This is a genomic window from Caballeronia sp. INML1 (assembly GCF_023631085.1).
Taxonomy (GTDB): domain Bacteria; phylum Pseudomonadota; class Gammaproteobacteria; order Burkholderiales; family Burkholderiaceae; genus Caballeronia; species Caballeronia turbans.
This window is the reverse complement of record NZ_JALQDT010000063.1, coordinates 1-56,277: the sequence shown is the minus strand read 5'-3', so window position 1 is coordinate 56,277 and position 56,277 is coordinate 1. Positions and strand designations below refer to the sequence as shown.

Sequence of the window (56,277 nt, the reverse complement as noted above, 5' to 3'; positions counted from 1 at the left end):
TCAGCGCAGCTCGCGGAGGGCGAACTCCGACATCTGGAAATGATTCTGGCAAGTTTCGTCGAAGGCAGTGCCGCTTCGGATCGCCTTCCGGCCAAGTATTGGGACATGCGCATTTCACAACTGGACGAGCAATACGATCTCGTCCCGTCGCAAAGCCATCGCGTGGCGTCGCTCCAACGCAAGCTCGCGTTACTCGATAAAGCACTCGACACCGCCGCCGACGCTCAGGACCGACAGCAGAGCCGGCGCGCCGCCGCTTGACCCGATTCCGAATCGCATGACGAAGACGGCTAGCTTCGTCATCGTCTCGCAGGGATCACGAAGCCGCTTGCACCCATTCATCGACGAATATGCGAGCTGCCGTATGCGCGCTCATCAACGCGTCCTCGGCAGACGTGAAACTCGAATAGCGCGTGCTCCCGACACACAGCGGCGAAAATGCGGTGACCGGTCTTCCTGAGCGGCTGATCGTCACGACTGCAAGATAGCGAACCGTGCCGGGCGAAGGCACGAGCCTGTAATTCGCTTCGATCGCGACTTCGAGCACGAAGCCCTTGTGGTTATACGACCGGATCATCGAAGCACCCCGCCATTCCTGGACGACGCAAAGGGATGAGCCGCAAAACGGGCGCGCGTGCGCCGAGTCACGCACCGCAACGAATGCACGGCGTCTGACCGTGCTCAAGCACAGGACGTACCTATCCGCGCCGCGTTCTTATTTGGCGCGGCGCATTGCCGTCCGGGCGACGTCGGCGGCGAGATCGGCGCGCAATTCGGCCCATTTTCCGAGCAGCGTGGTGTCGTCGGTGAGGAAGTACGGCGCGTGCGTCCATTGCTCGACCTTGCCGTCCGCGACGGCGAGCTCGAAGATACGCATGTCTTCCTCCTCGCTCACGCCCACGCGCACGAGTTCCTGTAACGACAGAATCTCGTGCAGCGACACCGTCTGAATGCCGACGCCGTGCAGCACCGCCATTACCGTCTTGCCGATGCGCCATGCCGCCTCGCGGCTGTCCGCCAGCACGAACGCGACGCTGTCGGGCGGCGTCTCGAATTTCAAGCGGTACAGGCGAGACTTACATTGTTCACTCAGTTGCGTGTTCATATTGCTCGAGCCTGCGCTCATCGCCGGCGGCTGGACATGATGGAAGCGACGGAGACGATTGATCGCGAACGCGGTTTTGCCTGCGTCGCTCGTTTGGAGCCATGCCATGCAGGAGTTGTTCCCGCACTCGAGCGGGATGCCGCACGCGCGGGCGCCTGTCCGCAAGCCCGCGCGTGGGTCTGGTGAAAGCCGGATGGCCGTGGCGCCGTCCGCTCAGTGATTCAGTTCCTCGAGACGCAAGCCGTTGGTTTTCGGTCCGAACAGGCCGATTGCCAGCACCACGAGCAGCATGCACACCGTTATGCCGATAAACACGCCCGGCACGCCGAAGTCCTTCAACAGCGAGGCGATGATGAAGCCTGACATCATCGCGCCCGCGCGGCTCGCCGAGTACACGACGCCGCTCGCACGGCAGCGCACCGCCGTGGGAAAGAGCTCGGTCTGATAGGCGTGATAGCAGACCGAGATGGTTTGCCCCGCGAGCGATATCAGCACGCCGAGCGCGATGAGCGCGGCGGGCGATTTCATCTGTCCGAACGCGAGACCGCTCGCGATCACGACGAGCGCGCCGCCGACGATCAGATACTTCCGCTGAATGCGGTCTGCGTAAAACATGGCGAGCAACGGTCCGACGGGCAGCGCGAACGCGATGATGAACGAATACAGCAAGCTCTTCGTCACGGTGATGCCCTGCCCGATGAGCAGCGTCGGCACCCAGTTGGCGAAGCCGTAATACCCGATCGCCTGACAGAAGTTGAAGACGACGAGCATGATGAGACGCGAGCGATATGGCGCCTCGAACAACTCGCGAAGCGACGCGCGCCGATGCGCCGGCTGCTCGACGACGGGCGCGGGCGGCGGTAACGCAGCGCCAGATTCGCGCGCCACCACGCGCTCGATCTCACTCACGACGCGTTCGCTTTCCTCGTTGCGGCCATGCATCGCGAGCCAGCGGGGGCTTTCCGGCACCGCGCGCCGGATGAACCACACGATCACCGCGCCGGCCGATCCCGCGAGCACGACGACGCGCCATCCGTCGAGACCGAATACGGTTTGCGGCACCAGCCAGTATGAAAGCAGCGCGGCGACGGGCGCTGCGGCGAACATCACCATCTGGTTGAAGGCCATCGCGCGGCCGCGCATGTGCTGCGGCACGAGCTCGGTCACATAACTGTCGATGGTGATGATCTCGATGCCCACGCCGATGCCCGTCACGAAGCGCCAGAAGATCACGCCTTCGGGCGTGGTCTGGAACGCCATGATCGCCGAGCCGATCGAGTACCACAGCAGCGAGAACGTGAACACGCTGCGTCGCCCGTAGCGGTCCGGCAGCCAGCCGAAGAAGAACGTGCCGATGAAAAGCCCCGCGAAGGTCGCCGCGATGAAGCCCGCGATGCCCGTGAAGCCGAAGAACGCATGCGTGGTGGTCTGCAAGAGGCCGCTCTTCGCCATGCCCGGCGCGATATAGCCGGTGAAGATCAGATCGTAAATTTCGAAGAAGCCGCCGAGCGAGATGAGAAATACGAGCATCCATAGATGCCGCGTGATCGGCAGTCGATCCATGCGCGCGGAAATCTGCGCGCCGGGCGTCGTGGCGACGCGCACGTCGGGCGATGCGAGCGGCTCGGCGACCGCGCTGAAGGTTGGCTGCATTGCTTTGTCTCCTTTGATGCAACTCTGTTGGCGACGGCGCCGATTTTTATGTGCGCTCGTCGCGAGGCTTCATGCCGTGACGTTCTTCCTGAGTTGCCCCAGCACTTCATCCGTGTGCTCGCCAACGCGCGCGAGCGGTTGCCGCACGCCGGGGCGGCGTCCGCCCATCGTGAGCGGCAGCAAGACGACGTCGGTGGTGCCGCCATCGTCGGTCTGCATCGGCACGAGGCCGCCGCTCGCTTTCAGATGCGGATCGTCGAGCAACTGCTCGGGGCGCATGATCGGCGCGTACGGAATGCCGGCCGCTTCGAGCTTCGGTGCGAGTTCGTCCGCGCGATGATGCGCGAGAATCTCGCCGAGCCGCTCCAGCAGATGCGGGCGCACCGCGACGCGCATCGCGTTGTTCGCGAACCCGGGTTCCTGCGCGAGTTCGGGGCGCTCCAGCACGTCGCAGAGCGTCACGAACTGTTTGTCGCTCACCGCGCCGATGAAAAGCTGCTCGCCCTCGGCCAGCGTGAACACGTCATAGACGCTCCACGCCGATACGCGCGATGGCATCGGCGGCGGCGCTTCGCGCGTCATCGCGTATTGCTGCATGTGCTGCGCGGAAAGAAACACGCAGTTCTCGAAGAGTGCGCTCTGGACTTCCTGGCCGCGTCCCGTGAGGTCGCGTTCACGTAGTGCGGCGAGCACGCCGATCGCGCCGAACATGCCGCCCATGATGTCGTTCACCGACGTCCCCGCGCGCAGCGGGCGGCCCGCCGGACCGGTCATGTACGCGAGACCGCCCATCATCTGCACGACTTCGTCGAGCGCGAGACGCTTCTCGTACGGGCCCGGCAGGAAGCCCTTGTGCGACACGTAGATGAGCTTCGGATGCGCCTTCGACAACGTGTCGTAATCGAGCCCGAACTTCGCCATCAGTCCGGGACGGAAGTTTTCGAGCAGCACGTCGCATTCGCCGATCAGATCGATTGCGGCTTCGCGGCCCTCCTCCGTGTTGATGTCGATGACGACGCTTTTCTTGTTGCGATTGAACGAGCGGAAGAAGCCGATGCCGAGGCCCGGCAGATTGCGCGTCTTGTCGCCGCCGGGCGGCTCGATCTTGATGACTTCCGCGCCGAGATCCGCGAGGATCATGCCGCAGGTCGGGCCCATCACCATATGCGTGAACTCGATCACGCGCACGCCTTCGAGCGGCAGGGTTGATTGATTCATGACGTCCTCAGGCTTCGATTGGAGCGGTTGATTCGTGAGTGACCGGCAAGCCCGCGAGCGCGAGCGCGCCGCGCAGGGTTTCGCTGTCGAGCCAGCCCGCGAGCTTCGCGCGCAGGTTCAGCAAGGCAGGAATGTCGATGCCGGTGTCGATGTGCATATCGGCGAGCATGAACGCGAGGTCCTCGCTCGATGCATTGCCGCTCGCGCCCGGCGCATGCGGGCAGCCGCCGATGCCCGCGAGCGTCGCATCGAAGCGCGCGACGCCGGTTTCGAGCGCGGCATAGACATTGGCGAGCGCGAGGCCGCGTGTGTCGTGGAAATGACCGCACCAGAAACGCTCGCCCGCGATGGCGCGCGCCTTCTCGAAGAGATCGCGCACGGCGGACGGACCGGCATAACCGACCGTATCGGCGATGGAGACGCGATCCGCGCCCGCATCCAGCAGCGATTGCATGTAGCGCAGCACATCGGCGGGATCGACACGGCCCTGAATCGTGCAGCCGAACGCCGTGCCGATGCCGCCTTCGATCATCGTCTTCGACCCGGATGCATCGCGCGCCGCCCGCATGCGCGCGACTTCCGCGACGACTTCCTCCGGCGTCTTGCGCAGATTCGCGAGGCTGTGTGCGCGGCTCGCGGAAAGCGGCACGAGCATCAGATCGGCCTGTGTTTCGATGGCGCGCGCGGCGCCTTTGAGATTCGGCACGAGCACCGATACGAACAGTCCCGGCAAGGTTCTGGCGTACGCGACGAGTTCTGCCGTATCGGCGAGTTGCGGCAACAGGCGCGCGGGAACGAACGAACCGACTTCGATTTCGCGCTGACCGGCGGCGTAGGCATCGCCGATCCATTCGATCTTGCGTTCGGTCGGCACGATCGTTCGAATGCTTTGCAGGCCGTCGCGCAGGCCGACTTCGCGGATCACGGCGCGCTGGGGGAACGCGGGCATGGCTCTGTCTCCGGTCTTTTGTGTGTATGGCTCGACTTTAGAGATTCCGCAAACGCCATTAAAGCGGTATTTTGGAAGGCTCATGCTTCCCGTTCGGAACGTCAAAGGAGTGGCCAGCCGCCATGCGCGACATCGACCTGAAAACGCTGCGTCTGTTCGTGACCGTCTGCGAGCACCTGAACATCGCGCGCGCGGCGCAGGAATCGCATATCGAGCCTTCGGCGATCAGCAAGCGCATCGCGCAGCTCGAGACGTCGCTCGGCGTGCCGCTGTTGTCGCGCTCGCGGCGCGGCGTCGAGCCGACGCCCGCGGGGATCGCGCTGCTGGAGCACGCGCGCAGCGTGCTTTTCACGATGGAACGCATAGCAAACGACGTCGCCGCGTTCGGCGGCGGTCTGAAGGGGCGCGTGAGCATTTGCGCGTCGGCATCGGCGATTGCGGAAGCGCTGCTCGACGATATCGCGTCGTTCATGCGCGAGCCCGCGAATCAGAACATCAAGGTCGATGTGGAAGAGCGGCTATCGCACGATCTCGTGCGGCAACTGCGCGAAGGCGTCGCGTCGGTCGGCGTGTGCTGGGACAGCGTCGATTTGCGCGGCTTGCAGCATCGCGCGTATCGGCATGACCGGCTTGCGCTCGCCGTGCCCGCCGATCATCCGTTCGCGGGGCGGCCTTCGGTGAGCTTCGAGGAATCGCTGGAATTCGAGCATGTCGGTCTGCCGCCCGCGACGGCCGTTCATACGATGCTGCAACGCGCGGCCGCGCAGGCGGGCAAGACGATGTCGTATCGCGTGATCGTGTCGAGTTTTGATGCGGCGTTTCGCGTCGTCGCGGCGGGATTGGGCATCAGCGTCGTGCCGATGGAAGTCGCGGGAACGTATCGCCAGGCGCTCGGTGTCGAGGCAGTGCCGCTTTCCGATGCGTTCGCGAAACGGCGCTTCGTCGTGTGCTTCAGGGATTTCGACGCGTTGCAGCCGGCAGCGCAACGTCTCGTGGAACATCTGGAAACACGTGCGGCACGCTAGCGCGGCGCGGCGCAGAAAACGGTTTGCGCGTCCTTTCTCTCGAATGTCAAGTTGACCGATCGCGCGCCGCCCGGCCGTGTGCAATGCGGCTTGCCCGCGGGCACGGTGAGCAATTGCCCGGCGCGCAGTTCGACGGCGCCTTCCTCGAATTCGATGACGAGCGTGCCTTCGACGGCGACGAAGGTCTCATCCGAGTTCGGATGAAAGTGCCATTGATACGGCGCGTCCATGACGCTGATGTGGACGTCGTGATCGTTGACGCTCGCGATCACGCGGTTCATGTAGCCGTCGCCGGCGGCGTCGGCGATGGTGGCGTAGTCGATGGGTTCGTTCATTCGGTCAGGCTAACGGAGGGCGGCCGGCCATACAAACGAATGTTTTTCGCTTCGATGTGAGCGGGATTTTCATGCGATGCGTGGCTATGCTCTCGGCCATGTCATGGTCATCCGCATGATCGTGCTCCGCTTGGTGCGCGAGTCGATGGTCTTTCGCTCGCTGACACCAGTCGCAAGACACCAATCGCAAGACACACAATCGACCCTCACACCCCACTCTGAACACCCGGAAAATTCCCCCGCCCCATGATCGCCGAAATATTTCCGATAGCCGGCTCAGCGTACCGCACCGGCGGCGCATCCGGCGGCAGCGGCGCGGGACCTGAGTCCGTCGCACGGGCATAGACTGGCAGCGCCGGCGCACTCTGCGCGCTCGAGGCCACCGGGAACACCGGCCCGCCCGTGATGCCCACGCCGATGAACGGATGCGCCTGCGCCACCGTCACAAGGCCAAAGGTCAGTTTGGCGGCCACCATCGCGTATCTGATCGCTCTCATTTCTCGTCTCCCGCGTTGCAATTGTTTGTCGATGGAGGCATTCTGCGCGACGAAAATGAGCGAAGAATGAGAGCGCGAATCATCCGAGGATTCAGCCTCGACTACACTGAAAAACCGGCGCTCGTTCGACGATCCTTCCATGCCCAGCCGATTCACCGCGATCCTCACCGCCCTCGCCGCCGCGGCGCTCTTCGGCGCGACCACGCCGATCGCCAAGGCGCTGCTCGGCCCGATGCCGCCGTTCATGGTCGCCGGCCTGTTCTACCTCGGCAGCGGCGTCGGCCTCGGCGCGATCCTGCTCGGCCGCGCGCTCCGACGCGCGACGAACGAAAGCCTGCGTGCGCGGGAAATGGCATGGCTCTTCGGCGCGATCGCATTCGGTGGCGTCGCCGCGCCCGCGCTCCTGATGTTCGGCCTCACGAGCACGCCCGCCGCGACGAGTTCGCTCCTGCTCAACCTGGAAGGCGTGCTGACGGCGGTAATCGCGTGGATCGTGTTTCGGGAGAACGTGGATTTCTCCGTCTTTCTCGGCATGGCCGCCATCGTCGCGGGCGGCGTCGTGCTCGCGTGGCAACCGGGCGCAACGCACGCGACGAGAGGCGCGCTTCTCATCGCGCTGGCATGTCTGTGCTGGGCCATCGACAACAATCTGACACGCAGGATCTCGACCGCCGATGCGATGGTGATCGCCTGCGCGAAGGGCCTCGTCGCGGGCGCGACGAATCTCGGCATTGCGTTCGCGATGGGCGCGCATCTGCCTGCGCCGCACATCGTCGCCGGCGCGATGACGACCGGCTTCGGCGGCTACGGCGTGAGTCTCGTGTTGTTCGTGATCGCGCTGCGCGGTCTCGGGACGGCGCGCACGGGCGCGTACTTTTCGGTCGCGCCTGTGTTCGGCGTCGCGCTCTCGCTTGCGATGTGGCCGCAAGCGCCGGGCGCGTCCTTCTGGATCGCCGCCGCGCTGATGACGCTCGGCGTATGGCTGCACGTGCGCGAGCGCCACGAACACGAGCACACGCACGAGCGGCTCGAACATACGCATCGGCACATGCATGACGAGCATCATCGGCATGTGCACGACTTTCCGTATTCCGGCGACGAGCCGCATACGCATCCGCACGTGCATCTGCCGATCACGCATTCACACGCGCATTTCCCCGACATTCATCACCGGCATGCGCACAGGCGCGGCTAGAACACCTTGCCCGGATTGAGCAGCCCGTGCGGATCGAGCGATGCCTTGATCGCGCGCATCGCCGCAATATCGGTTTCGCGGCGCGCGAGGTGAAGATAGTCGCGCTTCTTCATGCCGATGCCGTGCTCCGCCGAAATCGAACCTTCGAACTCGCGCGTGACGTCGTAGATGACGGCATCGATGTCGTCGTGGTCCTGCTTCCCGCGGCCCGGAAGATCCACGACGATGTGAATGTTGCCGTCGCCCAGATGGCCGTATGTCATCACGATCGCATCGGGCCAGCGCGCGCGCAGACGCGCTTCGCATTGCGCGGCCGCGTCGCCGACCTGCGCGATCGAGAAGCTCACGTCGTACGCCGCGTAGTTCGGGATGAAGCGATCGTATTCGCCCGGCGCGTCGCGGATCGCCCAGAAATCGCGCGCGTGCGCTTCGTTGGATGCAATCGCCGCATCGGTCACGATGCCCGCGTCCAGCATGCCGCCCAAGAATTCCTCGAAGGCTTCGCCGTGCCGAACGGGATCGGTGCCGACGCTTTCGAGCAGCACGTAGAACGGATGCGCCTCGGCAAGCGGCGCGCGAAGGTTCTTCAGATTGGCGATGACCGTATCGTGGTAGCCGGCCCACATCACCTCGAACGCGGATACGCCCGGCGCGAGACTCGCCTGCGCGCGCGTGAGCAGCGTGGTGACGGCGGCGAAATCCGGCAGGCCGCACCATGCGGTGGCGGTTGCCGTGGGCTTCGGCCGCAGGCGCAATACGACGCGCGTGATCACGGCGAGCGTGCCCTCGCTGCCGATCAACAGATGCCGCAGATCGTAACCGCTGTTGTTCTTGATCATCTTGTTCATCCCGCCGATGATCTCGCCGCTCGCCAGCACCGCTTCGACGCCGAGCACCTGATCTCGCATCATGCCGTACTTGATGACGCGGTTGCCGCCCGCATTCGTCGCGAGATTTCCGCCGATGGAGCAACTGCCGCGCGCGCCGAGATCGAGCGGAAAGTAGAAACCCGCCGCGCTCGCTGCTTCCTGAACCACTTGCAGCGGCGTCCCGGCTTCGACGGTCATGGTCGCGGAGACTTCGTCGATCTCGACGATGCGATTCATGCGATCGAGACTCAGCGCCACTTCGCCGCCGAGCAGATTCGCGCCGCCGACGAGCCCCGTGAGGCCGCCTTGCGTGACGACCGGCTGCTTGTGCTTCGCGCAGATGGCGAGCGCCTGCGCGACTTCATCGGTGGTGCGCGGACGGATGATCGCGACTGGCGTCGCGCCCGGCAAGCCGCTCCAGTCGGCGACGCGCCTGTCGCCGAATTCGTCGGGCAGCGCCACGACCTGTGCGCCGAGCGCTTCCCGCAATGCCATTACCGCTTCGCTTGCCGCCATGCGTCGTCTCCGTTCGTTGTTTCGCATCGTTGTCAGATGCGATAGTTTGAACCAAACGCGCGAGAATTACTGGCAATCATTCGGGAGAGACGCGACGATGGAACAAGCAGACTACGAAAGCGCTCTGGCTCAACTGACCGGCGCGGCCGAACTGGTCGCGGCGGGCGTGAGCGGAGATCACCGCGCGCAGGCCTTCGAGATGCTGGCGTTTTTTCGGCTGCGTCAGGCACGCGCTGGCGAATCGCGTGCGCCGGTCACGTCCGACGAGGAACTCTTCAAGGACACGGCGATCGCCGCGCTCACGATGGCCGGCAGAAAGGAATTCCTGGCCGCCTCCGCGTTGCTCGAACAGGCCCGCGGATTGTCGCTGAGCTAGGCGTCTGCTGCTAGAACAACTCGGTGTCGAGCGGTAGCAGGTTGATCCACTTGACGGCGGTGCGCCGCTCGACGCCATCGTCGTGGATCGAACGTATCATCACGCGCTGGCCGCGCGCTTCCCCGAGTACTTCGACGATCCTGTTGCGATATCGCGCAAGCGAGCCGCGTAGTGGCTTGCGCTTCCTGCTCTTGCGGGGAGAAACTGCGGGCATTGGACGTGACAGCGATTTATGACGGCCACATCATAACGATGGTCACGCCTTCACTCAAATATTCAACCTATTCACTGTGAACCGCCACACCATGCGTCGAATCACTGTCCGGACTTCGCCCGTTCATGGCCGGGGCGTATTCGCTCTCGCTGATCTGCCTATCGGCGCGATGCTGCTCGAATACAAAGGCCACCGTCTGTCGTGGAAGGAAGCGCAGCGCATGCACGCGAAATCGACTGCGGAAGAGGGCCATACCTTCCTGTTCGGCCTCGATGACGGCAGCGTCATCGACGGTGCGCGCGGCGGCAATTCCGCGCGCTGGCTGAATCACAGTTGCGCGCCGAACTGCGAAGCGGAGCAGGACGGCGAGCGCGTCTTCATCCGCGCGATCCGGCCGATCGCGAAAGGGCAGGAGTTGTTCATCGACTATTGCCTGACCGTCGATGGCCGGCGCACCGCCGCGCTCAAGCGGCTTTATGCGTGCAGGTGTCTCGCGCCGGGGTGTCGAGGGACGATGTTGTCGGCGCGGGGGTAGGGCCGCAAGCGCTGTTGCATCGCTTGGCGGGCGCCGTGCGGATCGTCGCGTCGCTGGGGGCGATGCGGGCGGGCTGCGGGGCGCATCGGCGGCGTTATGGCTACGGGAAGTGAATCCCGCAACACCTCATGCCACGCTCGAGCGACTGATGTGCTCCGAAAGCCGCCCGATGCCCGCGATATCGAGTCAACACCCGCCCTTCCCGAAAATTCCATAAAGACTAAAAAAAACGCCCCGACCAAATCGGGGCGAAAGTACGAGACCACCTTTTGTAGCGTTAAAGCTACCCGTCGAGCATAGGCATAAGCGCCAGTACTCAACACCAGTAAAGTCCGAAACCCCGCGCATGCATCGCCGTTCCTAGACCGATATCACCCTTCAGAACCCCCAACCGCCGCCGATAACAAACGAAATCGTCACCCTGCCATCGCCGCCCCCGACGCAATGAACCGCGCCCCAACCGAAAGCCCCCTCAAGGCCGCGTTCCTGCGGCACGAAGACACACTCGCGCCGTCAGAACGCGCACTCGGCGAGGACGATCACGCCGTCTACCGCACGCTGCTCGAATCGACCAACGCGATCCCCTGGAAGATCGACTGGGCGACCATGGAATTCGCCTACATCGGACCGCAAATCGAGTCGCTGCTCGGCTGGGCGCCGTCGTCGTGGAAGACGGTTCACGACTGGGCCGAGCGCATGCATCCGGACGATCGCGAAGCCGTGGTCAACTTCTGCGTCTCGCAATCGAAAGCGGGCACGGATCACGAAGCCGATTACCGCGCGCTCACCCGCGACGGCGGCTATGTGTGGCTGCGCGATGTCGTGCACGTCGAGCGCAACGAGAAAGGCGAGGTCGAGGCGCTCATCGGCTTCATGTTCGATATCAGCGAGCGCAAGCGCATCGAGGAAGAACTCGCGCAGTTGCAGCAGGAACTGGAGCGCCTCTCGTTCAGCGACAGCCTGACGGGCGTCGGCAACCGCCGCCGTTTCGACGACGTAATGGCGCGCGAATGGAGTGCCTCGAAGGACTCGGGCCGGCCGCTGTCGCTCGTCATGATCGATATCGACTTCTTCAAGTCGTACAACGATTACTACGGCCACGTCCAGGGCGACGAATGCCTGAAGCGCATCGCGGGAGCGCTTGCCGAGGCGGCGGGTCCGCAACACTTTCTCGGCCGGTTCGGCGGCGAGGAGTTCGCACTGATCCTCGCCGATACCGATGCCGAAGCCGCAATGCGCATCGCCGAGCGTTGCCGCGCGCTGATCGCCGGCAAAGCGATCCCGCACGTGCGCTCCCCGCACAATCAGCAAGTGACGGCGAGCTTCGGCGTGGGCACCGTCGTGCCCGGCGAACGCATGGACGTGACGACGTTCATCAATCTCACCGACGCGCAGTTGTACCAGGCGAAAGACAACGGCCGCAATCGCATCGCGGCCGTGGATCGCGCAGGCTTGCGGGGCGAGGCATTCAGGGCGCAAACCTGCTGAGCGTCAGACGCGCCCCGTCACCGGAATCGCCGCACCCGTGATGCATTGCGCCTGCGGCGAAAGCAGGAACGCGATCACGGCGCCGAGTTCTTCCGGCTTCACCCAGCGGGAGAAATCGGCGTCCGGCATGTCGCGGCGATTCGGCGCGGTGTCGATGATCGACGGCAACACCGCGTTCACCGTGACGCCCTTGTCCTTCAGTTCTTCCGCGAGCGCTTCGGTGAGGCGCAGCAGCGCCGCCTTCGATGCCGCGTAGGCGCCCATGCCCATGCCCGCTTTCATCGAGGCGAGCGCGCCGATATTGACGATGCGCCCGCCCTCCCTCGCGCTCAGTTGCGCGAGCGCCGCCTTCGATGCGTTGAGCGCGGTCTTCACGTTGACGTCGAACATCGACTGCCAGGAGTCGGCGCTGCCGTCCGCGATCGTTTCCCATCGAAACGCGCCCGCCACGTTCACGAGCGCGTGCAGGCCGCCCGTCTGCTGAACGATTATGTCGACGGCTTTCTGCGCCGAGGTCGCATCCGTCAGATCGATGCCCGTGACGACGCACGCATCGGCGAGCCGCGCGGGCAATGCATCCGACGATCCTCCGTGGCCGATCAGCGCAACGCGCGCGCCGCGTTCGGCGAGCACGCGCGCCGTCGCGAGTCCGAGACTGCCGAACCCGCCCGTGATGGCGACGATCTTTCCTTCCAGGCTGTTCATTGCGTGGCCGCTCCGTTCGATGGCGTCAGGAAAAGCATAGGACGGAACGCGGCGCGCGGCGAGGCATTCGCGCCTGGCTATTCAGCCAACGCCGATGCCGTCGCGCTGCTTTCGACGGGCACGCGCCCCGCGAGCAGCCAGACCGCCGCGGCGATCGTCAGCGCGCATACGCCCGCCACGCCGAGCGATGCCGCGAAGCCGCTCGCGAAGCTCTCGCGCGCGATCCGCATGATCGCCGCCCCCTGCGGTCCGGCGAGGCTTCCGCCCGCATGCGCGAGATCGCCGGCGAGCAGGCGCGAGAGGAACGCGGCATCGAGCACGCGCTTTGGATCGGCGAGGCTCGCTGCGTGGGTATCGAGCGCGGCGTGCGTGCGCGTCGCGAGCACGGCGCCCAGCACGCCCACGGACGTGACGATCGCGGTGAAGCGCGTCGTCGTGCTGATGCCCGAGGCCATGCCGGTGCGATGCGCCGGCACGCACGCCATGATCGCCTTTTGCGTGTCGCCGTTCAGCACGCCCGCGCCGAGGCCCGTGACGATCATGCCGACCGCGATCATCCCGTAACTCGACATGCCCGCGAAGAGCGCCGTCAGCAGATTGCCCGCGCCGATGGTCGCGAGGCCGAGCGTCAGCAGCGCCATCGCCGGAACGCGCTTGCCGAGCGACGCGCCGATATGCGGACCGACGACCATCGCAATCGCAAACGGCAGCATGCCGAGGCCCGCGCGCACCGCCGGCAGGCCGAACGCGTTCTGCAAATAGAGCGGCAGGAAAGTCATCATCACCTGCGCGCACGCCGCGTAGCCGAACATCGCAAGCACGGCGGCGACGAAGCGCGGCTGGCGAAATAGCGCGAGGTCGATCATCGCGTGTGCGCGCGAGCGCTGCACCTGCACGAAGACGATGAAAAGCAGCGCGCACGCGGCGAGCCGCGCGACGGTGCGCCAGTCTGTCCAGCCGTCCGCTTGCGCGTCTATCAGCGCCCAGATGCCGAGGGCGAGCGCGCCGGCGAAAAGCGCGCTGCCGGCGAGATCGAGCGATCCCGCTTCGCCGTTGCGCGATTCGCGGATGCCGCGCCATGCACAGGCCGCGAGCAGCGCGCAGATCGGCAGGTTCATCAGGAAAATCCAGCGCCAGCCGGCCAATTGCGTGATGACGCCGCCGACGAGCGGCGCGATGGTCGTCGACACGCCCATGCAGGTGCCCCACACCGCCCACGCGCGCTCGCGCGCCGCGCCTGCGTGAAAGGTGTTCGCGATGATCGCGAGCGCGGACGTCAGCAACATCGCCGCGCCGAGTCCCTTCGCCGCGCGAGCGAGGTTCAGCGCGAACGCGGATGGCGCGAGCCCGCAACCGAGCGACGCCAGAAAGAACACGGCGAGTCCCGCGATCAGCATCTTCTTGCGGCCGATGCGGTCGGCGAGCGCCCCCGCTGGCAGCAGGCACGCGGCGAACGCGACCATGTACGCGCTCACGACCCATTCGACATCGGCGAAACCGGCGTGGAAATCGCGTGCGATGGACGGCAGCGCCACCGCGACGACGTTCGTGTCGAGTGTGATCAGCGCACAGGTCGCCGACGCGGTGAGCAGGACGAAGCGGTTATCGGACGTGTTCGACATGGCGATGCGCGGAAAAAGCGAAAGAGTCTCCCGATGCTAGTTGTGTCCGTCTTCCCTGTCATTGACATAGAATCGTCGAATAATTATCGAATTCGTGAATACAGACATGTCTGTCGAGTTGCGTCACGTGCGCTGTTTTCTGAGCGTTGCCCGGCATCTGCATTTCGCGCGTGCGGCGGAAGAGCTCGGCATCGCGCCGCCCGCGCTCACCAGGCAGATTCAGGAAGCCGAGCGGCTGCTCGGCGTGCGGCTGTTTCATCGGACGAAACGATCGGTCGCGCTGACGGCGGCCGGCGAAGCCTATCTCGGCGACGCCGTCGGCGCGCTCGATCATCTCGCGCGCGGCGCCGAGCGGGCGGCGCTGGCGGAGCGCGGCGAACTGGGGAAGATCGTCATCGGCTATGTCGGGTCAGCGGTCTACTCCGGCGTGCTGCAGGCGACCGTGCGCGGCTTTCGGGCGCGCTATCCGCTCGTCGAGATCGGCATCGAGGAAATCGTAATGCGCGAGGCCGGCGCGCTGTTGATGGAAGGGCGCGTCGATATCGCCTACGTGCGGCCGCCGGTGCCGTACCCGGAAGGCGTCGAGGCGCGCACCGTGCATCGCGATGCGTTCATTGTCGCGTTGCCGGCCGATTCGCCTTTGGCGGCGTCGCGCGTCATTACGCCGGCGCAGTTGCGCGATCAGTCGTTCGTCGCGCCCCGAGCAGGAATCCGGCACGCTCGAAGTGGCGCGGCGCGGGCGCTTCAAGGCGCGGGTCGTCGCGCAGCCGGGCACGCTCGCGGACGTGCTCGCGCATGTATCGCTGGGCGGCGATGTCGCCGTCGTGCCGCGCTCGCTCGCGCAGTGCGTGACGGTGCCGGGCGTGGAGTATCGGGAGATCGCGGGGAAAGCGGTGCCCTCGGAAGTGGCGATGATGTACCGGCGGTTCGAGCGGGCGGCGGCGGTCAAGGCCTATCTGGATTTCGTGGCTTCATGATCGAAGCACGCGCTGCGCGATCGGTTCGAATCCCGCGCGATGCGCCTTCGCCAGCGCCGATGCCTTGTCATGCAACGCCGCGCGATCCATTGCCAGCGCTTCGCGCATGGCCGCGTGTATCGCCGTGATCGGCACGAGGCCCGGCGCATCCGCGATCTCCCATGTCGACGTGTATGCGTGCTGCTTGCAAGCGTCCGCGTCCGCGTGCTGAAAATTCACGCGCGGCAAGCCGTACGCCATCGCGACGATCCGGCCATGCAGGCTCGTGCCCGCGAAACCTTTGCTCTTCGCGATCAGTGCGCAGATATCCCAGACGTTGAGCGACTCGAAGATCGTCACGGCCGGGTGGCGCATGCGTGCGGCCATGCGCGCGTAGACGGCGATGTCGTCGTGCCACGGCGCCGCGCCCGCGCGAAACAGCACGATGCCGAGGCCGGTCGTCTTGCCGAGCCGATCCAGTTGATGCGCGATCTGCGTGAGCGTGGCGTCATCGCCGAAATCCGCGCTGAACTGCACCGCCAGGTAGCCGCGAGGAAACGCGTCGCGTGCATCCGAATGCGTCCGGATGCGCTCGTCGAAGAGCTCGGCGACCAACGATACCGGGTCGGGGACGAGTTGCGCGTCGATGCCCGCGCGCTTCAACGTGGCCTGCGTTGGCGCGTCTCTCACGCTGATGTGGTCGCCCGATCGGAGTTTGCCGAGCACTTCCTCGCGCAACGCGGCTTCGCGGGCGTCGAGCGTTGCGCCGCCGATCGCGTTGAAGCAGATCGACGTAGCCCGCGAAAACGTCTCGCGGCCGATGACATACGGCGCGCGCGCATCCGTTCCGAGTTCGGTGCGCGCCCAGGCGTTGCGGTCTTCGGCGCGCGAACCGTATCGGGCGATGCGTATGCGCGCTTCCTCGGGCGTCGTCAGCATCACAGCTGCTTCCCATGCGTCGCACGTCAGCAGCTCGCCGCCCGCGTGAATCAGCGCAACCGGTTCGTCGCGCCAGCACTGCGCCAGTTGCGAAAGCGCGGCGACATCATGACCGCCGTGCGCGCGCAGGTCTCGCTGCCCGCATCCGGCGAACACCGGCTCGACTTCCGGACGACGCTGCGCAAGCAGCCGCGCGACGACATGCGCGAACAGCATGTCGCCGAAGTTGTGTCGATCGAATGCGCCGAAGATGATGGTCCGCGGCTTCGACAAGGAAAGAGCGTCAGGCAATTGGCCTCCTTTCAAACGATGCCGCCGTCGCGAAAAACGCGCCCTCGCAATGCTCTAATTCTCGCCGGTCAAGCTTCCCTCACACACTGCGGGACAAGAGGGAAGATGAAGATCGAACCGACGCCCATTGCGGCCGCATCGCTGATGGCCGGAAACGCCGAACGCGATGCATCCTCCGAAGAAGCGAGCGACGACGCAATCGCCTCTTCGACCTCGGATCGGACGATGTCTTGTTGGTTTCCGCTCGCGTTCCAAGTGTCGCGTTGCCATGAAACGCATCGTAAAGCGGCTGAACGAGCGCGGAATGATGACCCGCGGCGCGCTTGACCTGCATGATTGAAGCGCTTATACAGAACTCTCACCGCTCGCGACCGGAGTCCTGAATGACAAGAAACGCGATTCCCATCGTGGTTTGCGCCGTCGCACTCGCTGCGTGTTCGACCAACGGCGCCAATACCGCGCCACCGCCCGGCACCGCGACCACGACGCTGCCCTCCGGTGGCGTCTACAAGGGCGCGCTCAAGGGCAGCACTGCCGAAGCCACACTGCTCACGCTCTTCGACGGCACCGCGTATCTCTTCTACGGCGGCGCGGGCGGCACGGGGCTCGCGGGCGTCGCGGTCGCGAAGAACGGCGCGCAGTCGAGCGACGGGCGGTTTACCAGCGATTCGGCATTCGACTATCGCGTCGGCAAGGCGGGCGCATTGCCCGTCGTGTTCAACGTCGATTTCGCGCACGCGCCGGCCGTCGATGGAACCGTCGCGAACAAGGACGGCAGCGCGGATCTCGCGTTCTCCGGCAAAGCCGCGACGATCCTCGACATCGCGCCGAGCCGCGCCAATCTGGGCGGCCTCTACAGCGGGCGCGGCATGGCGCTCGGCGGAACGACGCAAACGCGCATCACGGTCGCGGGTGACGGCTATCTGGCCGGCACGACGACATCCGGCTGCATCTTCAAGGGCACGGCCGCGCCGCACGAAGGCGCGAACGCATACGACGTCTCGGTGACGTTCGGCCCCGCGCCCTGCCCGCTTCCCGATGTGACCGTGACCGGTAACGCGGTGCTCGACGGCGCGCGCCTCCTCGTGGCGCTGCCGAGCCCGAATCGCTCCGACGTGTTTCTCTTCGACGGCCGGAAATAGCTTCCGCCTGGCGCGGAGCGCGACCCCGAAAATTAGTCGTCCAGTGTTTATATAAGCGTTTTCTGTCCTAAGATTCTTTTTCACTGCAGGCAGCGTCGCGGCGTTCGCGTCCGGTTGCTTTCCGGGCTGCGCGCTTCGGCGAAAGTTGTCGTGTGTTGTTCGGTGCATGTCAGAAGAGTCTTGCTTTGAATGGAACCGGAGCGCGGCGCCGAACCGCGGGACCGGTCGACAACAAACAGGAGACAACCAGATGAACGCAACACTCAAGCTTTTGCCGTTGGCCGTCGGTGCAATGTTCGCCTGCCTGCCGTATGCGAACGCTGCGCAGGACAACGTCAACGCGCTGTCGAACTTTCGTCAGACCGGCAACGCCACGCCGGCGGAAACCGTCCCGCAAGCCGGCCAGACCGCCGACGCGCTGCGCAAGAACCTCGAGCAAATCAAACTGCCGCAGGGCTTCAAGATCGAGCTGTACGCCGTGGTGCCGGAAGCCCGCGCGATGGCGATCGAGCCTTCCACAGGCGTGGTATTCGTCGGCACGCGCAAGAATCGCGTGTGGCAGGTGACCGACCGGACCAAGCAGCGCGTCGCGAGCGACGTCGTGCAGTTCGCATCGTCAGTGACGTTCAAGGTGCCCAACGGCGTGTGCTTCTCGCCCGACGGCGTGCTCTACGTGGTCGAACAGAATCGCGTGCTCGGCTTTCCGGCCGCGCAGTTCTTCGGTGAAGGCGGACCGGATGTCGCGGCGGCCGTCGTCGTGCCGCAGGGCAAGCTGATCCCGACGCAGTTCGAGAGCTTCAATCACGGCGCGCGCTATTGCCGCATCGGGCCGGACAAGAAGCTGTACATCGCGCTCGGCCAGCCGTGGAACGTGCCGCCCAAGGACAAGCTCGCGGAACTGGATCGCAACGGGCTCGCCGGCATCATCCGTCTGGATCAGGACGGCAAGAACCGCGAAGTGTACGTGCACGGCGCGCGCAATTCGGTTGGCTTCGACTTCAATCAGAAGGACAAGACGCTCTGGTTCACCGATAACCAGGTCGACGGCATGGGCGACGACACCCCGCCCGGCGAGCTGAATCGCGCGACCAAGGGCGGCGAGAATTTCGGCTTCCCGTGGTACGGCGGCGGCAAGGTGCGCACGGTCGAGTACAAGGACCAGAATCCGCCGGCGGGCCTCCTGTTCCCGCAGGTCGAATTTGCTGCGCACGCCGCCGATCTCGGCATGTCGTTCTATAACGGCAAGATGTTCCCGCAGAAGTATCAGGGCGGCATCTTCGATGCGGAGCATGGCTCGTGGAACCGCACGAAACCGGTCGGCGCGCGCCTCATGTTCATCCCGGTCAAGGACGACGGCACCGCGGGCGAGGCGGAAGTCTTCGCGGAAGGCTGGCTCACGTCGAGCGGCGAGTACATGGGCCGTCCGGCCGATGTGCAGATGCTGCAGGACGGGTCGCTCCTAGTCTCCGACGACTATGCGGGCGCGATCTACCGCATCTCGTATACGGGGGCGAAATGAAGATTGGGGTGACGGCGGCGATGTTTGCGGGCGTGCTTGCGGCGATGTCACACGCCGCGTTCGCTGCCGGCGACGTAAAGGCCGGGCGCGCGAAGGCGTCGGCGTGCGCGGCGTGTCACGGCATCGACGGCATGTCGAAGCTGCCGGAGGCGCCCAATCTCGCCGGGCAGACGGAGGAGTATCTCGTGAAGGCGCTCAACGATTTCCGTTCGGGCGAGCGCAAGAACGAGATGATGTCGATGATGGCGAAGACCTTGTCGGACGCGGATATCGCCAATCTGGCCGCGTACTACCACAGCCTCGGCAAGCCATGACGTGGACAAGGTGTTGCAAATTTGCTGCGGTGCAGACCCGATTGCGATTTTTTTGATTTTAGGTATTGACGCGGAGGCTTAAGGGTTTATACTTACACCTGTCTCCTCCATGTCTCAACCGATGTGGATTCAAGCCCGCTCAATGAAGCGGGCTTTTTTTTGCCCCGTATTTCCTGCGCTAGCCGGTGTGGCCACGCCGCGCGTCCAGCGCCTCGCGCGAACGTTCCAGTTCGTCCGCGATCAGCTTCTCGTCGGGCAGCACCGTCTGATATTCGGCTGCCAGAATCTTGTTCGGCAGGTTGTCCAGCGCGTAGCGCGCCTCGGCACTGCCCTTTCCCGCACACAGGATCAGCCCGACCGGCGGGTTTTCGCCCGGCTTCATCCAGTGCTCGCGCGCGTAGTTCAGATAGAGATGCATCTGGCCTGCGTCGGCGTAGCTGAATCGGCCGACTTTCAAATCGATGACGACGAGACACTTCAGCCGTCGATGGAAAAACAGCAGATCGACGCGAAACCACGTGTCGTCGATGCGCAGCCGTCTCTGTCGTCCGACGAACGCGAAATCGTCGCCGAGTTCGAGCAGGAAATCCGCGAGGCGCCGGATCAGCGCGTCCTCCAGATCCGACTCGGAATATTCGTCCTTGATGTCGAGGAATTCGAGGACGAACGGGTCCTTGATCGCTTCCTCGGGCGTGATTGTGTCGTCGGGAGCGCGCTCGGCGGCCTTTTCCAGCAGCGCCGCCTTGTTTCGCGACAGCGCGAGCCGCTCGAAGAGCTGGCTGTTCACTTGCCGGTCGAGCTGGCGGACCGACCAGCCCTCGCGCAACGCTTCGCTCTCGTAAAAGGCGCGCGCCGCGTCGCTTTTCACGGAGAGCAGGCGCACGTAGGCCGACCACGGTAGTGCGAAGCGGGCAGCGAGCGCGGCGAGACGTACGTCGGCGTTGGGGGACGGCAAGGAAGGCGCGGATTCTCCAGACGCCGTCTGGAGCGTTTGCGAAGCCGTCGCCGATTTTCCAGACGCCGTCTGGAAAATCCGCTCCGGCGGCCATTGCTGATAGAACGCGCGCATATTGGCGAGGTTCGCCTTGCCGAATCCTCTGCCGAAACGGCTCGTCAGATCAGTGGCCAGCCGCGCGATGAGCGTCTCCCCGTAAGCCGCCCGATGCGCGCCGCCCTGCTCCGATTCGACGATCCGCCGCCCGATTTCCCAGTACGAAGCCGTCATGATCGCGTTGACGCTCCGTGCGGCGGCGCGCCGCGCACTCTCGAGCACCTCCACGATGCCCGAACGGAATTTGTCGTAGTCGTTGGCGGAAATCTCTTGCTTGGTCATCCGTCGAAGGTCTCCGTGCGGTGCGGCCCGTCGGGCGCGCATCAGCGCTCGAATATAGCGGAATTCGCCTCCCCGTCGAGGCGCGGCATCCGCACGGAGCTTCGATCTCGTCGATTGTGTGGTCTCCCGACGCGCCCCTCGCGCAAGGCTTGGGGTTACCTTCCGAGGCTCTTCGGCCTCGATCCAGATGTTGTCCACAGTTTCCGTGCACAAGCCTGTGGATATCGTTTCGGCTATCGCCGCAATTCATTGATTCGACAACACTTACATCCGACGCCCAGCGACGCGCCCCGTCGCGCCAGCCGTCTCAGTCGCCGTTCGGCATGCAGGACGCGAGTATCGCGTCGATGCGATTCATCTCGATGCTGAAAATCGACTGCGGCGCGGTGGCGTTCAACTCGTCCGCGGCGGAGCGCGGCAGCGCCATCGCAATGGTGGCCGTCGCGAGCAGCGCGACAACCACTGACAGGAACCAGGAAAAGACGACCATCGCCAACCTCGTCAAGAAGAAAGTCTCTCTGAATCGGCGCGCGTGAACGTCAGCGCGTGATGTGAAGAGTAGGCCTGCGCGATGGTCCGCACAGCCCTCCGGACGGGGGGACTTGAAGGAGGGTAACTACGGGCGCAGGCGCGGCGCGGGCGTGGTCGGGACGTCCTGTGCGAGCGCCGCGGCTTCTTGCGCACCGATGGCGCGGAGATAGCCTTCGCGTTCACGCAGACGACGCCAATATTCGGCGATCGACGGCGCGAAGCCATCGCTCAGATCCAGAAGTTCCGCGAGCATGAGCGCGTAGCCGACGGAAATGTCCGCCGCCGTGAAGCGCCCCGCGCACAGATACGGCTGCGCCGCCAGAAGCGGCGCGAGCGTGCGCAGGCGCGCATGAAACCACCGCGCGTAATCATCGACGATCTGCGGCTGCAGACGCTCCGGCGGCTCCAGATGCGCGTAACGCAGCACGAGCGTCTGCGGAAAAGTGAGCGTCGCTTCGCCGAAGTGCAGGAAGTTGAGATAGCGGCCGAAATCCGCCTCGTGCGGCGCAACGTCGAGCGCGCCCGGCGAGTAGCGCGCCGCGAGATACTGGCAGATCGCCGACGATTCGGTCATGAAGAGCGCGTCTTCCTCGAACGCCGGAATCGTGCCGAGCGGATTCACGTCCTTGAAGCCGCGAGCGAACACGCGCGGCGGAAACGGCAACATCTTCAGTTCGTACGGCACGCCGATTTCCTCCAGCGCCCAGAGCGGCCGGAACGAGCGTGCGCTCACGCAGTGATGCAGTGTAATCACGTCGACAGGCTCCGCTCAGCCGAGCCACGAAGGCTTGCGCTTTTCGAGGAAACTGCGCACGCCCTCGCGCCCTTCGTCCGATGCGCGGATGCGCGCGATGCGCTCGGCGGTCTCGCCAATCAATGCTTCGTCGATATCCTTGCCCGCAAAATCCGCGACGAGCCGCTTGCATTCGCGCACGCCGTTCGGGCTGTTCGCGGCGATGCTGGCAGCGATCGCATCGACGCACGCGTCGAGCTGATCGGCGGCGACGGCTTCATGCACGAAGTTGAGACGCAGTGCTTCGGCGGCATCGAAACGCTCCGCCGTCACGAAGTACCGATGCGCCGCGCGCGCGCCCATTGCGCGGATCACGTAGGGCGCGATCGTCGCGGGCATCAGGCCGAGCTTCGCTTCGGAGAGGCAGAAATGCGCCGTATCCGCCGCGACCGCGATATCGCACACGGCGACGAGGCCCATGCCGCCCGCGTAGGCGTCGCCCTGCACGCGCGCGATCACCGGCTTCCCGCATGCGTAGATCGTGTTCAGCATGGTCGCAAGGCCGAGCGCATCGGCGCGGTTTTCCGCTTCCGAATAGCCCGCCATGCGCTTCATCCAGTTGAGATCCGCGCCCGCGCAGAACGCCGGGCCACTCGCGGCGAGGATGATGACGCGCACGTTGGCGTCGTCATCGAGCGCGCGGAAGGCGGCGGTCAACTCGACGATGGTCGCGTCGTCGAACGCGTTGCGCACGTCGGGTCGATCGAGCGTCACGCGCGCAATGTGTCCTTCGATGCCGAGCTTCAGGCGTTGCAGATTCGATGCGTCGGTCACGATGCCGTCTCCCTCATATGTTCGAATTGAGCGCTACTCAACTTATTTTGCTGTCGTTCGGTATTCATCGTTCAGTGTCTTCGAAAAACGCGCACAAGGTCAACCCAATTCTTTGAGCGAGACTCACAAACACATCGACTCGCATTCTTCCGACGAGACTCATGATCGACATGTGACAGAGCGAGCATGCGCCGACGTAATATACTCGTATATATTACGGTGCTCGCCGAACCGTACGGCCACACGCTCGCGGCCTCCAACGTGCCGCTCAAAGTCGATCCATAACCAGAATGTCAACTCGATTCATGGAGCCTTACGTGAAGATTCGTATTTTGCGCGCTTTGCTGTCCGCCTTCGTTGCGTTCGCCGGGGGCGCGGCCGCAACTTCAGCGCTGGCGGGTGAAGTGCAGGTCGCGGTCGCAGCCAACTTCACGGCGCCCGTGCAGGCGATCGCCGCCAGCTTCGAGAAGGATACGGGCAACAAGGTCGTGGCATCGTTCGGCGCGACGGGCCAGTTTTACGCGCAGATCAAGAACGGCGCACCGTTCGAAGTGTTCCTCGCCGCCGACGATTCCACCCCCGCCAAGCTCGACAGCGAAGGCGCGACGGTGCCCGGCAGCCGCTTCACGTACGCGACGGGCGCGCTCGCGCTGTGGTCCGCGAGTAACGGCTACGTCGACGACAAGGGCTACGTGCTGAAGAAGAACGACTTCCGGCACATTGCCATCGCCAATCCGAAAGCCGCGCCTTACGGCCTCGCCGGCTATCAGACGCTCGACAAGCTCGGCCTGACCGCGGAGATCAAGCCGAAGGTCGTCGAAGGTCAGAACATTTCGCAAACGCAGCAATTCGTCGCGACGGGCAACGCCGAACTCGGCTTCGTCGCGCTCTCGCAGATCTACAAGAACGGCAAGATCACGAGCGGCTCGGCGTGGATCGTGCCGCCTGACCTGCATGAGCCGATCAAGCAGGACGCCGTGATCCTGAACAAGGGCCGTGACAATCCCGTCGCGAAGCAGTTCATCGATTATCTGAAGGGCCCGAAAGCGGCCGCGGTGATCAAGTCCTACGGCTATCAACTGTAATTCCGTCGATGCCCCTCGATAGCACCGATCTCCAGGCCATCACGCTGACGCTCGAGCTGGCGTCGCTGACGACGGCACTCCTGCTCCTCGTCGGCACGCCGATCGGGTGGTGGCTCGCGCACACGCGCTCGAAGCTGAAGGGCATCGTCGGCGCGGTGGTGGCGCTGCCGCTCGTGCTGCCGCCGACCGTCATCGGCTTTTATCTGCTCGTGCTGATGGGCCCGAACGGCTATGTCGGCAGGCTGACGCAGGCGCTCGGCATCGGCTTGCTGCCGTTCACGTTCACCGGGCTCGTGATCGGCTCGGTGATCTATTCGTTGCCTTTCGTCGTGCAGCCTTTGCAGAACGCGTTCGAGGCAATCGGCCGTCGTCCGCTCGAAGCCGCCGCGACGCTGCGCGCCGGCCCGTGGGACACGTTCTTCACGGTGGCGCTGCCGCTCGCGCGACCGGGCATCGTCACGGCGACGATTCTCGGCTTTGCGCACACCGTCGGCGAATTCGGCGTCGTGCTGATGATCGGCGGCAACATTCCGGGACGCACGCGCGTCGTTTCCGTGCAGATCTTCGATCATGTCGAAGCGCTCGAATACGCCCAGGCGCACTGGCTCGCCGGCGGCATGGTGATATTCTCGTTCGTCGTTCTTCTAGTGCTTTATTCCAGCCGACGTTCCGTGGCGGCTCATGTCTGAACTCACGTCCTCCCTTCTCGCGCCCGCCCGCGCGCATCGCGGCTCCGACGAGGCTATCGCGGCGCGCTTTCTCGTCGAGTACGAGGGCTTCACGTTCGATCTCGATCTCACGTTGCCCGGGCGCGGCGTCACCGCGATCTTCGGCCATTCCGGTTCCGGCAAGACCACGCTCTTGCGATGCCTCGCGGGACTCGCGCGACCGCGCGTCGGGCGGCTCGTCGTCAATGGCGAAGTGTGGCTCGATACCGAACGCAACATCTTTCTGCCGACGCACAAGCGGCCGCTCGGCTATGTCTTTCAGGAAGCGAGCCTCTTTCCACATCTGAGCGTGCAAAAGAACCTGCGCTTCGGGCTCGATCGCGTGCGGTCGGCCGCGCGGGGCGTGGATCTGTCGCAGGCGGCGGAACTGCTCGGCATCGGGCATTTGCTGGAGCGCATGCCCGCCGGCTTGTCGGGCGGCGAGCGGCAGCGCGTGGGCATCGCGCGGGCGCTGCTGACGAGCCCGCGTCTGCTTCTGCTCGATGAACCGCTCGCGTCGCTCGATCAGAAGCGCAAGCTCGAAATCCTGCCGTATCTGGAACGTCTGCACGACGAGCTGGATATCCCCGTGCTCTATGTGAGCCATGCGCCGGAAGAAGTCGCGCGCCTCGCGGATCATCTCGTGCTGCTCGAAGGCGGTCGCGCGCTGGCGAGCGGCCCCATCGCCGAGACGCTCGCGCGGCTCGACCTGCCGCTCGCAATCGCCGACGATGCATCGGTCGTGTTCGAAGGCATCGTCGAGGGATACGACAATGCATACGGCCTGCTCACGCTCGCGTTGCCTGGCTCTCGCGCCAAGCTCGCCGTCGTGCATGCGCCGATGGCCGAAGGCAAGTCGATGCGCGTGGCCGTGAAAGCGCGCGACGTGAGTCTCATCACCGGCACGCACGAGCACGAGCGCAGCAGCGTGCTCAATGTGCTGTCCGCGACGGTCGTCGGCATTGCGGGCGACGTCAATCCTTCGCAAGCCGTAGTGCGCCTCGATGTCGACGGCTCGCCGCTGCTCGCGCGCGTCACGCGCTATTCGATCGACCGGCTCGGCATCGTCGAAGGCATGCAGTTATGGGCCCAGGTCAAGGCGGTGTCGCTACTCGCCTGAGCGCGCCTTCAGCGCCGCGTATTGCAGGAGCATGATCGTTTTGCCGTCCATGATTTCGCCGCGCTCGATCATCTGCATGGCCGTTTGCAAGGGCACTTCGATCGTCTCGATCTCCTCGCCCTCTTCCTCGACGCCGCCGCCCTCCGATACGCGCATCGCGCTGTCGTAGTCGCCGATATAGAAGTAGAGCTTCTCCGTCACCGATCCGGGGCTCATGAACGCCTCGAAGATCTTTTCGACGTGATGCACCCGATAGCCCGTTTCCTCTTCCACTTCGGCGCGGATGCGCTCTTCGGGCGTTGCGTCGTCGAGCAGGCCGCCGGGCGATTCGATCAGCATGCCGTCATGTCCGTTGACGAACGCAGGCATGCGGAACTGGCGCGTCAGCAGCACGTTGCCGGTGTTGCGCTCGCGCAGCAGGATGGTCGCACCGTTGCCGCGGTCATAGGTTTCGCGGCTTTGACGCTGCCAGACGCCGTCGCGACGCTGAAAATCGAAGGTCACTTTTCTGAGGACGTACCAGTCGTCGGACAGCACTTCGGTTTTGAGGACGCGCACACGCGCTTTCGTTTCCATCGGATCACCTGTTCGACAATTCGTTGAACTCATGCTAACGTGCAACTTCGTGCAAAATCAAGAAATTTCGTGCAAGACAATGTTGACCAGCCAACGCAAGAAAGCGATCCTCGATGCCCTCGCGCGCGACGGGCAAGTGCTCGCCACGGAACTGAGCGCGCGATTCGGCATTTCCGAGGACACCGTCCGCCGCGATTTGCGCGAACTCGCCGCCGAAGGACTGCTGCAGCGCGTGCATGGCGGCGCGCTGCCCGCTTCGCCCGCGGTCGCGCCGTTCGCGCGGCGCGAGCAAATGGAGTCGGACGCGAAACGGCGCATCGCGAAGAAGGCGGCGGAGATGATCGCGCCGGGGCAGGTCGTGATCGTCGATGGCGGCACGACGTCAGCGCTGCTCGTGCGTCAACTTCCCGGGAATCTGCGCGCGACGATCGTCACGCATAGCCCGAGCGTCGCGGTTGCGCTGGCGGAGCACGCATCGGTCGACGTCGTGCTGATCGGCGGCAAGCTCTACAAGCATTCGATCGTCACCGTCGGCGCGGCCGCTGTCGAAGCCATGTCGCACATCCATGCCGACATCTTTTTCATGGGTGTCACCGGCGTGCATCCGACAGCCGGGCTCACGACCGGCGATTTCGAGGAAGCGCACATCAAGCGTGCGCTGTCGGCGCGCGCGGCGGAAACCGTCGTGCTCGCGTCGGCGGCGAAGCTCAACGCGGCGTCGGCTTACAGGATCGGCGGAATCGAGCTCGCGCGGACGATCATCGTCGAAAAGGCAGCCGACACGAAGCTCACCGAGCCGTTCGAACAAGCCGGAATGACCGTGCTGCGCGCCTGAAATCACGACACTTTGTTACCGGGTAACGCGCCGAAAAATACGCGCCCGCTCGTGTAATTGAATTTCTCCAGCAACTGGAATAGCGTTGAAAGATGCGCCATGTCCGGTCAACAGCGGAGGTCGGATTTCCGTTATAGGCATCGACACCGCAAACAATTTTTCTGGAGAAGGTCGTGAATCGCCTCAAGGCTTTTATCGCGCTATCGCTGATTGCGAGCGCGGGCGTGACCGCCAACGCGTATGCCTGGTCACGCGTCGGCGTTTGGGTCGGCGGACCCGTGTATTACCCATACCCCATGGCACCCGCGCCGTACTACTACTATCCGCCGCCGCCCGTGGTCGTCCAGCCTTCCGCGCCGGTGCAATATGTCGAGCAGGGCCAGCCGGCCGCCGATCCGGGCGCGCCCGCCCAGCAAGCCGGCATGTGGTACTACTGCGACTCCGCGAAGGCTTACTACCCGTACGTGAAGCAATGTGCCGACGCATGGCGTCCGGTTCCGGCTACGCCGCCGCCGTCGAACTGACGCTTTTCGGCGCCCTGAAACACACAACGAAGCGAATTCGCAAGATTCCATGAACTACTCAAGGCTTGCCCTGCTCCTCGCGGCGATCGGTCTTTCGGCCTGTACCGTGATGCCCACCGGCCCTAGCGTGATGGCGCTCCCCGGCAGCACCAAGACGTTCGACCAGTTCCGCGCCGACGATTCCTCGTGCCGCCAGTTCGCCCTCAATCAGGTCGGCGGCGTGGATGCCAATCAGGCGGCGACCAACAGCGCGGTCGGCAGCGCGGTCGTCGGCACTGCGCTCGGCGCGGCGGCGGGCGCGGCGTTCGGCGGCGGCTCGGGCGCGGCCATCGGCGCGGGCGCGGGCTTGCTGACGGGCAGCGCGTTCGGCGTCGGCGCATCGCAGGCATCGGGTTACACCGTGCAGCAGCGCTACGATTACGCCTATCTGCAATGCATGTATGCCGCGGGCGACAAGGTGCCGGTGCGCGGCGCCACGCGCACCGTCCAGCCGTCCGGGGCGTACAGCACGACACCGCCGCCACCACCTCCGCCGCCGGGCTGGCAGCCACCGCCCGGAACGTACTGACAACGTCGTCAACGCCGCACGCGCCGGCCGTCGCCGCCGGCGTTCAGCGGCGCGTCGGGCACGAAGGCCGGCGCAACGAGCAGCCCCGTGACCCAGCCGATGTAAAACCGCAAGTCGCTCCAGAACTCCGATCGTTCATAAACGCGAAACGCCTGGACGTGTGCGAGCCATAGGACGAGTTGCAGCGCGCCGGTCAACACGAGCCAGGCGAGCGCGATCACACCGGTCGCGCGGGCGCAGCGCCTGAACGTCGACGCATCCCACTGTTCCCGCACGATAATGCATCCCGCGATCAGCACGCAGGTCGCCGGAATCACGCTCGTCACGAGCACGTGCGCGCTCCATCCGAATATCACGCCGGCGACGAAGGTGGCGATCACCGCCAGTGCCGCCACGGACCATGCGAGCCACGACGGCGCTCGCGCGGCCATCCACGCGAGCGTGATGAAAAACGGTGTGACCGCCCATTGCAGCGCCTGCCCGACGGCTCTCGCGAGGTTCTCGCTTGCGTGTTCGTTCGAATGGCTCGCCGCGACGTACACGGTGATTGCCTCATGCACGCAGACGGCGACGATCGCGAAGCTCAACGCCTCGCACGCGGCGAAGGCCGGCGATTTCTCCGCGTGCTCGTGCGCGTCGCCGAGACTGCGCACGCGTTCCAGAACGGGCTCGACGAAAAACGCGAGGATCGCGCCGATGAGGAGCGCGGCGGCGGCATCGATCAGGGAAAAATGGCCGAAGACAGAAAAGAGACCCTGCCACAGAAATTCGGGCGCGGCCGCGCACACGGCCACCCACAACGCGAAGAAGAACCCGTTCGAAGCACTTCTGAGCGGCATGGCCACCTCGATGCGTTTTTAGTGCTCTGGCAGCGGCGCGTCCTTCACACGGTCGATCAACGCCGCGCGCACGCGCTCGCGCAGGTCGGCGGGTAGCGAGAAACATTCGTAGGCGAGCGCCTGCGCGACGGTCACGACGCGCATTTCTTCGTAGCGGCGGCCGCTGCCGATCATCGCTTCGAATGCATTGGCGCGCTCGTTGATTTCGATCGGATCGGCATCGACGAGCAGGACGGCGTGCGCGAGCACCGCGTAAAGCGGCTGATCCGTGTCGCCGTGCGGCACGCGCCGCCAGTACTGCGCCGTGCCCGCGACCTTGCGCGCGTCGTCGCCGGGACCCCATGCGAGATTGAAGCGGCCGTCGCAGAACGAGCCTTCCACGGCCTGCCAGTGCGTCAGCACGCCGAGCGAGTTGAGCGCATTCGCGAGAATTCTGCACAGATGCAGGTAGACGGCTTCGGAGAGCGTGCCCATCGGCGCGCGCACCGGATACGCGAGGCTAAGATTGAGAATGCCCGGGCCTTGTGGCACCAGGCCGCCGCCCGACAGACGCAGCCACACGGGACAGCCGCGCTGTGCGAAAGCCTCGCGCGCATCGGCGAGCGCCGCGTAACGCTGATAGCTGCGCGGCACGACCAGCGAAACGGGCGCTTCCCAGACATGCGCGACAGCCTCGCCGGCGGCCGCGCGTGAGAGAAGCGCTTCCTCGGCGTCGAGCGGGTCGCCGGAAAGGGAAACGGGATCGATCAGTTGGAAGGGCATGGAATCGATGTCCGGGCGCGTCGCGAGCGACGCCATCCACGCATGGTAGCCAATAACCGCGAAAGACGAGCGCGCCCCGTCGGCGGCCTTCGCCGGCGGGGCGCGCGCGGCTCGTGGCGGATCAGCCGCCCTTCGCCACGTGCTCCTTCAGCAACGCATTGACTTCGTTCGCCTTCTCCATCTGGCTCATATGGCCGGCATCGTCGAAGATGCGCACGGTTGCGCCTTCCGGCGCCTGCTTCGCGTGCGCGGCCGGGATGATCTGGTCCTTTTCGCCCCAGATCACGAGCACCGGCTTGCCCGTCGCGGCCAGCTTGCCGCCCGGCTGCGCGCTCTGCCTGCCGCCCGCGAACAGCCCGCCGTTGAGCGATGTCAGCGCCTCGCTGACGCCATCGAGCCGCTTGTACTTCAGCAGATCGTCGAGCATCTGGCGGCTCACCAGCTCGGGGTTCGCGAACAGCAACTCCACGACCGGCTTCAGCTCGCGGCGCGATTCCGCCGTCACGAAGCCTTCGGTGTACGCGTTGTTCACTTCATCGCCGAAACCGGCAGGTGAAATGAGCGACACCGATTGCACACGCGCCGGCTGGTCGACGGCCATCTGCGCCGCGATCCCGCCGCCCATCGAGTGTCCGACGAGATGCGCGCGGTCGATCGACACCGCGTCCATGAACTTCCCGACGAAGCCCGCGAGATCCGCCAACGACGTTCCCGGCACTTTCGGCGTCGATTGCCCGTGCCCCGGCAGATCGAGCGCGAACACGCGATTCTTCTCCGCGAGCGCGTCGAGATTGAAGAGCCAGTTGTCGAGATCGCCGCCGAAGCCGTGAATGAACAGCACCGCGGGCCGGCTCGCGTCGTCGCCGCCGCGCGATGCGTAGCGCACGCGAATGCCGTCGACATCGACGAAGTGATACGCCGCGGCTTCTTCGCCCTCTTCCTCGTCTTCGGCGGGCGTCACGTACGACGACACATACGCGTCGATATCGGCGTCGCTCACATCCGGCGCCGCGAGCACGCCGAGCAGCGCCTTCACGGGCAGCGTATCGCCTGCCTCCGCCACTTTGCGCCGCAGCAAGCCGGCGTCGGGCGCTTCGACGGCATTGGCGATCTTGTCGGTTTCGACATCGAGAATCGGCATGCCGACGGTGATTTCCGTGCCCTCCTCCACGAGCCACTCGTTGACCGTGCCTTCCTTCATCGACAAGCCCCATTTGGGCATCACGATCGGTGTGATTGCGGACATCAGTGCTTTCCTCCCTTCATGGTTTTTCGTGCGGCGTCGGCGATCTGCGCGGCGCTCGGAATGTACAAATCTTCGAGCGTCGGCGAGAACGGCACCGGCGTATGCGGCGCGCAGACCATCTGGATGCCGGCCTTCAGCGCGCCGAACGCCTGCTGCGCGACCTGCGCGGAAATATCGGTGGCGATGTTGCAGCGCGGATTCGCTTCATCGACGACGACGAGCCGCCCCGTGTTCTCGACCGTCTCCAGCACCGTGTCGATATCGAGCGGCGACAGCGTGCGCAGATCGACGACTTCCGCTTCGATGCCTTCCTTCGCGAGCGTCGAGGCCGCTTCCAGCGCGCGATGCACCATCAGTCCATACGTGACGATGGAAACGTCCTTGCCGTCGCGCACGACGTTCGCCTCGCCGAACGGAATCGCGTACGAGTTCTCGGGCACTTCGCCTTCGAAACCGTAGAGGTTCTTGTGCTCGCAGAAGATGACGGGATCGTTGTCGCGAATTGCCTGGATCAACAGGCCCTTGGTGTCGTACGGCGTGCTCGGGCAGACGACTTTCAAGCCCGGAATGTGCGTGAACAGGGACGTCAGCATCTGGCTATGCTGAGCCGCCGCGCGAAAGCCCGCGCCGACCATCGCGCGAATCACGACGGGCGTTTCCGCCTTGCCGCCGAACATGTAGCGGAACTTGGCGGCCTGATTGAAGATCTGGTCGAAGCACACGCCCATGAAGTCGATGAACATCAGCTCCGCGACCGGGCGCATGCCGCACGCCGCCGCGCCGATCGCCGCGCCGACATACGCGGATTCCGACAGCGGCGTATCGAGCAGTCTGTCGCCGTGCTTCGCGTAAAGCCCCTTCGTCACGCCGAGCACCCCGCCCCACGCGTCTTTCTCGCCGTCCGCGCCTGCGCCGCCGACGATGTCCTCACCCAATACGATGACGCTCGGATCGCGCGTCATTTCCTGATCGATGGCTTCGTTGATCGCCATCTTCATGCTCAGTTTGCGGGCCATGATTGTCGTCTCCAGGATTCAGTATTTGACGTAGACATCGGTGAGCAGATCGGCGGCGGTCGGCAACGGCGCGTCCTTCGCTTCCTGCACCGCCCGGTCGATCAGCGCGGCGACTTCCTTGTCGATCGCGTCGAGTTCTCCGGGGGAAATCACATCGGCCTGCGTGACGGCGGCCGCGAACTTCTTCAGGCAATCCTTGTTCGAGCGGATATCGTCGAGCTCGCCCGGCGCGCGATAGGTCTGCGCATCACCTTCGAAGTGGCCGTAGAAACGGATCATCTTGCACTCGAGCAGCGCCGGCCCGCCGCCTTCGCGCGCGCGCTTGATCACTTCGCCCGCCGCCTCGTACACCGCGAAGAAATCCGTTCCGTCGACGGTCACGCCCGGAATGCCGAAGCCCGCCGCACGATCCACATAACTGTCGACCGCCGTGCCGTAATCGCGCGCCGTGGACTCCGCATAGCCGTTGTTCTCGATCACGAAGATCACCGGCAGATTCCACACGGCCGCGAGGTTCAGGCTTTCGAGAAACGTGCCCTGGTTGGACGCACCGTCGCCGGCGAAGGTGATGCCCACTTCTCCCTTGCCGCGAAACTTCGCCGCGAGCGCCGCGCCGCAGATCAAGGGCGCGCCCGCGCCGAGGATGCCGTTGGCGCCCATCATCCCTTTCGACAAATCGGCGATATGCATCGAGCCGCCCTTGCCGTTGCATGAACCGCCCTTCTTGCCGTAGATCTCCTTCATCATCGCGACCGGATCGACGCCTTTCGCGATGCAGTGCCCGTGTCCGCGGTGCGTGCTCGCAATGCGGTCGCCGTCGTTCAGATGGGTCATGATGCCGACGCCCGCCGCTTCCTCGCCCGCGTACAGGTGCACGAAACCGGGAATGTCGCCGCGTCCGAAATCGACGTGCAGGCGTTCCTCGAAATCGCGAATCGTGCGCATCTTGCGATACGCGCCCAGCAGTTCTTCCTTAGAGAGCGGCAAGCCGCCCGCGTGCTGTTGCGACGCTGTCATGTCTGTCTCCTTCGTTGGGGTGGTCTAGCGGGTATTGCTTTTGAGCTGACGCATCAGCCCGGATGCCGCCGCGTAACGCATGCACGCGGCGACATCGATGCTGCGAAAGGCGTTTTCCCGGAGCGTGACGGTCACTTCGTCGCCGGGGCCGAAGGCGAGTTCGCGTTCGCCGTCCAGCGCGACGATGCCCGAGCGCTGCTTCACGCGATGCGGCACACCGTCGGCCAGGCGCGTCCAGTTCGCGATCGGCACGGCTTCGATGAGACCCGGCGCGATCGGCGCGTGCAGATCGAACTCGCCCTGACCCGGCGCCGCGAGTTCGATGGCGACGCCGCCCGGATCGTGCCGCCCGAGCGGTTCGAGCAGACCCGCGATCGCCGACATGCCGATCGCCTGCGGATCGGCGTAAGAGACGTAGACGGCGGCGAGCGTGTCGATCTTCCACAGCGCCCGCGCGCCGATGAAATGCTCGTGCGAGATGACAGCATCCACGAGCGCGATATCGCGGCGCACGCCGCCTTTCGAATCGCGTATCTCGATGTCGAGCCGCTTGTTCGACGCGAGCGCTTCGCTCGATGGAACGCGGCCCGTCGCATACAGCCCGGCCGCGAGTCCCGAGATGGTCGGCTCGCGCATTTCCGGATACGCGTTGTTCGTGCCCGTCGAAAGCCCCGCGATCGGCACTTGTCCGCACTCGCGCACGACGGCGCGATGCGTGCCGTCGCCACCGAGCACGATGAGCGCATCGACGCCGGCCTCGCGCATCGTGCGTGCGGCGCGAAAGGTGTCGTCGACACGCGCGGTCACGGGCATGCCGAGAAATTCGACCTTGGCGAGCGATGCATCCGGGCCGTGCTTGCGCGCGAGATGGCGCTCGAGCATGACCTTCAGGCCTTCGCGGTCGGGCATCATCAGCACGCGTGCGACGCCGCACGACGCAAGCGACGAGAGCAGCCGCAAGACGATATTCACGCGATCCGCGAGTTGCAGGCTGTTCGCGTTCGCGATGACGCGCCGGATGTCGCGCGCCGAAACAGGATTGGCGATGATGCCGACGAGCGGCGTTGCGCTCTCACGCATGCCTTGTCTCCGCTTTGTGTTTTGTGCGGCGGATAAAGGCAAGCGCCATGCCAATCGGACAGGCGTTTTCAGGCGTGAAAAAGCGAGGGATTACCCGCGAAAAACGGGCGTTTCAGAGGGCGTACGGAGCGCCGCCGTGACAGGTGTCACAGCGGCAGGTGTATCGACGGGGGTACAGGCGTATCGGCTCAGTGCCCGTTCGCGTCGCGCTGATTCGGCGAGCGGATGCCGTAGCGCGCCATGCGCCGATACAGCGTCATGCGGCTCACGCCGATCTGCCGCGCGACCGCGCTCAGGTTCCAGCTCGCGGCGCGCAGATACTGCATCAGCAGCATGCCTTCCGGCGGCAGCCGATGCGGGTCGAAGTCCTCGATGACGCGCGGCGGCGGCTCGACCGGCGCGGCCGCGCCCGCGAATCCTTCCGGCAGGTCTTCCACGTCGATCAGACCATCCGAGCACACCGCGCGCGCATAACGCAGCACGTTGCAGAGCTCGCGCAGATTCCCCGGCCATGCATGCCGGTGCAGGCGCTCGCGCGCCGCGGGCGACAGCGTGACCGCGCCTTCGAGGAATTTGTCGACGAGCCAGTCGAGATCGCTTCGCTCGCGCAGCGGCGGCAGCGTGAAGCGCGCCCCGTTCAGGCGGTAGTACAGGTCTTCACGGAAACGCCCGTCCTGCATGAGCGCGTCGAGCGAATGATGCGTCGCGGAAATGACGCGCACATCGACCGATACGGGCCGCGACGCGCCGATCGCGAGCACTTCGCCTTCGGCCAGCACGCGCAGCAGACGCGATTGCAGGTCGCGCGGCATGTCGCCGATTTCGTCGAGAAAGAGCGTGCCGCCGTCCGCTTCCTGGATGAGCCCGCGCTTGCCCTTCGCGCCCGCGCCGGAGAAGCTGTTCGGAAGATGCCCGAACAGCTCGCTCTCGATGAGCGTCTCCGGAATCGCCGCGCAATTCACTGCGACGAACGGCCCCGCGCGACGCGCGCTCGCGCGATGCAGCGCCTTCGCGAAGAACTCCTTCCCGCTGCCGGTTTCGCCGTTGATGAGCAGATTGATCGGCGAATCGACGAGCTTCGCGGCGCGTTCCAGCTGTCGCGTGAGCGCGGGGTCGCCGCCGCTCAGCGCGGCCAGCGGCGCGGGCACGTCGATGTTGCGCCGTGCAGTCGCGTGCGCGGCCGGCGTAAAGCACGGCGCAGGCGGCATCACGCTCAGGTAGAGCAGCGCGCCCGATTTCGCGAGCGGCACCGCGCGCAGCTCGCTCGGCCGCGAATACACGAAGCGGCCGAGCTCTTCGATGCGCGTATCGAAGAGCGTATCGAACGGCATGCCGATCAGCGACGCCGCCGCTTCTCCGGGCGCGATCGGCCGGCCAATCTCGGCTGCGAGCATCGCGTGGGCGCGGCGATTGTGTCCGACGATGCGCCCGCTCGCATCGAGCGCGATCAGATATTCGGGATCGACATCGACGAATTCGGGCGCCGTGTTCAGCTTCAGGATCCAGTCCTGCCGGTGCGTGCGCAGGAAGTTCGCGTTCTCGATATGCCCCGCGTAGATGCGCACGAGTTGCAGCGCGAGATTCTGGCTGTCGCGCGCTTGCGGCGACGTGAGCGCGGAGATATCGAGGATTGCGGCAAGCGCCCCGCGCGAATCGTAGAGCGGCGCGGCGGTGCATGTCAGCGGGATGTGCGTCGCGTCGAAATGATCGACCTGATGCACGGTGAGCGCCTGGCCCGTCGTGAGCGCGGTGCCCACCGCGCACGTGCCCGCGCCGGCTTCGCTCCATTCCGCGCCGAGATAGAGGCCCGCGCGGCGCAGAGCGAAATCGGTGTTCGAGTCGCCGATGTAATCGACCGTCACGCCGAGCGCATCGGTCAGGAGCACGACGTAGCCCATGCCCGCGACCTGCTCGTAAAGCGTCTCGAGACCGTGACGCGCGATGCGCGCGAAATCGTCGATGCGCTGCTGATGTTCGCGCAGGCGCGTCTGCGGCAGGATGCGCGCTTCCTGCATGCGCGACGGATCGAGCCCGTACTGATGCACGCAACGCCGCCACGAAGACTGAATGATGTTCTCGTGCGTGCGCACCAGCGCGGGGGCGGACACGACCTGTTCCGCCCACGTCGTCGCTGCGACGACTGCCTCGATGTGCTCGCGTTGCCGCATGTCCATCGCGCTCTCCTTGTCTCCTTGAGTGAGGCATTTATCGGCGCCTGGCAGCGCGCTTTCGTTTTGATCGCCTCCCGGAATGCTTTCATTCTTCGCTGGTGCAAACGCGGGAGAAACCGATTCGCACGAGCGTGTGTCAGGCCATATGATGCTCGAATCGGCAGAAGGCGTCATGCGGCGATAGCGCTGCGCTGCAACATAAACGCATGCTGATAACCCGGCGCATCAAAACGAAAAGACAGGAGACGACGGATGGCAAAGATCGCCTATGAAGACTTCGAGCGACAGATCGTGCAGCATCACATCATCAAGGGCAACGTGTATGAGAACGGCGCGGCGCTCGTCGAGCGCGCGAACAGGTGGATCGCGGAGAACGGAATCGACGTGCTGAACGTCGAGAGTCTCTCGACGTTCGGCGCCGGCGACGATACCAGCGTGAGCCGCTGGTACTCGGGCATTCGCGTCTGGTATCGGACTGCGTAGACGACTTAACCGCGGCCGACGAACGGCATCTTGGTCGCCATCACGGTGTGAAACAGCACGTTGGCTTCGAGCGGCAGATTCGCCATGTACAGCACCGACTGGCCGACGATCTTCACGTCCATCATCGGCTCGACGGCGATCTCGCCGTTCGCCTGCGGCACGCCGCGCGACATGCGCTCGGACAGCTCGGTGTATGCGTTGCCGACGTCGATCTGTCCGACCGCGATGTCGTACTTGCGGCCGTCGAGCGATGCGGTTTTCGTGAGGCCCTGCACCGCGTGCTTCGTCGCCGTGTAGGCCGCCGAGTTCGGGCGCGGCGCGCTCGCGGAAATGGAGCCGTTGTTGATGATGCGGCCGCCCATTGGCATTTGCGCCTTCATCGTGCGGAACGCCTGCTGCAGGCAAAAGAACATGCCGTTCAGATTGATGTCCACGACATTGCGCCATTGCTCCGGCGTCCAGTCCTCGAACGGTCCGGGCGGATTCGTCACGCCGGCGTTGTTGAACAACAGATCGACGCGGCCGAAGTGCTCGACCGCCGCCTTGAAGAGCTTTTCGACCGATTGCGGATCGGAGACGTCGGTGGGTACGGCGAGCGCGCGGGCGCCGGCGTTCGATTCGCCGATCACCGCATCGAGCGGCGCGGGACGCCTTCCCGCCAGCACGACCGACCAGCCGTCGCCGAGCAGCGCGAGCGCGGCCGCGCGCCCGATGCCGCTACCCGCTCCGGTGACGATGGCGATTCGTTGAGACTGGTTGGCTGCGTCGGACATGTTGGCGTTCTCCTGTTGTTATGCGCGCGACACATGCGCGCGCCGAAATCGGGAGAACATTATCGCGATGAATCAGCGATTGCGCGATGCTTCCGTCGTGACCGGGCCCGCTGTCGTCGTGTTATGCACGCCGCTGCCGTCGCAAAAAACGGCGGTCATCAGCATCGGCACGACCTGTTTCACGACGGCCGTGCTGCCCGATTCGCGCACTTTCGCCTCGACCGTCTCCGCCGCGGCGAGCACCACGACGCCGTATGCGGAGTCGTTGATCGGCTGGCCGCTGCCGCGCTTGAACATGTCGTCGCCCTGCTCGTAGCCCAGCACGGCGTAGACGCGAAAGCCGTATGCGGTGAGCTCGCTGCCCTGCGTCGGCTTGAATGCATTCACGGAATTCGCTTCGACGCGCATGGGGCGCGCATCGATGGACTTGTTGGCGACAAGCGGCGCGATGAACCTGTGCGCACTGGATTTGCAGTCGAGCTGGCTTTCGAGAGGCGTCGCATCGCACAGGCTGGGCAGCAGTCCCCCGACCACGGCAGCGAATGCGGTGAGCGTTGCGAGAGGAGCGGTTTTCATGGCAGCGGTAACCAACGGTTCGTAAAGTTCCGACATTGATGCTCGGGCATCCGCATCGATGCAATAAGCGAGCCAGCAAATCGGCCCGCACTTCGCGCACACGCTGTAGTGTTCCCGCAAGGGCTTGGTTTCTTCTTTGTTGGCTGGCTTCTTGACCCGGGCGCTTCGCGCAATCCTCGTGCTCGTCCGGCAGCGATTTCTACAAGCGTGTAGTGGAGGTACACACAGACTCTGCGCTTCGACAGGCCGCGTCTGTACGAGATCCCTCAATCTTTGTCTTTCGATGCGTCCGCCCGATGACACGCCGCACAGCCGCGGTGCGGAACACGGAAATCGGCGAAATGGTTATATTCGCGGTTCGACTTTTGAGGACGTTACATGACCGCACTCTCCGATTTTCCCATCACCCGCAAATGGCCCGCTCAGCACCCGGAGCGCATCCAGCTCTACTCGCTGCCGACGCCCAACGGCGTGAAAGTCTCGATCATGCTGGAGGAAACCGGCCTGCCCTACGAGCCGCATCTCGTGCGCTTCGACAAGAACGATCAGATGTCGGAGGAATTTATATCGCTCAATCCGAACAACAAGATTCCCGCAATCATCGACCCGAACGGGCCGAACGGCGAACCCATGCCGTTGTTCGAATCCGGCGCGATTCTCATCTATCTCGCGGCGAAGAGCGGCCAGTTGATGCCCGACGACCTGGCGAAACGTTATGAGACGCTGCAATGGCTGATGTTCCAGATGGGCGGCATCGGCCCGATGTTCGGGCAAGTCGGCTTCTTCCATAAGTTTGCAGGGAAGGAATACGAGGACAAGCGGCCGCGTGCGCGTTACGTCGCGGAATCGAAGCGGCTGCTCGCGGTGCTCGACAAGCGGCTCGACGGCCGCGACTGGATCATGGGCGACGAATACAGCATCGCCGATATTTCGATGTTCCCGTGGGTGCGTAATCTGATCGGCTTTTATGAGGCGCGCGAACTCGTCGATTTTCATGAGTTCAAGAACGTCGAGCGTGTGCTTGAAGCATTTCTGGCGCGACCTGCCGTGAAGCGCGGGCTGGAGATTCCGAAGCGCGATTGATCATCGCGTGCCCGCGCCGGGCGCGCGGGCATCCGCCCCTTTGTTGGTAACGCGCACGCAAACGTATGCGGCGCGCGCAGGAGACGGTTGTCACATGAACGTCTTGCACGACCGGTAGATTGCGCTCTCCGAAAATGTCTGATGATTGGCCGATCGCGGCGCGTTATGCCGCGCTCAAGGCCTCCGGACTTCCCCGCGCACCTCTCTCGTCTACCGAAGAACATGTCAAAGCTCACCGTCAAGGCGCGCCTCGCGATCGTCACGAGCGCGGTCGCGGCCGTGCTCGTCACCGTCGGCGGCGTCGGATTATTCGGCGTCCAGCAAGGCAATGCCGCGCTGCGTCACGTCTACGAAGGCCGCGCGCAGGCGCTGCAAACCATCTCGACCATCGACGAGATCATCACGCAAAGCCAGTTCGCGATCAGCGACGCGGTGCTCGATCCATCGGCGCAGAAAACGCAAGCCGTGGTCGCGTCGACGCAGCAGCGCATTGCGAACGTCGATGCCCTGCTCGGCCGCTATCTGCGCTATCCGCTCGATGCAACCGAGGCGCCGCGCGCAAAACGGCTCGCCAGCGACTGGGCGACGTTGCGCGACAAGGGATTTCGTCCGACGACCGACCTGCTCGCCGCGAACAATTTGTCCGAAGCGCAGTGGATCGTGACGCAGCAGATCGAACCGCAGGCCGCGCGCGTCAAGAAGGAAAGCACCGAGCTGCGCGCGTTTCAGCTCACCGCCGCGCAGCAGGAATACGACGACGCGCAGCGCGTGAGTCGCCTCGTGCAGTGGACGGTCGGCGCGTGCATCGCTATTGGCGTGGCGCTCGTCGGCGGGCTGTGCCTTTCGATGGCGCGCACGCTCGTGCGTCAACTCGGCGGCGAGCCGGAGCTTGCGGCGAGCGTCGCCCGGCGGGTGTCGAAGGGCGATTTGCTGACGGACGTGCCCGTCGCGCCGGGCGACACGCAAAGCCTGATGCACGCGATGAGCCTGATGCGCAGCCAACTCGCGTCGATGGTCGGCGACATCAAGCGCTCGACGGACACCATCGGCATCGCAACTGCGGACATCACCGAGGGCAATCACGCGCTGTCGGCGCGCACGGAAGAGCATGCGGCGAGCTTGCAGCAGACGTCGGCGAGCATGGAGCAGATCGCGGCGACCGTGCGCACGAACGCCGAACACGCGAACCGCGCACGCGAACTCGCGAAGGAAGCGTCGGCGCGCGCAAAGGACGGCGAGCGCGCCGTCGCCGATGCAATCGCGCGCATGACCGATCTGTCCTCACGGTCGGCGCAAATCGGGCACATCACGAGCGTCATCGAATCCATTGCATTCCAGACCAATTTGCTCGCGCTGAATGCCGCAGTGGAAGCGGCGCGCGCCGGATCGCTGGGGCGCGGTTTCGCGGTCGTGGCGGAGGAAGTGCGTGCGCTCGCGCGGCGTTCGTCGACTGCGGCGAAGGAGATTTCGCAACTGACGCGGGAGGTAAACGCTCACGTCGAATCGAGCGGCGCGACGGTCATGCGCGCAGGCGCGACGCTCGCCGATTTGCTCGATTCCGTCGACGGCGTGTCCGCGCTGGTCGAAGCAATCGCCACGGCATCGCGCGAGCAAAGCAGCGGCATCGACGAAGTGAATGACGCGGTATCGCAGATGGATCGGCTGATGCAGAAGAACGCCGCGCTCGTGAACGAAGCGTCGACATCGGCGTTATCGCTCGATGCACAGGCGCGCGAGCTCAGGCAGACTGTGCGGGCGTTCCAGGTCTAGCGGATTTATTCGCGATCGACATGATTTTTTTAACCGGTTCAGAATGGGAGACGAAGAAGCGCGAATTTCGTTCGCCGGCTGAAATGCGTTACGCATCAGGAGGTTGATCCGGCGATGCTCAGGATATCCACATGCTTGTCCAGCCAAACTGTGGACAAGCGTTGGTCGTTTCCAGCCGAGGTAAATTCGCCGAACGTGCACGTCCTTCGATGCGATATCTGACGGTGGTGACGCTCATGGATACCCTCTTCTGCTCTCATTCCGCTCGTGCGTATTCGTTCCGCTCCGCTCGATCGCGGCGATTTCCTGCCATCGCCGCAATCGGCATGATCTGCGTCGCGGCTCACGCGCAAACGCAATGCCCGAGCTACGTCGAAACCGACGCCGGCAGCGCGTTCGACGTCGCCTCGATCATCCGGGACACGGGCTCGCCGCAATCCGCGCTGGACAAGGTGCGCAGCGCCGTCGCGCGAGTCAACGCGGGCGGCGGATGCTCGATCTTCCGCGACCGTCTCGCCTGCGAGGAAACGCTGTCACTCGCAAACAAGGCGATCGCCGCGCTCCAGGCGTGTGCCGCGTCGAAGCTGCCAAAGGGCACTGCGCGCGGTTGATTCTGTTCGGAAATAAAAAAGCGCGTACCGCCTGATTGGGCGGCACGCGCTATCGAGTTCATCCGAACGTAGTGCGGACGGCTCGGAAGATCAGCGATCCAGGAACGGACGCAGCTTGTCGGCGCGGCTCGGATGCATGAGCTTGCGCATCGCCTTGCTTTCGATCTGACGAATACGCTCGCGCGTCACGTCGAACTGCTTGCCCAGTTCTTCGAGCGTATAGTCCGAAGCCGTGTCGATGCCGAAGCGCATACGCAACACCTTTGCCTCGCGCGGCGACAGCGCGTTGAGCGCGTCGTCGATCGCAGCGCGCATGTTCGCGTGCACGGCAGCATCCGCCGGAGAAGCGGCGCCCTGGTCTTCGATCATGTCGCCCAGGGTCGCATCGGCATCTTCACCGACCGGCGTTTCCAGCGACACCGGCTGCTTCGCGATCTTGAGAATGCCGCGGATCTTCTCTTCCGGCATTTCCATACGCTCGGCGAGCACGGACGGATGCGCTTCCTGTCCCGTCTGTTGCAGGATTTCGCGCGAGATGCGGTTCAGCTTGTTGATCGTTTCGATCATGTGAACCGGCACGCGAATGGTGCGCGCCTGATCGGCGAGCGAACGCGTCACGGCCTGGCGAACCCACCACGTGGCGTACGTCGAAAACTTCCAGCCGCGGCGATATTCGAACTTGTCCACTGCCTTCATCAGACCGATGTTGCCCTCCTGGATCAGATCCAGGAACTGCATGCCGCGATTCACGTACTTCTTCGCGATCGAAATGACGAGACGCAAGTTCGCTTCGATCATCTCGCGCTTGGCTTGACGCATCTTGAGCTCGGCTGCCGTCATCTGACGGTTGATCTGCTTCAGCTGCTTGAGCGGCATCTCGACCGTGCCTTCGATGTCGATGAGCTTTTGCTGCTCGGCCTGAATCGCCGGCAAGCTGCGCTCGAGCGACGCGCCGTATTGCTTCGAGCCCGCGGCCGCGCGCGACGTCCATTCGAGATCGGTCTCGTGACCGACGAATGATTCGACAAACTTCTCGCGCGGCATGCCGCAACGATCCACCGCGATCTGCAGCACGCGACGTTCGATATCACGCACCTGCGCCACTTGCTGCTGAACATTGACACACAGGCGGTCGATGGTTTTCGCGGTAAAGCGGATCGAACCGAGCTCGCGCTGGATCTCGGCACGCGCTTTTTCTACAGCTTTCGCCGCGACCGCGCCCGAACCCTTAGGATTGCTCGCTTGTTCGGCCAACTCGCGCACGCGCGCAAAGATCTCGAGACAGTCGGCCTTCAGTTGCTTCAGGCGCGCTTCGTTCGATGCACCGGCATCGCCGCCGTCGAGATCGTCATCGTCCTCGTCGTCGCTGTCGGATTCGTCGGTATCCGTATCGATGTCCGTGGAGTCGTTCGTATCGGACGCCGAAATATCTTCGTCTGCCGTGTCCTCTTCCTTCAGGCCGTCGACGAGATCGTCGATCTTCAGCTCACCCGATTCGACTTGCGCCGCATCCGCGAGAATGGTCGCGACGGTCGACGGGCACGCCGCGATCGCCTGGATCATCTCGTGCAGGCCGTCTTCGATTCGCTTCGCGATGGCGATTTCGCCGGCACGCGTGAGCAGCTCGGTCGCGCCCATTTCGCGCATGTACATGCGAACCGGATCGGTCGTGCGGCCGAATTCGGAGTCGACCGTGGACAACGCGTTTTCCGCTTCTTCGTCCGATTGCTCGTCGGTGACCACGCTCGGGGCGCTATCGCTCAGAAGCAGCGTTTCGGCATCCGGCGCCTGTTCGTAGACCGCGACACCCATGTCGTGGAACGTGCTGACGATGGTTTCCATCGCAGCCGTCTCAGCGAAGTTGTCCGGCAGGTGGTCGTTGATCTCAGCGTGCGTGAGGTATCCGCGTTCCTTGCCCAACTGGATGAGCGCGCGCATCTGGCGCTGCCGCTCTTCATTTTGCTCAGCGGTCATCGCGACATCGGGCTGTATCGTGCCGGCCTGGCCCTTCCCTTTGTTCGCCCGCCGGCCGGGTGCCTTGCGCGCCGGCGCGACGATATCCAGCTCCGAATCTTCCCGATCAAAACTTGCCATACTTTCTCCTCGACAGGTTTGCTCGGCGACGACAGATCCCCGGGAGCGAGCGTAACGGCTCGCGATGATTTCGATGACAGCTTCGACCACGGACGGCTTGCTGAAAATCGCATCGAGCAAAGCACGCAAACCGCATCCAGACGCGGCACTTGCGTTTTCCAATCGCCCATTCAGGCGCAACCTTAGAGTATATCAGCATTTGCTGCGACGCAGCAGTTTATTTGAAAAAGTTTCGCTGCACGCTCGTTACGCGACATTCGTCTGACCTAAGGTCGGTTGACTCTGACCCCGCCAGATTGCTCATGACTCCAATACGGGCAGATTGCGAAACTTCGCCGATGATGCTACGCGCGATATCGTCTCTAAAAGCGAATCCAAAGGGAGCGAACTCGACCGGCTTTGACTCGACGGCTTCATCGGCTCCTTCGGTTTCGTAGATGGGGCGGCGGCGGCGCTCTTCAAGCGTAGAAACGCTTTGAGATCGTCGAGGTTGGCCTCGGATCGAGTGCTGCGTCCTGACCGATGTCCCGCGGAACGTTGAGCAAGTGCCGCTTCGGCGTCGCTTGGCGCATCAAGGTCGATGGGCACGATATGCCCTGCCTCGAACGCCGTGATGAAGTCATGCGCCCACGCGCCGGCATGCACGCGCGGCTGGGTCTCTTCTCGATGATGAATGATGACCGAGCGCGCGTCCGCGGAGATGCGATAGCGTCGCAGGCTGTCACGGCTTACAAAAGACTGGCCTGCGAGACCTGCAATGGCCGTGTCGACTTCTTCAGAGCGCGTGCGCCGGGCTTGCTCGTTGGCTTGTGCATTTCGCTGGCTCCGTGCGCGGTAGGCGAAATCCACCGGAGCACGCAGAAGGGTCCTTAGGTAGCTGATCGGATGCGTGGCGCGGCGCAGATGTTGCCAACTGGCTTCAACGACGTCGGACAGAAGCTTGCCGTGAATCTTTGCCTCGCGCATGAGTTTAAAAATCAGGAATTCACGAAATCCCAGCGCCAACAGGCGGTCGAGGTCCGCAGGAAGGCGTCCTGATTGTCTCTTTTGAGTAGTAGGGATTAGATCCTTATATATAGCACCGTCTGCCACGGTGACAGACGGTGGCCCGAAAGAAGAGGCGAGTGCGGTCTTGTCCGTCTGCTCCTTACTCGGGGCGGACGGATTCTCGGCTTCGATTGCTGGCTCCGCGAGGCCGAGCAAAGCGGCAGCTTTCGGCGTCAGATGAATGTAGGCGCGACCGAACAGGCCAGCCGCGCCGTATCGGGTCTGTGGCGGCCGAGTGATGAAGCCGGTGCTTTCGAGATCGTCCATGCTGCGATAAAACGTGCGCATGGATTGCTGAGCACGTCCCGTGAGCAGTTCGCGCCGGGCGAAAATGGGGGCGTAGGGGCGGGACGCATCGACTGTGCGGGCCAACGCCGCGAGCAAGGCACGCGCACGAGCGGGCAATGCTGCTGTATGGGTTGCCCGGTGCGCGGCGCGAAAGATCACCCAAGGGAGGTTGGATCGATCACAAGCGTATTCATCGAGAGCGAGTCGATCCGCTTCAGCAGGTGGCGATGTGAAGTTTTGAGGGCGAGAAACATCCTCGCCTGCAACGGAAAGTTGCGCGATATGCATGTCAAGTACGTCCATTTCGAAAAATGGAGGGCAAACGCTTGACTGCCGATCGCGTTCCGCTAAACTTCGAGGTGTGTACTCGTGACCCGATTGGCGTCGGGAAGCGGAACGGGCGATATGCAGTTAAGCCCGATATTCAAAAGCCTTCGGTTGGCGCCGAAGGCTTTTGTCTTTTTACTTCCTGTTCGTTACATAGCAGCCTCGTGGTTGCTGATACGTCAAGTCCTTGATTTCTAAGGAAGTTCTACTAGGCTCAATCAGTTCTGACTTCGTTTGATTCGCTAAGTCATTGATTTAAAGAGAAAACCTAGTAGAGCATCAGTCCTGCTCCGTCTCGCTCAACGTTCTGTTGATGAAATCGGCGATTCGTTGCCCCCACTGCTCAGCGTCGGTCGCGTCCTTCTCGAAGAAGCGAACGCCGACCACGCCGTTTCTCGTGGAAACCTCACAAACTTTCCTCCGGCCCGAGCGAACGACGGTTGCGCTTGGAGCGGCGACCCGCGGTTTTTCCGCAGCCAGCGCAACGGCTTTGTCCTGAGTGAAGTTCTCGTCGTCAATCAAGCGACGAATCGCTTCCACGACCTTTTCTGACTTGCCCGCCTCGGTCAGTGCTGCAAGTTTCTGCGCCGCATTGCTCCCCAACCGCTCGGGCTTCTCAGCGAGTGCCAGCTTGGCCGCTTCCGGCAGTGCATCGAACGAAAAGATTCGCGTGACGTGGCTCTTGCTCAATCCCGCGCTCTCTGAGATCTCGGTGCGTGACAAGCCACTCAGTTCCTGCAATCGCTTGAAATTCCAGTACTTCTCGAAGTCCGTCAGCGACGGCGACAGCAGATTCGAAAAGAACGCCGCAAATTCGATCTCGCCTTCCTCGATCGATGCGACATTCGCGCGGATCGTCGAGCGTCCGAGTTCTCTATATGCGGCGACGCGGTTATGGCCCGCGACGATTTCAAACCGACCTTCGGACAACGCGCGCACCAAGATTGGCGTGGCGAGCGGGTGCCGGGCGAGGTTGCCCTTCAATTCCTGAAACTGCTCAGCCGTCAGCTTGCGACGCCGCCCCTTCACCTCAACAAGCGCATCTAGCGGCACTTCGAGCGCGGCACCTTCCTCGAGTTGCGATTCGAGTTCTTTGATTCGTGCCTGCGCCGTATTGATGCGATGCTGCGCGTCCATCAATCGGCCAGGAGACGTACGCGCCTCTGTGTTGACCGGACGCGACTGCGCCGCGTCCGTCGGCTTGCTGCCGATATTCGCTGTCTTGGCGAGGAGTCTGTCCCCGATGCCCATTTAATCCTCCGTCTGATTCCACGCGCGTACGAACTGCGCGTCGAGATGCTCGGCGAGTCGGTCGAGCGGCTCTTTGAATCGGTTGTATGCGGCTGTGCTGCCGTCCGGTTTTGACAGATCGTAGACCGTCGACAATTGCGCCGAGGCGCCCTTCGGCACGGTCGATTCCGGAATCTCGAAGGGCAGCACGCGATCGCCGTAGGCCTTCTGCAGCCATCCCCGCACCACCCGCGAGACGTCGTCCGACTTTGCTTTGGTCATGATCACGTTGACGAAGTCGAACCGTTTCTGTTCGAGCACGCCCGGCAGCTTTTTCGCAATGTCGGCGAAGAGATGCCAGAACTGCGTCGAGCTGGCGAAGTCGAGCGCCTCGGGCGGGCAGGGCAGCAAGATCGCGTCGGATGCGAGCAACGCGTTGATGGTCAGATAGCTGAGCGCCGGAGGCGTGTCGATGACGATCGCGTCGTACTCGTTCGCGAGCGGCATCAGGCCCTTGCGGAGAATTTCCCAGAATTCGAACGTGCTGTCGTTCAGCACCTTGGCCGGAATCTCGAATTCGGCGTCGAACAGCGAGGACGAAGCCGGGATCAAATCCAGGTTGTGCCAGTACGTTTCCTGTACGGCATAGTGCAGCGTCTCCCGATCACCGTAGATGAGCGGAAGAAGGGTCTGATCGTCGGAGATTTCAGCGTCGGGCGCCCATCCGCACAACTGCGTCGTCGTCCCCTGCGGATCGCAGTCGATGACGAGCACCCTGCGCCCGAGCAACGTGAGGGCTTGCGCGGCGGAGACCGCGGTCGTCGTCTTGGCGACCCCGCCTTTGAAGTTTGCGACGGTTACGATTCGCCCGCGCTTGTGCTCGGGCCGCCGCGTGCGTTCCTTTGTCGCCCGGATCCAGGTCAGGGCTTCTTCGAGCGAGAATTCCTTGCTGCGACCCGCGCCTTTGGACGTCCCTGCGGGCAGATCGCCCTTGGTGGTCAAATACTGGAACCGCTGCTTGTCGACGCCGCACAGAGATGCGACTTGCGCGCTCGTGAATGTCGGCGCGCTTTTGCGCGGGTACGGCTCCAACATCGCATCGCGGATTTGATTGAGGATGTCAGTGGCTTGGGCCGCCACTCCCAAGAGCGTTTCGATCGAAACGGATTGATCGACTTCGGGAAGCCGAGCGCTTAGCATGGAGTTCGCAGTCACTGGCGGGCCTGAGTAAGCAAATAATTCTTCAGTTGGTGGAAAACAAGCTGCAAACCGAAGAATAAACGGCGAACCGGTAAACCTCAAGTAAACTCTGAAGTACTTGAGCGACCGCACCGGGCATTTTTACAACGCTGCCCGCCCGTGTAAACGCGAAATTAGGATGGCTCTGAAGATCTTGGGACGATCGAAGCGCTGCGGATCAGCTTTTCGACGCCGACAAACCGGCCGATATTTTCGTTTCTGAGATAAAGCGAGGTGGTAGAGAGGTCGGCGTGGCCGAGCCCGGCGCTGATTTCGCCTAACTCCGCGCCATGACCGAGCGCATGCGTCGAGTGCGTGTGACGCAACCAGTGCGTGCTGGCGCGCTTCAAGTGCCGGCCACTGCCGGGCGCGTGCGATTCCATGAACGCAGCGGCGTTCGAAAAGATGCTTTTGAATATCTTCCCGATGCCATCGGGGGTGAGCGGTTGTCCGCCACGCGCCTGAGCGATGATCGGCGTCCCCTCGGCGCAATCCAGCGGATCCAGCGGATCCTGCAAGCCGCGCATGGCGAGATTTTCCCTCAATATCTCGACGACGATGGGCGGCAAAAGTACGGTGCGCGGCGCGCCGCGGCCCGGATCGACGGACAGACGCCAGACCGCGCCTGCCACGCCTGCCAGGCGTCCGACGCTGAGCGCGTCGGTGGTTGCGGCTGCAAGTTCGGCGCGACGCAGTCCGGTCGCGTAGGCGAGGAGCAGCGCCAATCTGTCGCGATGCTCCGAAAAAGAATATTCGTCGCGCTCGACCGACTGCAGCACGCATTTCCACTGCGCCACATCGAGCGAACGCGTGGCAGATTCGAACACGGGCGGCGTCGCGACACGCGCAAATCCCGCGAATGGATTGACCGCCAGATAACCTTCGCCGACGAGCCATTCGCACATCGCGTTCACGATCGAACGAGCCGTCTCCCGGCTGCGGTCGGACAGCGGACCAGCGAACGGCCGCCAACCGGCGAAGCATCGTTCGCCTCGGTGCGCGGCGACCCAGCGGGCCGCCGGTTGCGGATCAGCCAGAAACGCGTTGATGTATTCGGCGCAGTCGCCGCTGTCGAGCGACGACAGCGGCTTGCCCTTTTCCACCAGAGCCCACAGCAGCAAGCGCTCCGCTTCCCGCCGATAAGCACGCCGCGTGTGCGCGCTGCCCGATCGGGCGTCGAGCCAGGCGAAAATCGCGCGGAGATCGGTGCCGAATGGCGCGCCGGGGCCTGCCCGATTCGAACCTTTCGACCCGTCGAGCGCCGCCGGAACGCGCAGCGCCTCGATCGGCGCAACTACGATTTCGCCGTGTTCGCCGGTCTGCGGAGGATGCGCCGGAACAGCGCCGGTCGCTTGCCATTGCCGGCGCGGCACGAGCGCAACCGGCGAAAGCGTGTGCCGAAGCGCCTGACCGTGAAGCTGGAGCCAGTCGACCACGCGTTGTGCGCCCTTCGGGCCAAGCCGCGGCACGGCCGTGTACCAGCGATGCCGTCGCCGTTCGATCAGTTCGATGACATCGGCGATTGTGATGAGCCCTGCGGCCGTGAGCCGCGCGGTGATTGCGGGCTCGAACCAGCCTTCGACGGGATGATCCGGACGCGGATCCTGCGCCAGGGACGCCTCCATGCGCGCGAGCGCATCTGCCTGCCGGCGCCGCAGCCGCGCATTACGCGCGGCCCGCCGGTCCAGGGCAGGGGAGGCGTCCGGCGGATAGGCTTCCTCGTAGAGCGCCAGCAACTCCGACTCGCTGTAGACGCCATCCGGGTCGGTCCTTTCGCGGAAGTCCTCCAGCGCGGGGGCGGCAGCGGCGGGCTCGGGCTCGAACAACGGAATGCTGCCCGGACGAAGCCGCAGCAAATGCGCGGCTTCCGTGTCGCGCGCGCGACGGGCAAGGACCGAGAGCGTGTCGCGCAGGGCGTCGATCAGGCGTCGCGTCGTGCGGACGTCAGTACTGGCATCGCCATACGATGCGTGCAACTGCGCCTCCGACACGCCGTCGAGATAACCACGATAAAGCGCGAAGTGCTGGCGTGTGAGCCGGTTCGGTGCGCGCAGGCGCACGCTACCGGCCGTGGAATCCATCGCGTTGCGCGCCAGGCGTTTCCCGGAGCGTGCTGTTTCGCTCGCCATTTATGCTTTCTTTTCAGTGAGTTGGCGCGAGGTTATCAACCGTCTTCGAATTTGACAAGGGAAATCGCTACATCTGATAAGTCGAATTATCAGCATCAAAATGCTTTCACCGAACGACCGGATGTGCCACCAGACGCGCGTGCTTGAATGTTCATCGGGCGCGGCGCATATTTTCAGGACATCCAAAGCGGGTATCCGCGGGAGAGACGAGCCGATGCTTGATCCTGTACGCCCCACCTCTAAACCGCCCGAGCAGGACGACGCGTTCCGCCCGAGCCTGCCGGAGGTGTACGCGTCAGTTCATGTGCCGGTCGGCGGAAGATGGATCCGCCGCTTCCTCGCCTTCGCCGGCCCGGGGTACATGATTTCCGTCGGGTACATGGACCCGGGCAACTGGGCGACCGACATCACCGGTGGCTCGCGCTTCGGCTACACGCTCCTCACCGTCATTCTGCTGTCGAACCTGATGGCCATTCTGCTGCAGGCGCTCGCGGTCCGACTGGGTATTGCGACCGGACGCGATCTCGCGCAAGCGTGCCGCGATCACTATTCGAAGCCGGTGAATGTCACGCTGTGGCTCGCGTGCGAAGCGGCGATCGTCGCATGCGATCTGGCCGAGGTGATCGGCACCGCCATCGCGCTACAACTGCTCTTCGGTATCCCGCTGATCGCGGGCGCGCTCCTGACCGCGCTCGACGCCTTTCTTCTCTTGCTGCTGATCAACAAAGGCTTTCGCCTGCTGGAAGCGTTCGTCATTGCGCTGCTCGTCGTGATCGCGAGCTGCTTCGCGTTGCAGATCGCCGCCGCCGCGCCGCCGTTCGCCGATGTCCTGCGCGGTTTCATCCCTTCGCCGCGTATCGTCGCCGATCGCGAAATGCTTTATGTGGCGATCGGCATACTCGGCGCGACGGTCATGCCCCACAACCTGTACCTGCATTCGTCGATCGTGCAGACGCGCGCGTACGGCAAATCGGTCCCGGCCCGGCGCGCCGCAATTCGTTGGGCGACCATCGACAGCACCATCGCGCTGACGCTCGCACTTTTCATCAACGCTGCGATCCTGATCGTCGCCGCCGCCGTGTTCCATGCGAGCGGTCACGACGAGGTCGCGGAAATCGGCGACGCGTTCCGCTTGCTGTCGCCGCTCTTGGGCATGAGCATCGCATCGACGCTCTTCGCGGTCGCGTTGCTCGCATCGGGACTCAACTCGACCGTCACCGCGACGCTCGCCGGCCAGATCGTGATGGAAGGCTTTTTGCGCTTGCGCATCCCGAACTGGGCGCGGCGTCTCATCACGCGCGGCATCGCCATCGTTCCCGTGATCGTCGTCACGGCGATCTATGGCGAAAAGGGCACGGGCCAGTTGCTGGTGCTGAGCCAGGTGATTCTGTCGATGCAACTGCCGTTCGCCGTGATCCCGCTGGTGCGCTTCGTGTCCGACCGCCGCAAGATGGGCGTCTTCGCCGTGTCGCGCTGGACGAGTGGGCTGGCGTGGCTGGTCGCGGGCGTGATCGTCGTGCTCAACATCAAGCTGCTCGCCGACACGCTGCTGTCGTAACCGCGCTTCGCGCGCAAAAAAATACTGCTACATATAAGGAGACACGGACAATGAGCGGCGCGTTCATCGACATCACCCTTCGCGACGGCACGGTCATTCCCGCCTACGTGACGCAGCCCGCGAAGGGTTCGGGGCCGGGCATCGTGCTGCTTCACGACGCGGACGGCCTCGACGATTTCGTCAGGCACACGGCCGATCTATACGCGGAAGAAGGTTACGTCGTGCTCGCGCCGCAACTTCCCGAGCACGATCCGAGGCCCGGCGGCATCGCGGCGGAAAACTTCGCGGCGCTAGTCGATGGCCTTCGTGCGTTGCCGCAGCATGCGGGCAAGGTCGGCGTGGTCGGTTTCGGACGCGGCGGGCGGTTCGCGACGCGCATCGCCGCGCAGGCCGACGTCGATTGCGCCGCCTGCTACTACGCCGACGATTTCGCCGCCTGCCTCGCCGATGTCCCGACGATCCGCTGCCCGATGGTCTTCCACTTTCCCGAACACGGCACGCACGATCCGCGCGAAGTCGAGGCGGCGCTCGCGGGCAAGCCGCACATCGAGCGATACGCCTATCCGGGCGCGTCGGCGGGCTTCATCGTTCCCGGCAACCGGCATTACGACAAGCCTGCCGCGCTGATGGCTTACTCGCGCACGCTCTCGATGCTGCGCAAGGCGCTCGGCCCGTTCTTCGATCTGAATCACTTGTGGGAACAGCACTGCTACTTCGAATTCGGCACGCGCGACGTCGACGCCGTCATGCCGACGATGGTCGCGCAACCCTACGTGAACCATGTGCCGACGATGACGGGCGGCGTTGGTCACGATCAGTTGAAGCGCTTCTACAAGTATCACTTCGTCGATTCGAACCCGGCGGATACGAAGCTGATTCCGGTGTCGCGCACGATCGGCGCGGATCGCGTCGTCGACGAGTTCGTGTTTTGCGCGACCCACGACCGCGAAATCGACTGGCTGCTGCCCGGGCTCGCGCCGACGGGACAGTACTTCGAAGTGCCGATGCTCGCCGTGATCCGCTTTCGCGGCGATAAGCTCTACAACGAGCATATCTACTGGGATCAGGCGTCGGTCCTGGTGCAGATCGGCGTGCTCGATCCGGACGGACTGCCCATCGTGGGACGGCAGGCCGCGAAGAAGCTCATCGACGAAACCCTGGCGAGCAACGAGTTGATGCCGAACTGGTCATCGAGCGAAGGCAAGCCCATCTGAAGCTGCTCGCGCTGGAAGCGCGGGCGACCGTTGCATTACCATGGCCACACTAAAAGAACCTCTGGAGACGAGCATGACCGATGTGGCAAGCGGGCAGGCCGCGCCGCAATGTCCCTTTCATGACGAATCGCGCGCGCCGAACGGCTGCCCCGTGAGCGCGCGCGCGGCCGAGTTCGATCCCTTCGGCGACGGATATCAGCAAGACCCGCCCGAATACGTGCGCTGGGCACGCGAACAGGAGCCGGTGTTCTTCAGCCCGAAGCTCGGCTACTGGGTCGTCACGCGCTATGACGACATCAAGGCGATCTTTCGCGACAACCTCACGTTCAGTCCGTCGATCGCGCTGGAGAAGATCACGCCGACCGGCCCCGAAGCGAACGCGGTCCTCGCGTCGTACGGCTTCGCGCTCAACCGGACGCTCGTCAACGAAGACGAGCCCGCGCACATGCCGCGCCGTCGTGCATTGATGGACCCGTTCACGCCCGAAGCGCTTGCGCATCATGAACCGATGGTGCGCGCGCTCGCACGCGAATACGTCGACCGCTTCATCGACGACGGACGCGCCGATCTCGTCGACCAGATGTTGTGGGAAGTGCCGCTCACCGTCGCGCTGCATTTTCTCGGCGTGCCCGAGGAGGACATGGACACGCTGCGCCGCTACTCGATCGCGCACACGGTCAACACCTGGGGACGGCCGAAGCCCGAAGAGCAGGTCGAGGTCGCGCACGCCGTCGGCAAGTTCTGGCAATACGCGGGCAAGGTGCTCGACAAGATGCGCGAAGACCCGTCCGGTCCTGGCTGGATGCAATATGGCATTCGCAAGCAAAAGGAACTGCCCGATGTCGTGACCGACTCGTATCTGCATTCGATGATGATGGCGGGCATCGTCGCCGCGCACGAGACGACGGCGAACGCCACCGCGAATGCGTTGAAGCTCCTGCTGCAACATCCGCGGGCATGGCGCGACATCTGCGAAGACCCGAGCCTGATTCCGAACGCGGTCGAAGAGTGCCTGCGCCATAACGGCTCGGTCGCGGCGTGGCGGCGGCTCGCGACGAAAGACGTGAAGATCGGCGGCATCGACATTCCGGCGGGCTCGAAGCTTTTGATCGTCACGTCGTCGGCGAATCACGATCAACATCAGTTCGCCGATGCCGATCTCTTCGACATCCGCCGCGAAAACGCCAGCGATCAGTTGACCTTCGGCTACGGCGCGCATCAGTGCATGGGCAAGAACCTCGCGCGCATGGAGATGCAGATTTTCCTCGACGAGCTCACGCGCCGCCTGCCGCACATGCGGCTCGCCGAGCAGCGCTTTACGTATGTGCCGAACACATCGTTTCGCGGGCCGGAGCATCTTTACGTCGAATGGGATCCGGCGATGAATCCCGAGCGCGCGGATCCGGCCGTGCGCGAGCCGCGCGCGGTCGTGCGAATCGGCGAGCCGTCGTCGCATGCGCTGAGCCGCACCGTGATCGTCGATTCAGTTCAGGCGTGCGCGGATCGAATCGTGCGCGTGCGGCTCGTATCGGCGGACGGGCGCGCTCTGCCGCGCTGGACGGCGGGCTCGCATATCGACGTCGTTTGCGGCGAGAGCGGACTGTCGCGCCAGTATTCGCTGTGCGGGGATCCCGACGATGCCGGCGCATTCGAAATCGCCGTGTTGCGCGAGACGGAAAGCCGCGGCGGCTCGGCGTGGGTTCACGACAACGTGAAGTGCGGCGCGCAATGGCGCATCCGCGGGCCGCGCAATCATTTCCGTCTCGACGAGCGCGCGAAAAAGCTCGTGCTGATCGCGGGCGGCATCGGCATCACGCCGATCAGCGCGATGGCGCGGCGCGCACGCATGCTTGGCCTCGACTACGAGGTGCATTACAGCGGACGCTCGCGCACATCGATGGCGTTGCTCGACGAGATGCGCGCGCTGCACGGCGAACGACTTCACGAGTACGTCTCGGAAGAAGGCACGCGCAACGATTTTGCGTCGCTCGCGGTGGACGAGGGCACGCGCGTCTACGCATGCGGCCCGGCGCGCATGCTCGATGCGCTCGGCGAAGCGAGCGCGTCCTGGCCCGAAGACGCGCTCAGAATCGAGCATTTCGAATCGAAGCTGGGCACGCTCGATCCCCGGAACGAGTGCGCGTTCGAGGTCGAATTGAAGGATTCGGGTCTCGTGCTGACCGTGCCGGCCGATCAGACGCTGCTCACCACGCTCAGACGCGCGAATGTCGATGTGCAGAGCGATTGCGAAGAAGGTTTGTGCGGATCGTGTGAAGTGCGCGTGCTCGGTGGCGAAATAGATCACCGCGACGTGGTGCTGACGAAAGGCGAAAGGCAATCGAACGATCGGATGATGGCGTGCTGCTCGCGCGCGAAGAGCGGAAAGCTCGTTTTAGCGCTTTGACCGTTGCGGGACTTCGGGCGGATTTGGCTGTCTGCTCGAAGTCAGTGAGTTCGCTGCCAAGTGGCATTATGTCGCGGAATTTCGCAATCAATTAACTGCCCATATTTTCATCACGCGGTCATATATCAGCGTTAGATGAAGGTGTTTGTTCCTGATAAAGATGGATTGGTTATACGCAGTGGTTAATTCGCATATAAAGAATAACGGTTGCATCAGTACGCTCAGGTCCAGGACAAAGCCACTTGCAAGGGCGATATGCTGGGACACCGGCCGCACGGAGGTTTGAAGCATTTAAGCGCATACGCGAAATGATCATATGACCTGCGCAATTTTCGTCGTCATATATGATGATTAATGAGCGTGCGTTCGACCGTTGCGACAACTCACCGCAGATCGCGCGCGGGTCTTTTTACCTGATTCAGGGTTTTCACCTACTAATATGAAATTTTTTACGCATATTTTGCGTTTAGAATTGTTACTAATTTGGTGCGTCGCACAAGCGCCCAAGACCGAATAACTTCCATATGCCCTGCCGCACGACTGCGCAGAACTTTGCGCCGGTGAATCACGTTTGCGCGATTTACTGCGGCATGGCGAAAGAGAAGGCCGGTGCTTAACCTGAGAGATTTTATTAAAGGCCCATTTAAATGGGACCAGCAATTGGCTGCACGTTTGCCGCGTCCCGTTCGGGATTTTTTCTGCGGAGCAAACCTCGTCTTACGGACGAGGTCATCCCGTAGGCGGCGCGACGCCTCTAAAGTCGCTCGTTCATGCATCGGTCGGTCGGACATGGCTCCGCACGCGACGCTGCGCATCAATCTGCCCGGGTTCGATCGAACTCAGCCGTCCATTTGTACTGACGCGTTTCCGCGTCGCGTGAATGTCATCGCGCACGGGAATTTCGCCCAGGTTTTCGCTGTTTGACGAGGATAGAAAATGACTGACGTAGTGATCGTATCGGCCGCGCGTACGGCGGTAGGCAAGTTCGGCGGCTCGCTCGCGAAGATCGCG

56 protein-coding genes and 1 pseudogene (1 of these 57 only partly in view) are annotated in these 56,277 nt (G+C 63.9%); 25 read left to right on the top strand and 32 right to left on the bottom strand.

The window, feature by feature from the left end; all coding sequences use genetic code 11:
• On the top strand, positions 1–261 hold the 3' portion of the coding sequence (locus NCR38_RS25490) for a hypothetical protein (RefSeq protein ID WP_250477771.1). Its footprint begins 117 nt before the window's first position; the window shows 261 of its 378 coding nt (coding positions 118–378); the start codon falls outside the window, past its left edge; its stop codon occupies positions 259–261.
• A gap of 55 nt (positions 262–316) precedes the next feature.
• Here NCR38_RS25490 and NCR38_RS25485 read toward each other — a convergent pair whose 3' ends face one another.
• The 5 genes from NCR38_RS25485 to NCR38_RS25465 form a co-directional block, all read right to left on the bottom strand.
• Positions 317–577 carry a hypothetical protein gene (locus NCR38_RS25485; protein ID WP_061116172.1) on the bottom strand — a complete coding sequence of 87 codons (261 nt, stop codon included), beginning with the start codon at positions 575–577 and terminating at the stop codon, positions 317–319.
• A gap of 138 nt (positions 578–715) precedes the next feature.
• A complete protein-coding gene (locus NCR38_RS25480; RefSeq protein WP_250477770.1) occupies positions 716–1,060 on the bottom strand; it encodes a hypothetical protein in 345 nt (114 codons plus the stop codon).
• 258 nt (positions 1,061–1,318) lie between these two features.
• Positions 1,319–2,758 carry an MFS transporter gene (locus NCR38_RS25475; RefSeq protein WP_061116171.1) on the bottom strand — a complete coding sequence of 480 codons (1,440 nt, stop codon included), beginning with the start codon at positions 2,756–2,758 and terminating at the stop codon, positions 1,319–1,321.
• 69 nt (positions 2,759–2,827) lie between these two features.
• Positions 2,828–3,976 carry a CaiB/BaiF CoA-transferase family protein gene (locus tag NCR38_RS25470; RefSeq protein WP_061116170.1) on the bottom strand — a complete coding sequence of 383 codons (1,149 nt, stop codon included), beginning with the start codon at positions 3,974–3,976 and terminating at the stop codon, positions 2,828–2,830.
• Between the two features lie 7 nt (positions 3,977–3,983).
• Entirely contained in the window at positions 3,984–4,925 is a 942-nt protein-coding gene (locus NCR38_RS25465; RefSeq protein WP_061116169.1) for a hydroxymethylglutaryl-CoA lyase, read from the bottom strand.
• Positions 4,926–5,047: 122 nt separating this feature from the next.
• Here NCR38_RS25465 and NCR38_RS25460 point away from each other — a divergent pair, with 122 nt between their 5' ends.
• Positions 5,048–5,950, top strand: coding sequence for a LysR family transcriptional regulator (locus NCR38_RS25460; protein ID WP_061116168.1), 903 nt, complete (start codon positions 5,048–5,050; stop codon positions 5,948–5,950).
• Here NCR38_RS25460 and NCR38_RS25455 read toward each other — a convergent pair.
• Together NCR38_RS25455 and NCR38_RS25450 are read right to left on the bottom strand one after the other, a co-directional pair.
• Positions 5,947–6,285, bottom strand: coding sequence for a cupin domain-containing protein (locus NCR38_RS25455; RefSeq protein WP_061116167.1), 339 nt, complete (start codon positions 6,283–6,285; stop codon positions 5,947–5,949). The two genes, NCR38_RS25460 and NCR38_RS25455, sit on opposite strands and share 4 nt — an antisense overlap.
• A 206-nt stretch (positions 6,286–6,491) precedes the next feature.
• Positions 6,492–6,923: a hypothetical protein gene (locus NCR38_RS25450; protein ID WP_250477769.1), complete on the bottom strand. Its 432-nt coding sequence runs from the start codon at positions 6,921–6,923 to the stop codon at positions 6,492–6,494.
• Between NCR38_RS25450 and NCR38_RS25445 the strand changes: the two genes are divergently transcribed.
• Positions 6,922–7,977, top strand: a complete 1,056-nt coding sequence (locus NCR38_RS25445) for a DMT family transporter (protein WP_061116166.1) — start codon at positions 6,922–6,924, stop codon at positions 7,975–7,977. The two genes, NCR38_RS25450 and NCR38_RS25445, sit on opposite strands and share 2 nt — an antisense overlap.
• Here NCR38_RS25445 and NCR38_RS25440 read toward each other — a convergent pair.
• On the bottom strand, positions 7,974–9,362 hold the full coding sequence (locus tag NCR38_RS25440; protein ID WP_061116165.1) for an FAD-binding oxidoreductase: 1,389 nt from the start codon (positions 9,360–9,362) through the stop codon (positions 7,974–7,976). The genes NCR38_RS25445 and NCR38_RS25440 overlap by 4 nt on opposite strands.
• Before the next feature lie 97 nt (positions 9,363–9,459).
• On the opposite strand from NCR38_RS25440, the gene NCR38_RS25435 reads away from it, so the two are divergent.
• On the top strand, positions 9,460–9,738 hold the full coding sequence (locus NCR38_RS25435) for a hypothetical protein (protein WP_061116164.1): 279 nt from the start codon (positions 9,460–9,462) through the stop codon (positions 9,736–9,738).
• Positions 9,739–9,748: 10 nt separating this feature from the next.
• On the opposite strand, the gene NCR38_RS25430 is transcribed toward NCR38_RS25435, so the two are convergent.
• Positions 9,749–9,952: a hypothetical protein gene (locus tag NCR38_RS25430; RefSeq protein WP_014252945.1), complete on the bottom strand. Its 204-nt coding sequence runs from the start codon at positions 9,950–9,952 to the stop codon at positions 9,749–9,751.
• A 91-nt stretch (positions 9,953–10,043) separates the two neighbouring features.
• Between NCR38_RS25430 and NCR38_RS25425 the strand changes: the two genes are divergently transcribed.
• A complete protein-coding gene (locus NCR38_RS25425) occupies positions 10,044–10,487 on the top strand; it encodes an SET domain-containing protein (protein ID WP_061116163.1) in 444 nt (147 codons plus the stop codon).
• Positions 10,488–10,931: 444 nt separating this feature from the next.
• Positions 10,932–11,975 carry a diguanylate cyclase domain-containing protein gene (locus NCR38_RS25420; RefSeq protein WP_250477768.1) on the top strand — a complete coding sequence of 348 codons (1,044 nt, stop codon included), beginning with the start codon at positions 10,932–10,934 and terminating at the stop codon, positions 11,973–11,975.
• 3 nt (positions 11,976–11,978) lie between these two features.
• Here NCR38_RS25420 and NCR38_RS25415 read toward each other — a convergent pair whose 3' ends face one another.
• The gene (locus tag NCR38_RS25415; protein WP_061116161.1) at positions 11,979–12,680 is read right to left on the bottom strand and encodes an SDR family NAD(P)-dependent oxidoreductase; all 702 of its coding nucleotides are present in this window, start codon (positions 12,678–12,680) and stop codon (positions 11,979–11,981) included.
• A 77-nt stretch (positions 12,681–12,757) separates the two neighbouring features.
• Entirely contained in the window at positions 12,758–14,302 is a 1,545-nt protein-coding gene (locus NCR38_RS25410; protein WP_061116160.1) for an MFS transporter, read from the bottom strand.
• 106 nt (positions 14,303–14,408) lie between these two features.
• Between NCR38_RS25410 and NCR38_RS25405 the strand changes: the two are divergent.
• Positions 14,409–15,014 (top strand): annotated as a pseudogene (locus NCR38_RS25405) (LysR family transcriptional regulator); the annotation flags it as partial.
• Between the two features lie 13 nt (positions 15,015–15,027).
• Entirely contained in the window at positions 15,028–15,279 is a 252-nt protein-coding gene (locus tag NCR38_RS34530) for a hypothetical protein (protein ID WP_409219308.1), read from the top strand.
• Here the strand turns inward: NCR38_RS34530 and NCR38_RS25400 are convergent.
• On the bottom strand, positions 15,274–16,488 hold the full coding sequence (locus NCR38_RS25400; RefSeq protein ID WP_250477767.1) for a polysaccharide pyruvyl transferase family protein: 1,215 nt from the start codon (positions 16,486–16,488) through the stop codon (positions 15,274–15,276). The genes NCR38_RS34530 and NCR38_RS25400 overlap by 6 nt on opposite strands.
• A gap of 105 nt (positions 16,489–16,593) precedes the next feature.
• Between NCR38_RS25400 and NCR38_RS25395 the strand changes: the two genes are divergently transcribed.
• The 4 genes from NCR38_RS25395 (at position 16,594) to NCR38_RS25380 (ending at position 19,463) form a co-directional block, all read left to right on the top strand.
• Positions 16,594–16,815 (top strand): hypothetical protein, encoded by a 222-nt coding sequence (locus NCR38_RS25395; protein ID WP_061116158.1) that lies wholly within the window; start codon positions 16,594–16,596, stop codon positions 16,813–16,815.
• A 56-nt stretch (positions 16,816–16,871) separates the two neighbouring features.
• On the top strand, positions 16,872–17,630 hold the full coding sequence (locus NCR38_RS25390; protein ID WP_061116157.1) for a hypothetical protein: 759 nt from the start codon (positions 16,872–16,874) through the stop codon (positions 17,628–17,630).
• Positions 17,631–17,880: 250 nt separating this feature from the next.
• Positions 17,881–19,149 carry a sorbosone dehydrogenase family protein gene (locus tag NCR38_RS25385; protein WP_250477766.1) on the top strand — a complete coding sequence of 423 codons (1,269 nt, stop codon included), beginning with the start codon at positions 17,881–17,883 and terminating at the stop codon, positions 19,147–19,149.
• Entirely contained in the window at positions 19,146–19,463 is a 318-nt protein-coding gene (locus NCR38_RS25380) for a cytochrome c (RefSeq protein ID WP_086960685.1), read from the top strand. The genes NCR38_RS25385 and NCR38_RS25380 overlap by 4 nt, the downstream gene beginning before the upstream one ends.
• Before the next feature lie 178 nt (positions 19,464–19,641).
• Here the strand turns inward: NCR38_RS25380 and NCR38_RS25375 are convergent, their stop codons facing one another.
• The 4 genes from NCR38_RS25375 to NCR38_RS25360 all read right to left on the bottom strand — a co-directional run bounded on the left by NCR38_RS25375 (position 19,642) and on the right by NCR38_RS25360 (position 22,894).
• Positions 19,642–20,796, bottom strand: coding sequence for a YhcG family protein (locus tag NCR38_RS25375; RefSeq protein ID WP_250477765.1), 1,155 nt, complete (start codon positions 20,794–20,796; stop codon positions 19,642–19,644).
• Between the two features lie 307 nt (positions 20,797–21,103).
• Positions 21,104–21,286 (bottom strand): hypothetical protein, encoded by a 183-nt coding sequence (locus NCR38_RS25370; RefSeq protein WP_061116154.1) that lies wholly within the window; start codon positions 21,284–21,286, stop codon positions 21,104–21,106.
• A 126-nt stretch (positions 21,287–21,412) separates the two neighbouring features.
• Entirely contained in the window at positions 21,413–22,081 is a 669-nt protein-coding gene (locus tag NCR38_RS25365) for a glutathione S-transferase family protein (RefSeq protein WP_061116153.1), read from the bottom strand.
• Positions 22,082–22,096: 15 nt separating this feature from the next.
• On the bottom strand, positions 22,097–22,894 hold the full coding sequence (locus tag NCR38_RS25360) for an enoyl-CoA hydratase/isomerase family protein (protein ID WP_250477764.1): 798 nt from the start codon (positions 22,892–22,894) through the stop codon (positions 22,097–22,099).
• Between the two features lie 317 nt (positions 22,895–23,211).
• On the opposite strand from NCR38_RS25360, the gene modA reads away from it, so the two are divergent.
• The 3 genes from modA to modC are packed head-to-tail and all read left to right on the top strand — an operon-like array spanning position 23,212 to position 25,806.
• The gene (gene modA / locus NCR38_RS25355; protein WP_409241440.1) at positions 23,212–23,979 is read left to right on the top strand and encodes a molybdate ABC transporter substrate-binding protein; all 768 of its coding nucleotides are present in this window, start codon (positions 23,212–23,214) and stop codon (positions 23,977–23,979) included.
• Positions 23,980–23,987: 8 nt separating this feature from the next.
• Entirely contained in the window at positions 23,988–24,668 is a 681-nt protein-coding gene (modB, locus tag NCR38_RS25350; protein ID WP_061116152.1) for a molybdate ABC transporter permease subunit, read from the top strand.
• Positions 24,661–25,806, top strand: coding sequence for a molybdenum ABC transporter ATP-binding protein (modC, locus tag NCR38_RS25345; RefSeq protein ID WP_061116151.1), 1,146 nt, complete (start codon positions 24,661–24,663; stop codon positions 25,804–25,806). The genes modB and modC overlap by 8 nt, the downstream gene beginning before the upstream one ends.
• Here the strand turns inward: modC and NCR38_RS25340 are convergent.
• Positions 25,795–26,382, bottom strand: a complete 588-nt coding sequence (locus tag NCR38_RS25340; RefSeq protein WP_061116150.1) for an NUDIX domain-containing protein — start codon at positions 26,380–26,382, stop codon at positions 25,795–25,797. The two genes, modC and NCR38_RS25340, sit on opposite strands and share 12 nt — an antisense overlap.
• A gap of 31 nt (positions 26,383–26,413) precedes the next feature.
• Between NCR38_RS25340 and NCR38_RS25335 the strand changes: the two genes are divergently transcribed.
• From NCR38_RS25335 to NCR38_RS25325, 3 genes are all read left to right on the top strand, one after another.
• The gene (locus NCR38_RS25335) at positions 26,414–27,217 is read left to right on the top strand and encodes a DeoR/GlpR family DNA-binding transcription regulator (RefSeq protein ID WP_061116149.1); all 804 of its coding nucleotides are present in this window, start codon (positions 26,414–26,416) and stop codon (positions 27,215–27,217) included.
• A gap of 173 nt (positions 27,218–27,390) precedes the next feature.
• Complete coding sequence (locus NCR38_RS25330) at positions 27,391–27,741, top strand: hypothetical protein (protein WP_061116148.1); 351 nt, start codon at positions 27,391–27,393, stop codon at positions 27,739–27,741.
• A gap of 49 nt (positions 27,742–27,790) precedes the next feature.
• The gene (locus NCR38_RS25325; protein ID WP_061116147.1) at positions 27,791–28,309 is read left to right on the top strand and encodes a YMGG-like glycine zipper-containing protein; all 519 of its coding nucleotides are present in this window, start codon (positions 27,791–27,793) and stop codon (positions 28,307–28,309) included.
• An 8-nt stretch (positions 28,310–28,317) separates the two neighbouring features.
• On the opposite strand, the gene NCR38_RS25320 is transcribed toward NCR38_RS25325, so the two are convergent.
• The 7 genes from NCR38_RS25320 to NCR38_RS25290 form a co-directional block, all read right to left on the bottom strand.
• Positions 28,318–29,148 carry a hypothetical protein gene (locus NCR38_RS25320; protein WP_086960683.1) on the bottom strand — a complete coding sequence of 277 codons (831 nt, stop codon included), beginning with the start codon at positions 29,146–29,148 and terminating at the stop codon, positions 28,318–28,320.
• Positions 29,149–29,166: 18 nt separating this feature from the next.
• Positions 29,167–29,910, bottom strand: a complete 744-nt coding sequence (locus NCR38_RS25315; protein WP_061116494.1) for a lipoyl protein ligase domain-containing protein — start codon at positions 29,908–29,910, stop codon at positions 29,167–29,169.
• Between the two features lie 121 nt (positions 29,911–30,031).
• Positions 30,032–31,156: an acetoin dehydrogenase dihydrolipoyllysine-residue acetyltransferase subunit gene (locus NCR38_RS25310; protein WP_061116145.1), complete on the bottom strand. Its 1,125-nt coding sequence runs from the start codon at positions 31,154–31,156 to the stop codon at positions 30,032–30,034.
• Positions 31,156–32,172, bottom strand: a complete 1,017-nt coding sequence (locus tag NCR38_RS25305; RefSeq protein ID WP_061116144.1) for an alpha-ketoacid dehydrogenase subunit beta — start codon at positions 32,170–32,172, stop codon at positions 31,156–31,158. Before NCR38_RS25305 ends, NCR38_RS25310 begins: the two co-directional genes overlap by 1 nt.
• Before the next feature lie 18 nt (positions 32,173–32,190).
• Positions 32,191–33,189: a thiamine pyrophosphate-dependent dehydrogenase E1 component subunit alpha gene (locus NCR38_RS25300; protein WP_061116143.1), complete on the bottom strand. Its 999-nt coding sequence runs from the start codon at positions 33,187–33,189 to the stop codon at positions 32,191–32,193.
• 24 nt (positions 33,190–33,213) lie between these two features.
• On the bottom strand, positions 33,214–34,269 hold the full coding sequence (locus tag NCR38_RS25295) for an ATP-NAD kinase family protein (protein WP_250477763.1): 1,056 nt from the start codon (positions 34,267–34,269) through the stop codon (positions 33,214–33,216).
• 188 nt (positions 34,270–34,457) lie between these two features.
• Complete coding sequence (locus tag NCR38_RS25290; RefSeq protein WP_061116493.1) at positions 34,458–36,443, bottom strand: sigma-54-dependent Fis family transcriptional regulator; 1,986 nt, start codon at positions 36,441–36,443, stop codon at positions 34,458–34,460.
• 249 nt (positions 36,444–36,692) lie between these two features.
• Here NCR38_RS25290 and NCR38_RS25285 point away from each other — a divergent pair, with 249 nt between their 5' ends.
• Complete coding sequence (locus NCR38_RS25285; RefSeq protein ID WP_250477762.1) at positions 36,693–36,923, top strand: hypothetical protein; 231 nt, start codon at positions 36,693–36,695, stop codon at positions 36,921–36,923.
• 5 nt (positions 36,924–36,928) lie between these two features.
• Here the strand turns inward: NCR38_RS25285 and NCR38_RS25280 are convergent, their stop codons facing one another.
• Positions 36,929–37,696, bottom strand: a complete 768-nt coding sequence (locus tag NCR38_RS25280) for an SDR family oxidoreductase (RefSeq protein WP_061116140.1) — start codon at positions 37,694–37,696, stop codon at positions 36,929–36,931.
• Between the two features lie 72 nt (positions 37,697–37,768).
• Complete coding sequence (locus NCR38_RS25275; RefSeq protein WP_061116492.1) at positions 37,769–38,272, bottom strand: hypothetical protein; 504 nt, start codon at positions 38,270–38,272, stop codon at positions 37,769–37,771.
• Between the two features lie 378 nt (positions 38,273–38,650).
• Between NCR38_RS25275 and NCR38_RS25270 the strand changes: the two genes are divergently transcribed.
• The 3 genes from NCR38_RS25270 to NCR38_RS25260 all read left to right on the top strand — a co-directional run bounded on the left by NCR38_RS25270 (position 38,651) and on the right by NCR38_RS25260 (position 41,736).
• The gene (locus NCR38_RS25270; protein WP_061116139.1) at positions 38,651–39,355 is read left to right on the top strand and encodes a glutathione S-transferase N-terminal domain-containing protein; all 705 of its coding nucleotides are present in this window, start codon (positions 38,651–38,653) and stop codon (positions 39,353–39,355) included.
• 222 nt (positions 39,356–39,577) lie between these two features.
• Positions 39,578–41,125, top strand: a complete 1,548-nt coding sequence (locus NCR38_RS25265) for a methyl-accepting chemotaxis protein (protein ID WP_061116138.1) — start codon at positions 39,578–39,580, stop codon at positions 41,123–41,125.
• 236 nt (positions 41,126–41,361) lie between these two features.
• The gene (locus NCR38_RS25260) at positions 41,362–41,736 is read left to right on the top strand and encodes a hypothetical protein (protein ID WP_061116491.1); all 375 of its coding nucleotides are present in this window, start codon (positions 41,362–41,364) and stop codon (positions 41,734–41,736) included.
• Positions 41,737–41,826: 90 nt separating this feature from the next.
• Here the strand turns inward: NCR38_RS25260 and rpoD are convergent, their stop codons facing one another.
• The 5 genes from rpoD to NCR38_RS25235 all read right to left on the bottom strand — a co-directional run bounded on the left by rpoD (position 41,827) and on the right by NCR38_RS25235 (position 50,090).
• Positions 41,827–43,830, bottom strand: a complete 2,004-nt coding sequence (gene rpoD, locus NCR38_RS25255) for an RNA polymerase sigma factor RpoD (RefSeq protein WP_061116137.1) — start codon at positions 43,828–43,830, stop codon at positions 41,827–41,829.
• Positions 43,831–44,130: 300 nt separating this feature from the next.
• Positions 44,131–45,453 (bottom strand): replication protein O, encoded by a 1,323-nt coding sequence (locus tag NCR38_RS25250; protein WP_250477761.1) that lies wholly within the window; start codon positions 45,451–45,453, stop codon positions 44,131–44,133.
• Positions 45,454–45,771: 318 nt separating this feature from the next.
• Entirely contained in the window at positions 45,772–46,743 is a 972-nt protein-coding gene (locus tag NCR38_RS25245) for a ParB/RepB/Spo0J family partition protein (protein ID WP_061116135.1), read from the bottom strand.
• Positions 46,744–47,922: a ParA family protein gene (locus NCR38_RS25240; RefSeq protein ID WP_061116134.1), complete on the bottom strand. Its 1,179-nt coding sequence runs from the start codon at positions 47,920–47,922 to the stop codon at positions 46,744–46,746.
• 173 nt (positions 47,923–48,095) lie between these two features.
• On the bottom strand, positions 48,096–50,090 hold the full coding sequence (locus NCR38_RS25235; RefSeq protein ID WP_250477759.1) for a phage integrase family protein: 1,995 nt from the start codon (positions 50,088–50,090) through the stop codon (positions 48,096–48,098).
• Positions 50,091–50,304: 214 nt separating this feature from the next.
• On the opposite strand from NCR38_RS25235, the gene NCR38_RS25230 reads away from it, so the two are divergent.
• The 3 genes from NCR38_RS25230 to NCR38_RS25220 all read left to right on the top strand — a co-directional run bounded on the left by NCR38_RS25230 (position 50,305) and on the right by NCR38_RS25220 (position 55,266).
• On the top strand, positions 50,305–51,648 hold the full coding sequence (locus NCR38_RS25230; protein ID WP_061116133.1) for an Nramp family divalent metal transporter: 1,344 nt from the start codon (positions 50,305–50,307) through the stop codon (positions 51,646–51,648).
• Between the two features lie 50 nt (positions 51,649–51,698).
• A complete protein-coding gene (locus tag NCR38_RS25225) occupies positions 51,699–52,862 on the top strand; it encodes a dienelactone hydrolase family protein (protein ID WP_061116132.1) in 1,164 nt (387 codons plus the stop codon).
• A gap of 73 nt (positions 52,863–52,935) precedes the next feature.
• Positions 52,936–55,266, top strand: a complete 2,331-nt coding sequence (locus NCR38_RS25220; RefSeq protein WP_061116131.1) for a cytochrome P450/oxidoreductase — start codon at positions 52,936–52,938, stop codon at positions 55,264–55,266.
• A 768-nt stretch (positions 55,267–56,034) separates the two neighbouring features.
• Here the strand turns inward: NCR38_RS25220 and NCR38_RS25215 are convergent.
• On the bottom strand, positions 56,035–56,277 hold a 243-nt coding region (locus tag NCR38_RS25215; RefSeq protein WP_250477758.1), incomplete at its 5' end, for a hypothetical protein.

Coding starts and splice junctions, on each gene's coding strand:
- NCR38_RS25435 (WP_061116164.1), top strand. CDS start 9,460: ATGGAACAAGCAGACTACGAAAGCGCTCTGGCTCAACTGACCGGCGCG.
- NCR38_RS25475 (WP_061116171.1), bottom strand. CDS start 2,758: ATGCAGCCAACCTTCAGCGCGGTCGCCGAGCCGCTCGCATCGCCCGAC.
- NCR38_RS25280 (WP_061116140.1), bottom strand. CDS start 37,696: ATGTCCGACGCAGCCAACCAGTCTCAACGAATCGCCATCGTCACCGGA.
- NCR38_RS25270 (WP_061116139.1), top strand. CDS start 38,651: ATGACCGCACTCTCCGATTTTCCCATCACCCGCAAATGGCCCGCTCAG.
- rpoD (WP_061116137.1), bottom strand. CDS start 43,830: ATGGCAAGTTTTGATCGGGAAGATTCGGAGCTGGATATCGTCGCGCCG.
- NCR38_RS25285 (WP_250477762.1), top strand. CDS start 36,693: ATGGCAAAGATCGCCTATGAAGACTTCGAGCGACAGATCGTGCAGCAT.
- NCR38_RS25375 (WP_250477765.1), bottom strand. CDS start 20,796: ATGACCAAGCAAGAGATTTCCGCCAACGACTACGACAAATTCCGTTCG.
- NCR38_RS25295 (WP_250477763.1), bottom strand. CDS start 34,269: ATGCGTGAGAGCGCAACGCCGCTCGTCGGCATCATCGCCAATCCTGTT.
- NCR38_RS25225 (WP_061116132.1), top strand. CDS start 51,699: ATGAGCGGCGCGTTCATCGACATCACCCTTCGCGACGGCACGGTCATT.
- NCR38_RS25465 (WP_061116169.1), bottom strand. CDS start 4,925: ATGCCCGCGTTCCCCCAGCGCGCCGTGATCCGCGAAGTCGGCCTGCGC.
- NCR38_RS25250 (WP_250477761.1), bottom strand. CDS start 45,453: ATGCATATCGCGCAACTTTCCGTTGCAGGCGAGGATGTTTCTCGCCCT.
- NCR38_RS25325 (WP_061116147.1), top strand. CDS start 27,791: ATGAACTACTCAAGGCTTGCCCTGCTCCTCGCGGCGATCGGTCTTTCG.
- NCR38_RS25265 (WP_061116138.1), top strand. CDS start 39,578: ATGTCAAAGCTCACCGTCAAGGCGCGCCTCGCGATCGTCACGAGCGCG.
- NCR38_RS25450 (WP_250477769.1), bottom strand. CDS start 6,923: ATGGAAGGATCGTCGAACGAGCGCCGGTTTTTCAGTGTAGTCGAGGCT.
- NCR38_RS25430 (WP_014252945.1), bottom strand. CDS start 9,952: ATGCCCGCAGTTTCTCCCCGCAAGAGCAGGAAGCGCAAGCCACTACGC.
- NCR38_RS25245 (WP_061116135.1), bottom strand. CDS start 46,743: ATGGGCATCGGGGACAGACTCCTCGCCAAGACAGCGAATATCGGCAGC.
- NCR38_RS25220 (WP_061116131.1), top strand. CDS start 52,936: ATGACCGATGTGGCAAGCGGGCAGGCCGCGCCGCAATGTCCCTTTCAT.
- NCR38_RS25315 (WP_061116494.1), bottom strand. CDS start 29,910: ATGCCCTTCCAACTGATCGATCCCGTTTCCCTTTCCGGCGACCCGCTC.
- NCR38_RS25305 (WP_061116144.1), bottom strand. CDS start 32,172: ATGGCCCGCAAACTGAGCATGAAGATGGCGATCAACGAAGCCATCGAT.
- NCR38_RS25320 (WP_086960683.1), bottom strand. CDS start 29,148: ATGCCGCTCAGAAGTGCTTCGAACGGGTTCTTCTTCGCGTTGTGGGTG.
- NCR38_RS25455 (WP_061116167.1), bottom strand. CDS start 6,285: ATGAACGAACCCATCGACTACGCCACCATCGCCGACGCCGCCGGCGAC.
- NCR38_RS25310 (WP_061116145.1), bottom strand. CDS start 31,156: ATGTCCGCAATCACACCGATCGTGATGCCCAAATGGGGCTTGTCGATG.
- NCR38_RS25380 (WP_086960685.1), top strand. CDS start 19,146: ATGAAGATTGGGGTGACGGCGGCGATGTTTGCGGGCGTGCTTGCGGCG.
- modC (WP_061116151.1), top strand. CDS start 24,661: ATGTCTGAACTCACGTCCTCCCTTCTCGCGCCCGCCCGCGCGCATCGC.
- NCR38_RS25240 (WP_061116134.1), bottom strand. CDS start 47,922: ATGCTAAGCGCTCGGCTTCCCGAAGTCGATCAATCCGTTTCGATCGAA.
- NCR38_RS25300 (WP_061116143.1), bottom strand. CDS start 33,189: ATGACAGCGTCGCAACAGCACGCGGGCGGCTTGCCGCTCTCTAAGGAA.
- NCR38_RS25420 (WP_250477768.1), top strand. CDS start 10,932: ATGAACCGCGCCCCAACCGAAAGCCCCCTCAAGGCCGCGTTCCTGCGG.
- NCR38_RS25290 (WP_061116493.1), bottom strand. CDS start 36,443: ATGGACATGCGGCAACGCGAGCACATCGAGGCAGTCGTCGCAGCGACG.
- NCR38_RS25370 (WP_061116154.1), bottom strand. CDS start 21,286: ATGGTCGTCTTTTCCTGGTTCCTGTCAGTGGTTGTCGCGCTGCTCGCG.
- NCR38_RS25390 (WP_061116157.1), top strand. CDS start 16,872: ATGACAAGAAACGCGATTCCCATCGTGGTTTGCGCCGTCGCACTCGCT.
- NCR38_RS25445 (WP_061116166.1), top strand. CDS start 6,922: ATGCCCAGCCGATTCACCGCGATCCTCACCGCCCTCGCCGCCGCGGCG.
- NCR38_RS25385 (WP_250477766.1), top strand. CDS start 17,881: ATGAACGCAACACTCAAGCTTTTGCCGTTGGCCGTCGGTGCAATGTTC.
- NCR38_RS25470 (WP_061116170.1), bottom strand. CDS start 3,976: ATGAATCAATCAACCCTGCCGCTCGAAGGCGTGCGCGTGATCGAGTTC.
- NCR38_RS25260 (WP_061116491.1), top strand. CDS start 41,362: ATGGATACCCTCTTCTGCTCTCATTCCGCTCGTGCGTATTCGTTCCGC.
- NCR38_RS25335 (WP_061116149.1), top strand. CDS start 26,414: ATGCTAACGTGCAACTTCGTGCAAAATCAAGAAATTTCGTGCAAGACA.
- NCR38_RS25460 (WP_061116168.1), top strand. CDS start 5,048: ATGCGCGACATCGACCTGAAAACGCTGCGTCTGTTCGTGACCGTCTGC.
- NCR38_RS25410 (WP_061116160.1), bottom strand. CDS start 14,302: ATGTCGAACACGTCCGATAACCGCTTCGTCCTGCTCACCGCGTCGGCG.
- NCR38_RS25340 (WP_061116150.1), bottom strand. CDS start 26,382: ATGGAAACGAAAGCGCGTGTGCGCGTCCTCAAAACCGAAGTGCTGTCC.
- NCR38_RS25415 (WP_061116161.1), bottom strand. CDS start 12,680: ATGAACAGCCTGGAAGGAAAGATCGTCGCCATCACGGGCGGGTTCGGC.
- modB (WP_061116152.1), top strand. CDS start 23,988: ATGCCCCTCGATAGCACCGATCTCCAGGCCATCACGCTGACGCTCGAG.
- NCR38_RS25230 (WP_061116133.1), top strand. CDS start 50,305: ATGCTTGATCCTGTACGCCCCACCTCTAAACCGCCCGAGCAGGACGAC.
- NCR38_RS25235 (WP_250477759.1), bottom strand. CDS start 50,090: ATGGCGAGCGAAACAGCACGCTCCGGGAAACGCCTGGCGCGCAACGCG.
- NCR38_RS25440 (WP_061116165.1), bottom strand. CDS start 9,362: ATGGCGGCAAGCGAAGCGGTAATGGCATTGCGGGAAGCGCTCGGCGCA.
- NCR38_RS25395 (WP_061116158.1), top strand. CDS start 16,594: ATGAAGATCGAACCGACGCCCATTGCGGCCGCATCGCTGATGGCCGGA.
- NCR38_RS25425 (WP_061116163.1), top strand. CDS start 10,044: ATGCGTCGAATCACTGTCCGGACTTCGCCCGTTCATGGCCGGGGCGTA.
- NCR38_RS25275 (WP_061116492.1), bottom strand. CDS start 38,272: ATGAAAACCGCTCCTCTCGCAACGCTCACCGCATTCGCTGCCGTGGTC.
- NCR38_RS25485 (WP_061116172.1), bottom strand. CDS start 577: ATGATCCGGTCGTATAACCACAAGGGCTTCGTGCTCGAAGTCGCGATC.